51 protein-coding genes, 1 tRNA gene, 2 pseudogenes and 1 riboswitch (1 of these 55 cut by a window edge) are annotated in these 50,742 nt (G+C 55.7%); of the genes and pseudogenes, 38 read left to right on the top strand and 16 right to left on the bottom strand.

Annotated elements, in window-relative coordinates; translation table 11 throughout:
• From EHO01S_RS08615 to EHO01S_RS08630, 4 genes and pseudogenes are all read left to right on the top strand, one after another.
• Positions 1–726, top strand: partial view of a phosphoadenosine phosphosulfate reductase domain-containing protein gene (locus EHO01S_RS08615; protein WP_024523574.1) — the 3' portion only. It extends 519 nt beyond the left edge of the window; only the last 726 of its 1,245 coding nucleotides appear in the window; the start codon falls outside the window, past its left edge; its stop codon occupies positions 724–726.
• Positions 723–2,966: a replication endonuclease gene (locus EHO01S_RS08620; protein ID WP_024523575.1), complete on the top strand. Its 2,244-nt coding sequence runs from the start codon at positions 723–725 to the stop codon at positions 2,964–2,966. The genes EHO01S_RS08615 and EHO01S_RS08620 overlap by 4 nt, the downstream gene beginning before the upstream one ends.
• Before the next feature lie 90 nt (positions 2,967–3,056).
• Positions 3,057–3,239 (top strand): annotated as a pseudogene (locus tag EHO01S_RS08625) (DinI family protein); the annotation flags it as partial.
• Between the two features lie 148 nt (positions 3,240–3,387).
• Positions 3,388–4,332 carry a DNA cytosine methyltransferase gene (locus EHO01S_RS08630; protein ID WP_024523577.1) on the top strand — a complete coding sequence of 315 codons (945 nt, stop codon included), beginning with the start codon at positions 3,388–3,390 and terminating at the stop codon, positions 4,330–4,332.
• On the opposite strand, the gene EHO01S_RS18260 is transcribed toward EHO01S_RS08630, so the two are convergent.
• From EHO01S_RS18260 to EHO01S_RS08650, 4 genes are all read right to left on the bottom strand, one after another.
• Positions 4,329–5,321 (bottom strand): hypothetical protein, encoded by a 993-nt coding sequence (locus tag EHO01S_RS18260; RefSeq protein WP_071991008.1) that lies wholly within the window; start codon positions 5,319–5,321, stop codon positions 4,329–4,331. The two genes, EHO01S_RS08630 and EHO01S_RS18260, sit on opposite strands and share 4 nt — an antisense overlap.
• Positions 5,308–6,411, bottom strand: coding sequence for a ParB N-terminal domain-containing protein (locus tag EHO01S_RS08640; protein WP_024523579.1), 1,104 nt, complete (start codon positions 6,409–6,411; stop codon positions 5,308–5,310). Before EHO01S_RS08640 ends, EHO01S_RS18260 begins: the two co-directional genes overlap by 14 nt.
• Before the next feature lie 453 nt (positions 6,412–6,864).
• Entirely contained in the window at positions 6,865–7,899 is a 1,035-nt protein-coding gene (locus EHO01S_RS08645) for a phage portal protein (protein WP_024523580.1), read from the bottom strand.
• Positions 7,899–9,665: a terminase ATPase subunit family protein gene (locus EHO01S_RS08650; protein WP_024523581.1), complete on the bottom strand. Its 1,767-nt coding sequence runs from the start codon at positions 9,663–9,665 to the stop codon at positions 7,899–7,901. Before EHO01S_RS08650 ends, EHO01S_RS08645 begins: the two co-directional genes overlap by 1 nt.
• A gap of 162 nt (positions 9,666–9,827) precedes the next feature.
• Between EHO01S_RS08650 and EHO01S_RS08655 the strand changes: the two genes are divergently transcribed.
• From EHO01S_RS08655 to EHO01S_RS18270, 24 genes and pseudogenes are all read left to right on the top strand, one after another.
• Positions 9,828–10,670, top strand: coding sequence for a GPO family capsid scaffolding protein (locus EHO01S_RS08655; protein WP_024523582.1), 843 nt, complete (start codon positions 9,828–9,830; stop codon positions 10,668–10,670).
• A 65-nt stretch (positions 10,671–10,735) separates the two neighbouring features.
• Positions 10,736–11,839 (top strand): phage major capsid protein, P2 family, encoded by a 1,104-nt coding sequence (locus EHO01S_RS08660; protein WP_024523583.1) that lies wholly within the window; start codon positions 10,736–10,738, stop codon positions 11,837–11,839.
• 3 nt (positions 11,840–11,842) lie between these two features.
• A complete protein-coding gene (gpM, locus tag EHO01S_RS08665; RefSeq protein ID WP_024523584.1) occupies positions 11,843–12,604 on the top strand; it encodes a phage terminase small subunit in 762 nt (253 codons plus the stop codon).
• A gap of 93 nt (positions 12,605–12,697) precedes the next feature.
• The gene (locus EHO01S_RS08670; protein WP_024523585.1) at positions 12,698–13,201 is read left to right on the top strand and encodes a head completion/stabilization protein; all 504 of its coding nucleotides are present in this window, start codon (positions 12,698–12,700) and stop codon (positions 13,199–13,201) included.
• Entirely contained in the window at positions 13,198–13,401 is a 204-nt protein-coding gene (locus EHO01S_RS08675) for a tail protein X (protein WP_024523586.1), read from the top strand. The genes EHO01S_RS08670 and EHO01S_RS08675 overlap by 4 nt, the downstream gene beginning before the upstream one ends.
• A 3-nt stretch (positions 13,402–13,404) precedes the next feature.
• Complete coding sequence (locus EHO01S_RS08680) at positions 13,405–13,713, top strand: phage holin family protein (RefSeq protein ID WP_024523587.1); 309 nt, start codon at positions 13,405–13,407, stop codon at positions 13,711–13,713.
• Positions 13,700–14,197: a glycoside hydrolase family 24 protein gene (locus EHO01S_RS08685; protein WP_024523588.1), complete on the top strand. Its 498-nt coding sequence runs from the start codon at positions 13,700–13,702 to the stop codon at positions 14,195–14,197. Before EHO01S_RS08680 ends, EHO01S_RS08685 begins: the two co-directional genes overlap by 14 nt.
• 29 nt (positions 14,198–14,226) lie before the next feature.
• Positions 14,227–14,553: pseudogene (gene lysB, locus EHO01S_RS08690) on the top strand (Rz-like lysis system protein LysB); the annotation flags it as partial.
• Positions 14,474–14,764 carry an Rz1-like lysis system protein LysC gene (gene lysC, locus EHO01S_RS19205; protein ID WP_217994562.1) on the top strand — a complete coding sequence of 97 codons (291 nt, stop codon included), beginning with the start codon at positions 14,474–14,476 and terminating at the stop codon, positions 14,762–14,764. The pseudogene lysB and the gene lysC, both read left to right, overlap by 80 nt.
• Positions 14,727–15,188 (top strand): phage tail protein, encoded by a 462-nt coding sequence (locus tag EHO01S_RS08695; protein ID WP_024523590.1) that lies wholly within the window; start codon positions 14,727–14,729, stop codon positions 15,186–15,188. Before lysC ends, EHO01S_RS08695 begins: the two co-directional genes overlap by 38 nt.
• Positions 15,181–15,630: a phage virion morphogenesis protein gene (locus EHO01S_RS17510; protein WP_035370389.1), complete on the top strand. Its 450-nt coding sequence runs from the start codon at positions 15,181–15,183 to the stop codon at positions 15,628–15,630. The genes EHO01S_RS08695 and EHO01S_RS17510 overlap by 8 nt, the downstream gene beginning before the upstream one ends.
• A gap of 69 nt (positions 15,631–15,699) precedes the next feature.
• Positions 15,700–16,341 (top strand): phage baseplate assembly protein V, encoded by a 642-nt coding sequence (locus tag EHO01S_RS08705; protein ID WP_024523592.1) that lies wholly within the window; start codon positions 15,700–15,702, stop codon positions 16,339–16,341.
• Positions 16,338–16,688 (top strand): GPW/gp25 family protein, encoded by a 351-nt coding sequence (locus EHO01S_RS08710; RefSeq protein ID WP_024523593.1) that lies wholly within the window; start codon positions 16,338–16,340, stop codon positions 16,686–16,688. Before EHO01S_RS08705 ends, EHO01S_RS08710 begins: the two co-directional genes overlap by 4 nt.
• A 4-nt stretch (positions 16,689–16,692) precedes the next feature.
• Entirely contained in the window at positions 16,693–17,601 is a 909-nt protein-coding gene (locus tag EHO01S_RS08715) for a baseplate assembly protein (RefSeq protein ID WP_024523594.1), read from the top strand.
• Complete coding sequence (locus EHO01S_RS08720) at positions 17,594–18,205, top strand: phage tail protein I (RefSeq protein ID WP_024523595.1); 612 nt, start codon at positions 17,594–17,596, stop codon at positions 18,203–18,205. The genes EHO01S_RS08715 and EHO01S_RS08720 overlap by 8 nt, the downstream gene beginning before the upstream one ends.
• The gene (locus tag EHO01S_RS19295) at positions 18,202–19,359 is read left to right on the top strand and encodes a phage tail protein (RefSeq protein WP_024523596.1); all 1,158 of its coding nucleotides are present in this window, start codon (positions 18,202–18,204) and stop codon (positions 19,357–19,359) included. The genes EHO01S_RS08720 and EHO01S_RS19295 overlap by 4 nt, the downstream gene beginning before the upstream one ends.
• Positions 19,360–19,876: 517 nt before the next feature.
• Entirely contained in the window at positions 19,877–21,064 is a 1,188-nt protein-coding gene (locus tag EHO01S_RS08730; RefSeq protein ID WP_024523597.1) for a phage tail sheath protein, read from the top strand.
• 12 nt (positions 21,065–21,076) lie between these two features.
• Positions 21,077–21,595: a phage major tail tube protein gene (locus tag EHO01S_RS08735; RefSeq protein WP_005281625.1), complete on the top strand. Its 519-nt coding sequence runs from the start codon at positions 21,077–21,079 to the stop codon at positions 21,593–21,595.
• Between the two features lie 60 nt (positions 21,596–21,655).
• On the top strand, positions 21,656–21,949 hold the full coding sequence (locus EHO01S_RS17515; RefSeq protein WP_005295823.1) for a phage tail assembly protein: 294 nt from the start codon (positions 21,656–21,658) through the stop codon (positions 21,947–21,949).
• Positions 21,950–21,978: 29 nt separating this feature from the next.
• Positions 21,979–22,119, top strand: a complete 141-nt coding sequence (locus tag EHO01S_RS17520) for a GpE family phage tail protein (RefSeq protein ID WP_005281629.1) — start codon at positions 21,979–21,981, stop codon at positions 22,117–22,119.
• Positions 22,112–24,556: a phage tail tape measure protein gene (locus EHO01S_RS08745; RefSeq protein WP_024523598.1), complete on the top strand. Its 2,445-nt coding sequence runs from the start codon at positions 22,112–22,114 to the stop codon at positions 24,554–24,556. Before EHO01S_RS17520 ends, EHO01S_RS08745 begins: the two co-directional genes overlap by 8 nt.
• 11 nt (positions 24,557–24,567) lie before the next feature.
• Positions 24,568–25,050, top strand: a complete 483-nt coding sequence (locus EHO01S_RS08750) for a phage tail protein (RefSeq protein WP_024523599.1) — start codon at positions 24,568–24,570, stop codon at positions 25,048–25,050.
• Entirely contained in the window at positions 25,050–26,204 is a 1,155-nt protein-coding gene (locus tag EHO01S_RS08755) for a phage late control D family protein (RefSeq protein WP_005281635.1), read from the top strand. The genes EHO01S_RS08750 and EHO01S_RS08755 overlap by 1 nt, the downstream gene beginning before the upstream one ends.
• A gap of 74 nt (positions 26,205–26,278) precedes the next feature.
• Entirely contained in the window at positions 26,279–26,497 is a 219-nt protein-coding gene (locus EHO01S_RS18270) for a DNA-binding transcriptional regulator (RefSeq protein ID WP_005281637.1), read from the top strand.
• Between the two features lie 141 nt (positions 26,498–26,638).
• Here EHO01S_RS18270 and EHO01S_RS08760 read toward each other — a convergent pair.
• Positions 26,639–26,714: transfer RNA gene (locus EHO01S_RS08760), tRNA-Ile, on the bottom strand.
• 135 nt (positions 26,715–26,849) lie between these two features.
• Here EHO01S_RS08760 and mug point away from each other — a divergent pair.
• Positions 26,850–27,344, top strand: a complete 495-nt coding sequence (mug, locus tag EHO01S_RS08765) for a G/U mismatch-specific DNA glycosylase (RefSeq protein WP_024523600.1) — start codon at positions 26,850–26,852, stop codon at positions 27,342–27,344.
• Between the two features lie 90 nt (positions 27,345–27,434).
• Here mug and rpoD read toward each other — a convergent pair whose 3' ends face one another.
• From rpoD to rpsU, 3 genes are all read right to left on the bottom strand, one after another.
• Entirely contained in the window at positions 27,435–29,276 is a 1,842-nt protein-coding gene (gene rpoD / locus EHO01S_RS08770) for an RNA polymerase sigma factor RpoD (RefSeq protein ID WP_024523601.1), read from the bottom strand.
• A 235-nt stretch (positions 29,277–29,511) separates the two neighbouring features.
• Positions 29,512–31,260, bottom strand: coding sequence for a DNA primase (gene dnaG / locus EHO01S_RS08775; RefSeq protein WP_024523602.1), 1,749 nt, complete (start codon positions 31,258–31,260; stop codon positions 29,512–29,514).
• Positions 31,261–31,448: 188 nt separating this feature from the next.
• On the bottom strand, positions 31,449–31,664 hold the full coding sequence (gene rpsU / locus EHO01S_RS08780) for a 30S ribosomal protein S21 (protein ID WP_005295814.1): 216 nt from the start codon (positions 31,662–31,664) through the stop codon (positions 31,449–31,451).
• A 213-nt stretch (positions 31,665–31,877) separates the two neighbouring features.
• On the opposite strand from rpsU, the gene tsaD reads away from it, so the two are divergent.
• Positions 31,878–32,903: a tRNA (adenosine(37)-N6)-threonylcarbamoyltransferase complex transferase subunit TsaD gene (gene tsaD / locus EHO01S_RS08785; RefSeq protein ID WP_024523603.1), complete on the top strand. Its 1,026-nt coding sequence runs from the start codon at positions 31,878–31,880 to the stop codon at positions 32,901–32,903.
• A 21-nt stretch (positions 32,904–32,924) separates the two neighbouring features.
• Here the strand turns inward: tsaD and plsY are convergent, their stop codons facing one another.
• Entirely contained in the window at positions 32,925–33,602 is a 678-nt protein-coding gene (plsY, locus tag EHO01S_RS08790) for a glycerol-3-phosphate 1-O-acyltransferase PlsY (RefSeq protein ID WP_024523604.1), read from the bottom strand.
• 176 nt (positions 33,603–33,778) lie between these two features.
• Between plsY and folB the strand changes: the two genes are divergently transcribed.
• Both folB and bacA read left to right on the top strand, forming a co-directional pair.
• On the top strand, positions 33,779–34,144 hold the full coding sequence (gene folB / locus EHO01S_RS08795) for a bifunctional dihydroneopterin aldolase/7,8-dihydroneopterin epimerase (protein WP_024523605.1): 366 nt from the start codon (positions 33,779–33,781) through the stop codon (positions 34,142–34,144).
• 36 nt (positions 34,145–34,180) lie between these two features.
• Positions 34,181–34,999, top strand: a complete 819-nt coding sequence (gene bacA / locus EHO01S_RS08800) for an undecaprenyl-diphosphate phosphatase (RefSeq protein ID WP_024523606.1) — start codon at positions 34,181–34,183, stop codon at positions 34,997–34,999.
• A 34-nt stretch (positions 35,000–35,033) separates the two neighbouring features.
• Here bacA and EHO01S_RS08805 read toward each other — a convergent pair whose 3' ends face one another.
• The 4 genes from EHO01S_RS08805 to EHO01S_RS08820 all read right to left on the bottom strand — a co-directional run bounded on the left by EHO01S_RS08805 (position 35,034) and on the right by EHO01S_RS08820 (position 39,188).
• Positions 35,034–36,281, bottom strand: a complete 1,248-nt coding sequence (locus EHO01S_RS08805; protein WP_024523607.1) for a multifunctional CCA addition/repair protein — start codon at positions 36,279–36,281, stop codon at positions 35,034–35,036.
• Between the two features lie 113 nt (positions 36,282–36,394).
• Positions 36,395–37,012 carry a TIGR04211 family SH3 domain-containing protein gene (locus EHO01S_RS08810; RefSeq protein ID WP_024523608.1) on the bottom strand — a complete coding sequence of 206 codons (618 nt, stop codon included), beginning with the start codon at positions 37,010–37,012 and terminating at the stop codon, positions 36,395–36,397.
• A gap of 207 nt (positions 37,013–37,219) precedes the next feature.
• Entirely contained in the window at positions 37,220–38,485 is a 1,266-nt protein-coding gene (locus EHO01S_RS08815) for an inorganic phosphate transporter (RefSeq protein WP_024523609.1), read from the bottom strand.
• A 22-nt stretch (positions 38,486–38,507) separates the two neighbouring features.
• Entirely contained in the window at positions 38,508–39,188 is a 681-nt protein-coding gene (locus EHO01S_RS08820) for a TIGR00153 family protein (RefSeq protein ID WP_024523610.1), read from the bottom strand.
• A gap of 150 nt (positions 39,189–39,338) precedes the next feature.
• Here EHO01S_RS08820 and EHO01S_RS08825 point away from each other — a divergent pair, with 150 nt between their 5' ends.
• Positions 39,339–40,643 (top strand): CYTH domain-containing protein, encoded by a 1,305-nt coding sequence (locus EHO01S_RS08825; protein ID WP_024523611.1) that lies wholly within the window; start codon positions 39,339–39,341, stop codon positions 40,641–40,643.
• A gap of 82 nt (positions 40,644–40,725) precedes the next feature.
• Positions 40,726–43,551 carry a bifunctional [glutamate--ammonia ligase]-adenylyl-L-tyrosine phosphorylase/[glutamate--ammonia-ligase] adenylyltransferase gene (gene glnE / locus EHO01S_RS08830; protein ID WP_071991009.1) on the top strand — a complete coding sequence of 942 codons (2,826 nt, stop codon included), beginning with the start codon at positions 40,726–40,728 and terminating at the stop codon, positions 43,549–43,551.
• Between the two features lie 34 nt (positions 43,552–43,585).
• On the opposite strand, the gene EHO01S_RS08835 is transcribed toward glnE, so the two are convergent.
• A complete protein-coding gene (locus EHO01S_RS08835) occupies positions 43,586–44,515 on the bottom strand; it encodes a Kdo(2)-lipid IV(A) acyltransferase (protein ID WP_024523613.1) in 930 nt (309 codons plus the stop codon).
• A gap of 105 nt (positions 44,516–44,620) precedes the next feature.
• Here EHO01S_RS08835 and hldE point away from each other — a divergent pair, with 105 nt between their 5' ends.
• Together hldE and yjeH are read left to right on the top strand one after the other, a co-directional pair.
• Positions 44,621–46,054: a bifunctional D-glycero-beta-D-manno-heptose-7-phosphate kinase/D-glycero-beta-D-manno-heptose 1-phosphate adenylyltransferase HldE gene (hldE, locus tag EHO01S_RS08840; protein ID WP_024523614.1), complete on the top strand. Its 1,434-nt coding sequence runs from the start codon at positions 44,621–44,623 to the stop codon at positions 46,052–46,054.
• A 31-nt stretch (positions 46,055–46,085) separates the two neighbouring features.
• Positions 46,086–47,333, top strand: a complete 1,248-nt coding sequence (gene yjeH, locus EHO01S_RS08845) for an L-methionine/branched-chain amino acid transporter (protein ID WP_024523615.1) — start codon at positions 46,086–46,088, stop codon at positions 47,331–47,333.
• A 12-nt stretch (positions 47,334–47,345) separates the two neighbouring features.
• On the opposite strand, the gene ubiK is transcribed toward yjeH, so the two are convergent.
• Positions 47,346–47,612, bottom strand: a complete 267-nt coding sequence (gene ubiK / locus EHO01S_RS08850; RefSeq protein ID WP_024523616.1) for a ubiquinone biosynthesis accessory factor UbiK — start codon at positions 47,610–47,612, stop codon at positions 47,346–47,348.
• Between the two features lie 216 nt (positions 47,613–47,828).
• Positions 47,829–47,985: riboswitch (FMN riboswitch) on the top strand.
• Between the two features lie 115 nt (positions 47,986–48,100).
• On the opposite strand from ubiK, the gene ribB reads away from it, so the two are divergent.
• Positions 48,101–48,760, top strand: coding sequence for a 3,4-dihydroxy-2-butanone-4-phosphate synthase (gene ribB / locus EHO01S_RS08855; RefSeq protein WP_024523617.1), 660 nt, complete (start codon positions 48,101–48,103; stop codon positions 48,758–48,760).
• A gap of 89 nt (positions 48,761–48,849) precedes the next feature.
• Here the strand turns inward: ribB and zupT are convergent, their stop codons facing one another.
• Positions 48,850–49,617, bottom strand: coding sequence for a zinc transporter ZupT (zupT, locus tag EHO01S_RS08860; protein WP_024523618.1), 768 nt, complete (start codon positions 49,615–49,617; stop codon positions 48,850–48,852).
• A gap of 191 nt (positions 49,618–49,808) precedes the next feature.
• Between zupT and ygiD the strand changes: the two genes are divergently transcribed.
• Positions 49,809–50,594, top strand: coding sequence for a 4,5-DOPA-extradiol-dioxygenase (gene ygiD / locus EHO01S_RS08865; protein WP_024523619.1), 786 nt, complete (start codon positions 49,809–49,811; stop codon positions 50,592–50,594).
• The last annotated feature ends 148 nt before the right edge of the window (positions 50,595–50,742 follow it).

Raw genomic sequence — 50,742 nt, forward strand, 5'->3', positions numbered from 1 at the left:
AACAGCTTCTTGGACTGTGCATTGCTTCACGGCAAGTTTCCAATGCTGCGCGACCGTTTCTGCACTGATGAACTGAAAATTCAAATCGCTTATGAAAAAGCAATGCTGCCAATGCTGGACGATGGTGATGTTGTTGTTCAATGGTCTGGTGTACGAGCCGATGAGTCATCAAAGCGAGCTGGTTATGAGCGTTTCGCTCCCGACCGACGAGACCCAGAATTTTTATATAACTTTCTACCTATCCATCAGTGGACAGCAGCCGATGTTTTTGCGCTGCATAAATATTTTGGTATTAAGCCAAACCAACTATACATGCAGGGAGCTTCGCGTGTTGGCTGCATGAACTGTGTTCTTAGCAACAAAGAAGAAATTGCCGAGACGGCAGCGCGCTGGCCGGAACACATCGAGAAGCACAAACAATGGGAACTAAAAGTTCGCCTGACCAGCCGCTGGGTACACTGGATGAGTGTTGGAGAAGTTAGCCAGCGCTGGATGAAGCAGTTTGATTTACCTCTTGGCCGCAATGTTCAGATGTTAGGTATTACACCAGAAGTCCAGAACATCGATTGGTCGGGATTCTATGGCCCGCGCGGGGGGCTTAATTCACCTGGCGTTGGCGATGTTGTTGAATGGGCTAAAACTGGCCGCGGCGGAAAGGTTTATGACCTCGTTAAAGCCAGTCTTGATACTGCTACTTGCTCCTCGCGCTACGGCCTGTGCGAATGAGCTCTATTTCTTATGCTTACCCGTGGAACGCTCCACGGTCGGCAATCGCCAGCCCATATCTTACCTATGACCAACAGTATCACCGCGACCGTATGTTCGCGGCTTTGCTGCATGCGAGAAAGGTACTTTCTCTCCAGCCTGAGTGCGTGCGTTTTGATGTTTATCGCACCGCTGCAGTGCTGGAACAAAATCAGGGCAGTCAACGAGCCAATGCCTTTTTAATCAGCTTCTGCAAAAAGGCATTGCCACGTCTTGAACTGGTAGCAAAAAAATACGAGTGCGTTGGCATCAACAGCAATGTATCAACCGCTGTTTTCGGTGGTCATTTTGATACCAAGCTTATGCAATATCTGGCATCACGCATGGTCAATATGGTAGCCAGATATAACCGCCTCCCGGATATGTCGCGCGCCGATATTGACCTACTGGCTGCTGATATCGCTAATTTCATTCGTGCTGAACTGGCTGACATTGATGGCACCGGATTTAGCGAGCTAAAAACGCTGTACACCTGGTACATGCGCGCCGGTATTATTTCTCTGCAATTCAATGTCCCCCCTCCGCATTGGGAGCGGGTGACTAAAAAATATGTCGGAGAAGATGAAATCGCGCCGGCTATCGCTCGCATGTTTAACGATGTGTGGTGGCGTGGTCGTCTGCGTCGCATTGCGGCTGCATGGCGCGAACATCTGCAAATCGCTGCTGGCAACGTCAGTAAGAAAAAGTACGCCTATGCGAGTAAAAACTGCGTGACCGACTGGCGCGAGCAGAAGCGTCGCACGCGTGAATTTCTCAAGGGGCTGGCTCTCGAAGACGAAGACGGCAACCGCATCAGTCTTATCGAAAAATACGACGGTTCGGTCGCTAACCCTGCGATACGCCGCTGCGAGCTGATGACCCGCATCCGTGGGTTTGAAAATATCTGCAATGAACTCGGATACGTCGGGGAGTTTTACACCCTGACCGCACCGTCTAAATATCACGCTACGACTAAAGCGGGATACCGTAACAGCAAATGGAACGGAGCCAGCCCCTCGGACACGCAGAGCTACCTAACCGGCCTTTGGGCACGCATTCGTGCCAAGCTACATCGGGAAGAAATTCGCATTTTCGGCATACGTGTTGCCGAGCCTCATCACGACGGAACGCCGCATTGGCACATGCTTATGTTCATGTTGCCAGAAGACGTCGAGCGCGTGCGCCTCATCATCCGTGATTATGCGTGGGAGGAAGACCGCCACGAACTGAAAAGCGATAAAGCCAAAAAGGCACGCTTCCATGCCGAAGCTATTGACCCGGAAAAGGGTAGCGCTACCGGCTATGTTGCTAAATACATTTCGAAAAATATCGACGGCTATGCTCTCGATGGTGAAACCGATGACGAAAGCGGTGAGCTGCTGAAAGAGACAGCCTCCGCCGTATCAGCATGGGCGGCGCGCTGGCACATCCGTCAGTTTCAGTTTATCGGCGGTGCGCCAGTGACGGTCTACCGTGAATTGCGTCGTCTCGCTGATACCGAGACCGCGCACGGTCTGAGCGTTGAGTTTGCCGCCGTCCATGATGCCGCTGACGCTGGTGACTGGGCTGGTTACGTTAATGCTCAGGGTGGCCCGTTTGTCCGTCGCGATGATTTGCAGGTGCGTACGCTGTATGAACCGCGCCCCGAGTTTAACCAGTATGGTGAGGAAACCATCTGCATCCGTGGAGTGTACGATTCTGCTGTCGGTGCCGGCACCCCTATTTTAACCCGGCTCACGCAGTGGAAAATTGTGCCGAAGCGTGCCGTTAATTTGGCCGTTGACGTTAAGGGCGCTCCTGCGCCCTCTCGGAGTTCTGTCAATAACTGTACGGGGGAGCCGGAGGGGGATCTGGCATGGCTGAATGATTTTGACTTTAGTCAGCCCTTAAACCGGAGTCAAAAACGACAGCTTATGGATCTACTGAGGTCGGAACGGCGCCATAGGAAGCCTGTCTTTGACCCTAGAACGAAGAAGAATGCCGCGGCGATCGACAGAACACTGGATGAAATCAAGGTACTGACCGGCCAAGACATCAGTAAAGGGGAAGCACTACACCTAATGGCTGGCTCAAAGATGTCGATTGCGGGGCATTGGTGCCGCGGATCAGCCTCTGGTGAGGTTTTTGGTGCGAGGTCCAAAAGCAATCTACATGACTCTGTGCAGATATTACGTTGTTTTGACAAGCTAAGGCGTAGTGTGAAGGTGATGAAAACAACATGATAATAAAGATTTTTTTGTTGATTACTTGACTCTTTGTGGTTATGGGTTCAAATTTATACTGTGTATTTATACAGTATTTAATGGGGGGATGTGGATAGAGAGCTGAGCGAGCTCGTTATGATTGAGCGGGTAGAAATGATCGCGCGTTTGATGACTGAAGGAACCTGCCAGGAAAGAGACCGTGAAATCGCACTTGGACTGATAGCTGAACTTGCTAAAGGGAACTTGATGAAAAATAGCTTGTCTTCTATAGCCTTTTCAGCTAAACCCATTGAAAAATAATAACAAAATGAATTCGATATTTTTCACTTTGAATATGGCCACAGTTACCAAAACGTGAGAATATCAAGCCTTAGTGAAATCTTGCTTTTTTCCGAGGGATGTTTCGCTATAATACGCGGTCGGTTTTTAGGAGGGGTCAATGCCAACTGTAGTGTCGCTTTTTTCTGGGTGTGGTGGTTCTGATGCTGGGGTCTTAAGAGCGGGGTTTGATGTGCTCATGGCAAATGACATTCTACCCTACGCCCGTGATGTCTACTTGGCTAATCATCCAGAAACTGATTACGTTTTAGGGGATGTTTCTGCTATCGAATCGTTCCCTTCCGCTGAGCTGCTGGTCGGGTGCTATCCCTGCCAAGGCTTTAGTCAAGGTGGGGTTCGCAAAGCTGATAGAAAAATCAACACACTATACTTAGAATTTGCTAGGGCTCTTAGAATCGTTAAACCAAAGGCATTCATCGTAGAGAATGTTTCAGGTATGGTGCGAAGGAATTTTGAGCATTTACTGAAAGATCAGTTTAAGGTTTTCGAAGAGGCCGGCTACAGAGTTAAGTCTCAGATTTTAAATGCCTCTCATTATGGAGTGGCGCAGGACCGTAAGCGTATTTTTATTGTCGGTATACGTAGCAACTTTGATTTTGATTACGAGTTCCCATTAGCAACTCATGGTGATAATTTAAAACCATATACCACAATTCGCGATGCTATTGGGCATTTGCCTGAATGGCCTGTGGGGGAGTTTTATGATTCAGATTTCCATTGGTATTACTTATCTAGAAATCGTAGGCAAGATTGGGAACAGATTTCTAAAACGATTGTCGCGAATCCTCGCCATATGCCGTTGCATCCAATAAGTCCAACGTTGGTAAAACTCGGTCCAGACAAATGGAAATTTACATCTGATGCGCCAGCTCGTCGTTTTAGCTTCCGTGAAGCTGCACATCTTCAAGGATTTGGCGATTTAATTTTTCCCGAAACAGAGCGGGCCTCGATGAATATGAAGTATACTGTAGTGGGTAATGCAGTACCGCCTCCACTTTTTGAGGCGGTGGCTAAAGCATTACCGCAAGAATTATGGTTTAATTAAGGTTCCGGTACTACGCTTTGAAGTTCCGATTCAAATGCAGCAAACCACGGAAACTCTGTCAGTAATTCCCAGTGGTTTGCTTTGTCGAGTAAAAATAAAGTTCGTAACCTATCCAGTAAAATAACTCCAGATGTGGGACGAGAAGTAACCCATTGACCGTTGGAGTCTCTATAAAAAACAGGAGTAAACATTACAGAAGGATAAGAAAATGTTGTATGGAAATAAGGGGTTAGATTTATTGAGTGTGCCTCAAGGGTTTTTTTGGGCCAACCTTCTTCTTGGGCTCCACATTGACCTAAAATGCCAAAGTTACAGTTAAGATTATCATTGAACTTAACAGTCGCAATAATGTCAAATCCTGCATCGCCAGTACTACTAACCCGATCGCATTCCTCTTCATCAATTCGTTTAACACCTAAATCACTACCCATAACACGTAAAGCTTGACGTAAATCTGTACCGTAATAAGAACGGCGATCCTCTGAGTTTGCATCAAATATTTTGACTTCACCATGTGTGGGTAAAAGGGATTGTGTTGCATATTTACATAAAATAGCAAACCCTTTAGCCCAGCGTTGCGCTGCACCACGAATACGAATGAAAGAGCGTAGGCGTGAACAGCATAGTGTAAATATGTATACTCTATGTTTATTTGTCTGTACGTTTTGCATGCGAATTTCATCTCCTTCGACAATGAAAGGATACATATCGTTCATGCTTGCGAATCTATAGCTTAGTTGAATCCAGACATTTTCAATTTGAGCTTCAGTTCTGTCACCTAAAACGGCATCTGAATCGATTCTATTTACTTCACGCCTTTCATGATCTAATTCATCTACACTAGTGTTTGATACATTCAGCAAACTTGCTAAGTCTGTCTGATGGAATGCATTTCTGCCGGTATAGTTGATGATGCATAGCAACTCTACTAAGTCAGCCAGAAGATGAGGCGTATTTGGATGCATGTCTCCTACATCAAAAGTCGTCATCGTCCTTTTCCTTCTCCGCTAACTCTTTACCAATCATTTTAATATTTTTGTTAATGCGTTTGGCTACCTCGTATGCGCTGCTATTGAATTCAACATTCGCAACCATACCAGCAGCTTCAATCATTAATGTTTCAATCTGATAAAGAATTTCTAAAAAGTCTTCGCTTATATCGGATGTAAGTTGATATGCAACGTTTAGTGGTGCGCCATCTCTGAACTGCTGTAAAGCCCTTGGGTTGCTAACAATGGCAGCAAGATGTCTTAGATTACGTGACTCACCAACTTTGGTGTTACCATCTTTGTCCCTAAGGTAAAGCCATTGTGTCAACTCTTTAATTGATTCATTTTTAAGTGATGAAGGGTTAATAATTGGATCTGAAGGAATTACTTCTCCATCTTTAGTAATGTCAACGCCTACGAAATGACCAATTCGTTCATCGGCTAATGCTGTTGATAATATGGAGAACTTTATGCTTTGCTCATTTAAATCATCTATTTCGTAAAAATCTTCTGATTCTATTTTTCTGTAAACAGCAAGAGCATCTAAGTTTCTCTTAATGTGATCTCTTCTACTTCCGATTATTTTTGCGACTTCGTAATAGCGATCCGAAGGTGATTTCGTTGAGTCAGTGCCATCGAAAATTTGCTCGATATACCTTGCTTTCGCAAGAGGATCCCATTGCTTGATTCCTGTAATATGGCGGAAGCCCAAATATGGTAATACATCTTCTCGCCGTGGTTTAACAATAACGGGTAATTCGTCAAATATACTGGTGTTTTCTTTATGTATATTAATAACCCTTAAGCTTGGCTTTTCACATAGGTATGGATTAAGTATAAGTTTTACAGAAGTGAGTCGTCTGTTTCCTTCGACAACCTTATATTTTCCATTGCCATCCGGAATTGCGATGAGCGGTTCACCACTAAAAAATCCATTTTGAGATATTGCACTCATTAAATCTTCTAGAGAAGTAGATGTTGCAATATAGTTAATCATGGCTTCTTGCGTGCGTGCTACACCATTAGGAAGGCGCGGGTTTGCATCGTCTAGTTCCAACTGCTCTATTGGAATCATTTTTACATCTGACATTTTTTGCTCCTACCTTTTACAGGGAGTAATTCTCTTAAACCCAAGATTCTCGCATTAAGAGAAAAATATACAAGTTTCGGCACACATACTCCACAGCCAGTTCTCACGAAGTTTGATTGTCATCTCAAAAAGAAAGCTTCTTGCATGCATTTGTGTGCATGAATTTGAACGCGTTTTTTAAGATGAAAAACTGATGGACTGCCAGATATGATGTGCTTTGCGTAGAATGTTGCACCTGCATTAAAACCGACCCATAAAGCGGGCAGGCGAGGCGGGGATAGCATTGCGCGCAACGCGGTAAAATATGCCGCGCAGGAGTGCGCCAGCGCGGCGCTGTGCGCTTGGTTGATTTTGTTGGTGTCGTTGGGTGTTATAGGTGTCGCGCTGCGTGTGGCGCGTCTGAGGGGATTCTGTGTGGTGATGTAAAAAAGCCGCCCGCAGGCGGCATCGGTATTACTCCTCGCTATCGTCTAGGCTGTACTTCTTGAACCGGATCACCTCCTCACCCAGCCACTGGTTAATCTCGGCGATCCGCGCCTGTAGCGGGGTTAGCTCGTTGCGGACAAACACCCGGGCAACTTTCTCGACATCCCCAACGGAGCCGACGTTTTCGGGTTTTCCGCCCATCAGTTGGTAGGGGATACGGTGGGCGTCGAGCAGATCGGCGGCGCTAACTTTCTTGATGTTAAAGAAATCATCCTTGGTGGCCACCTCACTGAGCGGGATGATTTTTATCCCGTCGCTTTTTCCGTTCGGGGCATAAAAAAACAGGTTCTTAAAGTTGCCAATGCCACGCGAGCTGCGCATTGCATCGCGCAGCGCTTCCACATCAGTAGCATTTTGCGCCGGATCGGTAACGTACATGATGTACCCGGCATGTGCCCCGTTTTGATAATACTTCCGGCGGAACAGCGTGGCCGACTCATTCAGCCAGGCGGAGTTAAGCGCGGACAAGTATTCCGGCATGCCGTAAAGCTCTTGGTTGATATCCGGCTCCATCAGGTGGAAAACCGCACCGGGGTCAAAGCGGTGCGGATGAGTGAACGACTGCACGTACCAGTAAACATCCTCTTCAACCCCGCGCCGGGTGTATTTGGCCGGCGACGTCTCTAGGCGTAGCGCTTTACCGGTGACGCTTTGGCGCAGTTCAAAAAAGGCGTTGCCAAACACCAGATAATCCAGAACGAAGCGCGAGAAATCCTGCTGCGATAGCATCGGATGCGGGATGTAGGTACTGGTCAGAATATTGCGCTTTACGTAAATCGGCGAGCTGTGATGTACCGCTGCGCGCAGGCTTTTGGCAAGCCCTGAGAAGCTGACCGGCGGTTCATACCATTTGCCGTTGCTGATGCACTCCACGTAGTCGAGGATGTCGCGCTTATCGAGCACGGCGGTAGGTTCACCGAAGGTAAACGCCATTGCGCCGTTGCCCGCCGCGGCGGATTCAGCAACCATTTTTTTAGTCGGACGATTTTTGCGTTTTTTCATCAGTTGATATCCAAAATTGACGATGAGGGGCGGCCGTTGCCAGCGGTCAGGGGTTCGTTTAGCAGCGCGTGCATGGTCGCCCAGGCCAGATCGGCGTGGCTGGCTTCATCACTGCGGCTGGCGTCATAGGTGGTGCTGCGACCGCTGGCGGTCATGGTTTTGCGGATGGCCATAAACGAAGCGGTCACATCGGTGTAGCTGACGTCATATTCCAGACGTCCGTTAGCGATGGTGTCCTTGGCTTTCAGCACCATGGCGGTTTTTACCTCCGGGTTGTAGCGCAGCTCGCGCGCCGCCGGGTAGAACTCGCGCACCAACTGGAAAACCCCCTGCCCGATCCCCGTGGCATCGATGCCGATGTAATCGACGCGGTATTTTTCCGTCAGCGCCCGGATGGCCTCGGCCTGGGTAGAAAAATCCATGCCTTTCCACTGGTGGCGCTCCAGCATGCGGAATTTACCGCCCGGCACCGCAGGCGGCGCCAGTACCACGCAGCCCGCACTGTCGCCCGTATGTGAGGGGTCGTACCCAATCCAGACCGGGCGATCAAAGGGATGGTCGGCATAGGGGTTCACGTCCGTCCATGCCTCCAGGGCGTCGACCATACAGCGCTGTAACTCCTCGAACGGGAACACGCTGGCCTTGTCGTCGACGAACTCGCACATGAACAGGTTTTTAAAGTCGTCGGCGCTGTTTTCACGCTTGAGCTGATCGAGGTCGAACAAGGTGCAGCCACCGGCCAAGGCGTCCTCGATGGTGACGATTTGCCGCCACTGCCCATCTGCGCACAGCAGGCCACCGGCCAGGGCGCTGTGGCTGATGTCGATTTCAATACGATCGGCAGCGCTGGCGCGTCCCTTGTTGAACAGGTCGCCAGACCAGAACGGGTACGCCCCGTGTGCCAACGTGGAGGGCGTCGAAAAGTAGGTCGATCGCAGGTGCTTCTGTGAGGCCATGCCGGAGGCAACCTTGCGTAGCTTCTGGAAGTTGGGGATCCAGAAAATTTCATCGACATACAGGTCGCCGTTATGGCTCTGCGCCGTGTTGGAGTTGGTGCCAAGGAAAATCAGCTTTGCCCCGTTGTTGCCGATGACAATCGGGTCACCGGTCAGGTCGACATCGACCAACCGGGCGAACTGAATGATGTATTCACGGAATACATACGCCTGCGTTTTACTGGCCGACAAAAAAATCTGGTTATGGCCGGTTTTTAGGGCGCGCAGTAACGCCTCACGGGAGAAGTAGAACGTCGCACCGATCTGGCGCGATTTGAGAATATCGCGGATACGGTGAGCCAGCCCGGCGCGATACCACTGCAACTGGTATTCGAAAGACTGGTCGAAAAATACTTCCTCCAGTTTTTCGATCGCCTCGTCGCTGAAAAAGTTCTTTTTCGGCTTCTTGCGCTCCCCCTTGTTGCGATTGGCCACGTTGGGATTGAGGTCGGACTCGTTGCCGGTCTGGCTGTAGCGGTTCACCCGCGCCAGGCGTTCGATCTGGCGCCCGAGCAGGTCAATTTCCTTGTAGTCCGCCCCCTCTTTTTTGTCCTTGAGAACCAGTTGCACCAAGCGTGCCTCGATGCTGTTTTCGATACGGGTGATCGGCGCCGTGTCCTCCCAGGCGTCGCGCTGCTTCCAGCTCTGCACGGTCGGGCGTTTCTGTTGCAGCATTTCGGCGATCTGCGCGATAGAAAACCCCTGCCAATACAGCAGCGCCGCCTGTCGGCGCGGATCGCGCAATAGTGATGTGTCTGTGGTGATGGTCATGTCATCCCTCGCTCATTCTACGAGGGAAAGGCTACGGAAGCGCCGCTGCATCTGCCTTAAGTGCCTGTTGTGCCAGCGCTAACCCATCCGTCACCGCTGGCGGCGGCGGGGGTGAGTCGGGAAACTAACCCCCGACATTCAACTACCAACGCAGGACTGACGATGGCAAAAAAAATTTCTAAGTGGTTCCGCATCGGTGTCGAGGGTGACACCTGCGATGGCCGCGTTATCGATGCCAATGACATCCAACAGATGGCCGAGACCTTTGATCCGCGTGTCTATGGCTGCCGCATCAATCTGGAGCACATCCGCGGCCTGCTGCCGACCGGTGACTTTAAGCGCCTGGGGGATGTGGTGGAGCTCAAGGCCGAGAAAATCGACGATGACAGCGCGCTGAATGGCAAGTGGGCGCTCTACGGCAAGATTGCCCCGACCGATACGCTGGTCGAGTGGGTGCGTGATGGGCAGAAGGTCTACACCTCCATGGAGATCCGCCCCAATTTTGCCAACTCCGGCAAAGCCTACCTGGTCGGCCTGGCGGTGACGGATGACCCGGCCAGCCTCGGTACGGAATACCTGGAATTTTGCGCCAATGCCACCGCCAACCCGCTGGCCAATCGCAAGGAGGAGCCGGGCGACCTGTTCTCCGTGGCTTCCCTCGCCGAGCTGGAGTTTATCGAGCAGAGCCATGTCCTCGATTCCTTGGCTGACAAGGTGCGCGGCCTGTTCTCGCGTAAAGCCCGGCATGATGACGATCGCTTTGCCGATGTACATGAAGCCGTCACCACCATTGCCGAACAGGTGCAAAGCAACAGCGATAGCACCGAGCAACGTTTTCAGGCGTTGGAGGAAGTTGCCGAAACCCTGCGCGGTGAGTTGGCCGAGGAACGCCAACAGGTTACTGCGCTGCGCGCCGCCCTGGACAACACCGAAAACCCAACCCAGTCACGTCGCCAACCGGCCACCGGTGGCAATGGTGAAGACACCCTGTTAACCAACTGCTGATCGGGGCTATGCCGCCGCCCGCCTAGTCGTGGGTTGTATTGGGGTAAAACAACAAGAGAGACACTATGCGCAAGAATACCCGTTTCAAGTTTAATCAGTACCTGACCCGTGTCGCCGAGCTGAATGGCGTGGCCGTCGACGATTTGAAAAATAAATTCGCCGTTGAGCCCTCCGTCACGCAGACGCTGATCACCTCGGTGCAGGACACCTCCGAGTTTCTGACCCGCATCAACATGGTGCCGGTCGATGAGCAGGAGGGGGAAAAAATCGGCTTGGGCGTGACCGGCTCTATCGCCAGTACCGCCGATACGGACGGTGGCACAGGTCGTGAGACCGCGGACTTTATGGCGCTGGCCTCCCGTAAATACCGTTGTGAGCAGGTCAACTTCGATTTCCATATCCGTTATAACACCCTCGACCTGTGGGCCCGTTATCAGGATTTCCAGCTGCGTTTGCGTGACGCCATCGCCAAGCGCATGGGGTTGGATTACATCATGGCCGGGTTTAACGGAACGTCGCGCGCCGCCACCTCCAACCGCAAGACCAACCCACTGCTGCAGGATGTGGCTGTCGGCTGGTTGCAGAAGATGCGCAATGAGGCGCCGAAACGTGTCCTGGACAAAATCACCAACACCTCGGGGGAGGTGGTCTCAGCCGTGGTGCGCATCGGTGCCAATGGCGACTATGAGAACCTCGATGCCGCCGTCATGAATGCCACCGATACCCTGCTGGATCCGTGGCATAGCGAAGACCCGGAGCTAGTCGTGATTTGCGGTCGCAAGCTACTGGCCGACAAGTATTTCCCGCTGGTGAATAAGAAGCAGGATAACAGCGAGGCGATGGCGGCAGACGTTATCGTCAGCCAGAAGCGCATCGGTAACCTGCCAGCGGTCCGTGTCCCCTATTTCCCGGACAACGCGCTGATGGTCACCCGACTGGATAACCTCTCCATCTACGTGATGGACAGCAGCCACCGCCGCCACATCGAAGAGAACGCCAAGTTCGATCGGGTCGAAAACTACGAGTCACTGAAAATCGACTATGTGGTCGAGGATTACGGCTGTGCCGCGATGATCGAAAACATCCAGTTTGGCACCTTCCCCGCCAAGCCTGCGGCGGCATCACTGAGTGCGGAACAAGGCGCACCCGTTGAGAACGCAGGGGGCTAAGCCATGTTGAGTCCCGCAGAGTGTCATGTAATGCGGGTCTCGGCCACGTTGGCCGCGCAGCGGGAAAACACCCCGCTGCGCCATGCCAGCGAGTATGAGCAGATGCTCGTCAAACTGGCCGCTGATCGCCGCAAGCTAAAAGGTATCCAATCCGTTGAGACCAAGGCGCTGCATAAGCGCGACATGCTGCCGTTTTATGGGCCGTGGATCAGCGGTGTGTTGGCCGCTGGCCGTGGTGCGCAGGATGACATCGTGATGACCGTCATGCTGTGGCGGTTTGATGTGGATGACATCACCGGCGCCTTGGATATCGCCGAGTATGCCTTACGCCATAACCTGAGAATGCCGGAAAAGCATAGCCGCACGACCGGGTGCGTCGTGGTGGAAGAAACCGCCGCTGCCGCCGCACGTCTACGCGCCGCCGGTGCCGCTTTGTCGATCGATACGCTGGAGCGAGCCATCGCGCTGACGGTAGATCAGGATATGCCCGACAACGTGCGCGCCCGCCTGCATAAAACCGTCGGCCTGTTGTTGCGAGACCAGGGGGATAACGCTGCCGCCTTGGCACAGCTCCAGCGCGCAATGCAGTTGGACGACAACGCCGGGGTGAAAAAGGAGATTCAGGCGCTGGAGCGCGCGATCCGGCCAAAGCCGGTGAAACAACCAGCTAAGCCAGCCAAGAAAAAGACGGCGGCGCGTCCGCGCAGCGTAACCGGGACACCGGCCAGACGCGGGCGCCCGCCCAAGGTGAAAGCCGCCAGTTAACAGAATGCGCCACGCGCCAGGGCGGCACGCAGGCCAATGCAGGCATGACCTCGCGGTCGGCCTGCGTCCACCGCCCACCCATTCGAGGTTGTCATGACGACAGTGATTATTGACCAAAGCGGGATGCCTGCCGGTGATGCGGTGATCATTCCACCGGACTCGCAGCGTGAACCGGTAATTAAAAACACCTTCTTTTTTCCTGACGTTGAGCCGCGCCGTATCCGTGATCTGATGCGGTTGGAATACACGGTCACCACTGCCCGTATGCGCGATGCCATTTGTGCCGGTATCGCTGAGGTTAACGCCGAGTTGGTCGAGTTCCGCGAGCGGCAGATGTTGCTGGGGTTCAAGACCCTGGACGCCGTGCCGGCAGAGACCATCGATGGCGAGAGTGTGTGCTGTTTCCACTACCTACGCGCCGTCAGTGCCATGACAGCGGCCTCACTGTATGAGCGCTATCGCGGGTATGACGCCAGCGGTAAGGGGGAGAAAAAGGCCGAGAGTGTCGAGGCGGTGATCGATGAGCTGTGGCGGGATATGCGCTGGTCCGTGTCTCGGTTGCAGGGGCGCCCCCGCTGTATTGTGAGCCAGCTATGAAAGTGATTGCACAACAGGGGGAGACGCTTGATGCCCTGTGCGCCACCTATTACGGCCGCACGCAAGGGGTCGTCGAGGCGGTGCTGGAGGCGAATCCGGGACTGGCCTCGCTCGGCGCCATCCTGCCACACGGTACCGTCGTCGAGTTACCCGAAATTGAGGCGGCGCCAATATCTGAAACCATTAACTTATGGGATTAACGAATGAACGAAACCGATAAGAGTGTGCTCTCGCTGTTTGTGATCGGCGTGATGATCGTCATCGGTAAGGTACTGGTCGGCGGCGAGCCGGTATCCCCGCGGCTGTTCATCGGTCGCTGTCTTTTGGGGGGCTTTGTCTCCATGGTCGCCGGGGTGGCGCTGGTGCAGTTCCCCGACCTGTCGCCGACGGCGGTGAATGGTCTCGGCTCCATGTTGGGCATCGCTGGCTATCAGGTAGTGGAGATCCTGATTCAGCGTCGGATTGGCAAAGGGGGCAATGCGGCCAAAGGGGGCAGCGATGAGCGCCATTAATCTGCATCCAAACGTGGCGGCGTTCCTCGATATGATCGCCTTTGCTGAGGGAACGGCGACCCATCCGCTGACGCGTAACCGAGGGTACGACGTGATTGTTACGGGCATGGATGGGGTGCCGGAGGTGTTTACCGACTACAGCGATCACCCGTTTGCGCATGGTCGCCGCGCCAAGGTGTTTAACCGTCGTGGGGAGCGGTCGACGGCCTCTGGACGCTATCAGCAGCTTTACCTGTATTGGCCGCACTATAAAAAGCAGCTCGCCCTGCCCGATTTCAGCCCGGCATCGCAGGATAAGTTGGCGATACAGCTGATCTGCGAGCGTCGAGCGCTGGAGGATATCAAGCGCGGCGATATCGAGCGCGCCATCTCCAAGTGTCGGGGCATTTGGGCATCGTTGCCGGGGGCGGGCTACGGTCAGCGAGAGCACGCACTCGACACGCTGGTTAGCGTATACCACCAGGCTGGCGGGGTGGTGGCATGACGTGGCGCCTAACCCTGCTTCTGATTGTCATGTCGCTAGCGCTCGGGGCTGCGCTGTGGCTGCGCCATGAAAACAGCAACCTACGACGGGGATTTGATACGGCCAATCAAGTGGCGTCAGCGCAAAAAACGCAGATTACCATGCTGAAAAATCAGCTAAGTACGGCCTCCGCCGTGAGCCGCAGGCAAGAGCGGGATCAGGTTATCCTGCGTCAGCAGCTCGATGCCGCCAACGCCCTCGCCACCCACCGAAATAAAACCATCACGAGGCTACTCAATGAAAATGAGACCCTGCGTTCGTGGTGGCGGACTGCTCTGCCTGATGTGGTTGTCCGGCTGCACACCCGCCCCGCATTCGATAACCCCGACGATTATTTACAGTGGCTGTCCCGCCGTGAGCAGTTGCCGGATACCGGGGAGCCACCCGACCAGCAACGGCGATCTGAGTGACGATAATCGACAGTTAGAGGCCGCGCTGGTGCGGTGCGCACTACAAGTGGAGACCGTCAAACACTGTCAGGAGGAATTGCGTGCTAAAGCCGAACAGTCTGAAACAGGCGCTCTATAAGGCGTTGCCGGTACTGGCCGAAAACCCGGATATGATGCGGATCTTTATCGATGAGGGGGTGATCGCCGCCACGCTGGCGCCATCGCTCTCCTTTGAGAACCGGTACACATTGAATGTGCTGATCCTGGACTATCGCGGCGACATAAATCTGATTCTGGTACCGCTGGCGGCATGGCTGCGAGAGAATCAGCCCGATATCTTCACGACAGGCGACGGGAAGGGATTCACCTATATCAGCGACATCAATACCGGCGACAGCCAGGATTTAAGTATCAGTCTAAAGCTGACCGAGCGCACCCTGGTGCAACAGGAGGGCGCCCGTTTGTATGTGCGTAATGTGGGCGAGCCACCCGAACCGGAACCCGTCGAGCGGCCGAAGGAGCTCTACATCAACGGCGAGTTAGTGAGTCAGTGGCATGAGTGAGTTCTCACCCTTTAACGATACCCTCGCGGGGTTGATCGCCACCCTGACCGCCACTGAGCGGCGCAAGATGGCGGCGGAGATTGCCCGCCGACTGCGAGCCAGCCAACAGCGTCGCATCAGGACGCAGCAGGCGCCAGACGGAACGCCCTACACGGCGCGCAAACCCCAACAGGTCAGGGAAAAGCGCGGGCGGGTGCGCCGGGCAATGTTCGCCAAGCTGCGCACCAATCGCTACATGCTGGCAAAGGCGGATCCTGATGCGGCCACGGTGACGTTTACCGGACGGGTCCAGCGCATTGCGCAGGTTCATCAGTACGGTCTGAAAGACAAGCCAAACCGCCACAGTGCGGAAGTGCAGTATGAGGCTCGCCCATTACTGGGCTTTACCGACGAGGACAAAAAAATCGTTGAAGAGGTACTCCTCTCCCATCTGAAAAACTAGCTGTTGTCCCACCGCTCACCCATCACCAACAAATTGCCGCTGACGCCCTGCCAGCGGCATTCTTTCATCATGAAACTACAAGCCAACATCACAGAGATACTGCGCTTACTGCGCAACCTGATCCGCACCGGGGTGATCGTCGAGGTCAACACCCGGTCGGGGCGTTGCCGGGTACAAACCGGGGGCGTCAAAACAGACTGGTTGCAGTGGTTGACGCTGCGCGCAGGGAGCGCGCGCACCTGGTGGGCGCCCTCCGTCGGCGAGCAGGTGATCCTGCTGGCCGTAGGGGGTGAACTGGATACCGCCTTTGTGCTGCCGGCCATTTACTCTGATGAACACCCGGCGCCATCGGACTCTGCACAGGCATGGCGTGTTGATTTTCCCGATGGTGCGGTCATCGAGTACGAGCCCAAAACCGGTGCGCTAACGGCCAGCGGGATCCATACCGCCGACATCACGGCATCCACATCGATTACGGCCACCGTGCCGCTGGTCACCGTGAAAGCGGAGACCCGCATTTTGCTGGATACGCCCGAGGTGGTGTGTACCAACAAACTGACAACCGGAACGCTGGAGGTGCAAAAAGGCGGGACGATGCGCGGCGATATTGAACATGGCGATGGCGCATTTACCTCCAACGGGGTGCAGGTGGATAAACACCGTCATGGCGGTGTGCAACCGGGGGGAAGTTGGACGGAGGGGACACAATGACTGCGCGTTATGTCGGCATGAGCCAGGCGTCGGGGCTTTCACTGGAGGATGCCGCGCATATCAGACAGAGTGTGCGCGACATCCTCATCACGCCGATCGGCTCACGCATCATGCGCCGGGAGTATGGCTCCGTGTTGTCGGCGCTAATTGACCAACCGCAAAGCCCGGCATTACGCCTGCAAATTATGGCCGCCTGCTACATGGCCATCTTGCGTTGGGAGCCGCGTGTACGCCTGACGGCTATCCGTTTTGAACAATCGACCCCCGGCGGGTTGTTTGTCGATATCACTGGCGTCAGCGCCCTGACCGGGGGCGGCGCTTTCTCATTAACCGTGCCATTGAGTTGATACGATGCCGATCATTGACCTGAGCCAACTGCCTGCGCCCGATGTTATCGAGGAGCTGGACTATGAAAGCCTGCTGGCAGAGCGCAAGACGACGCTGATTTCGTTGTATCCCGAAGAGCAACGTGATGCCATCGCACATACCTTGACGCTGGAGTCAGAGCCGATCGTCAAGCTGCTGGAGGAAAATGCCTACCGTGAATTGCTGCTGCGCCAGCGGGTAAACGAAGCGGCGCGGGCGGTGATGTTGGCCTATTCCTCCGGTAGCGATCTGGATATGTTGACGGCAAATTTAAACACTGAGCGCCTGACGATTGTGCCTGCCGACGAGACGACCCTACCGCCGACACCGGCGGTGATGGAGTCTGACGATGATTTGCGCCTGCGGGCGCAGCAGGCATTTGAGGGGTTAAGTGTGGCGGGACCGGTTGGCGCCTATGAATATCATGGCCGCAGCGCCGACGGCCGGGTCGCCGATGTTTCGGTCGATAGCCCGGCGCCGGCCTGCGTCACGATTGCGGTGCTGTCACGCGAGGGAAATGGTACGGCGAGCGAGGAGCTACTCGCTATCGTTGCCAAGGCACTAAACGATGAGGACGTGCGCCCCATCGCCGATCGCGTCACCGTGAAGTCTGCCGTGATCGTGCCCTACCAGATTAACGCCACCCTATACCTCTATCCGGGGCCGGAAGCAGAGCCCATCCGCCAGGCAGCAGAGGACAAGCTCAAAGCCTACATTAACGCCCAGCACCGCCTCGGTCGGGATATTCGCCTGTCGGCGATTTACGCCGCGCTACATGTGGAGGGGGTACAGCGTGTGGCGTTGGCCAGTCCAACGGCTGATATCGTGCTGGATAAGAGCCAGGCCTCCTATTGCAGCGCCTATCAGCTGACCATTGGGGGGACAGATGAATAACGATCGCCTGTTGCCGACGGGGTCATCGGTGATGGAGTTGGCCGCAGCCAAAGCCTGTGCCGAGCTGGCGCGCGTGCCGGTGCCATTGCGTACCCTGTGGAACTGGCGCACCTGCCCCGTTAATTTGCTGCCCTATTTGGCTTGGGCGTTCTCGGTTGATCGATGGGATGAGCGCTGGCCGGAGGAAACCAAGCGCAACGTAGTGGCAGTGGCGCACTTTGTTCATCGCCACAAGGGGACGATCGGTGCCATCCGGCGTGTAGTCGAGCCATTAGGCTATCTGATTGAGGTCCGTGAATGGTTCCAGCTTAACGAGACGCCAGGCACGTTTCGTTTAGTGGTCTGTGTGCTGGATACCGGGATCACTGAGGAGATGCACCAAGAGCTTGAGCGCTTGGTCGCCGATGCTAAGCCAGCCAGTCGGCATCTAACCGGCTTGGCTATCAGCCTAACGAGTAGTGGGCGGGCCTATCTGGGTGCCAACTGCTACGACGGGGATGCGTTAACCGTGTACCCCTACACCCCGGAGGTGATCGCAGTGGGCGGTCATTACTATCCGGCATCAGCCATTCACCTGATTGATAATCTGAGAGTAACCGCATGAGCGCAAAATATTTTGCCATTCTGACTAATCTGGGCGCCGCGAAAATGGCTAACGCGACGGCGCTCGGGACGAAGCTTAACGTGACCCACATGGCCGTCGGGGATGGTGGCGGATCGATGCAAACCCCCGATCCGGGACAAACCGCGCTGCGGGGCGAGCGCCGCCGCGCCGCGCTGAATATGTTGAGCGTTGACCCTAACAATGCCAGCCAAATTATCGCCGAGCAAGTCATCCCTGAGAATGAGGGGGGATGGTGGATTCGAGAGATTGGCCTCTATGACAGTGATGGCGTCCTGATTGCCATCGCCAATTGCCCGGAAACCTACAAGCCGCTGCTACAGGAGGGGAGTGGTCGTACCCAGACCATTCGAATGGTGTTGATTGTCTCCAGTACTGCCGCAGTGACATTAAAAATTGATCCGGCTGTCGTGTTGGCGACACGGGAGTATGTCGATAGAAAGTTGGAAGGAAAGCAACCGCTAGATAGTACATTGACAGCCATCAGCGGTAAAAGTGTTGCCGGACTTATTGAATACCTTGGTTTGGGGGCGGGTGCATTTGGTATTAAGAACGTTGCTGTTTTCACCAAGCCCGGCGTAACAACGTGGACAGTTCCCGATGAATTAAAAAATGGTAGAAAAGCAAAGGTTACTGTTATTGGCGGGGGCGCATCTGGTGGCCGAGGTCCCGCTGGAGGAGGTGGCGGTGGAGGGGGATTAGCCACAAAAGTGGTAGATTTAAGCGGCGTATCTTCTGTTCGGATTACAGTAGGCGTCGGAGGTGAGGCGATACCCTCTGGTGATACTGCTACCAATGGTAAAAATGGAGGAACATCGTCATTCGGGTCGATGTGTTCCGCAACGGGTGGAATTTCAGGAGGAACACAGTCGGGTCAGGATGGAGGTGTTGGGGTTGGGGGGGATTTCAATACATCTTTAGGTCCGGGTGGTCCAGGTACGCTGGCTGGCGGGAACACATCAAACAGTGGCCCAGGTGGCGGACCTGGTGGGCCGGGGACAAACTCGGGTAATAGTGCTGATGGGAGAAATGCGAAAGGCCCAGGAGGAGGTGGTAGTGGGGCAGCCTGGGGGGCAACTCAGAAAAACTGCGTTCCGGGTGCGGGGTTTGACGGTATTGTAATTGTGGAGTGGTGATATATGTGGGCTTTCGTCTTAAACAATAAAGTTATTGAAGTAACGGATATTGATCCGGCGGGAAGATTCCACCCATCATTAGTATGGGTGGAATGTCCTGACTATGTACAGCCAGGGTATTTATATGATGGCAATGATTTTACGTTGCCAATTAATACAGAGTTGTAGGGGGTGGGGTGTTGCTGTATCAACTAGTATCAGCAACACCTTATATTTTTCATGCTCAAATAATGCTGTAGTTCACGTTATAGCCACCATCACAAAATCAATAGCACTCTGACATTATAAGATTTAAGAATTAGCCACATCACGTAGTTGTAAATTTCCCATTGACCACTGCGATCAACTTGCGGAGGTATCAAGAAAATAAATCTGTACTACTAGTTTAGCGGGAGGTAAGAGCTATTTATAACATGTTCATCAATCGTTGTGCCAACAGCCACCCATCAGTAATCGCTCGCCCATTACCTAATCGCATCAGAAAATAACCGCACCTATCCACGATGGAGTAAATCCGATGAGTGATTTTCACCATGGCGCGCAGGTGCTCGAAATTAACGACGGCACCCGCGTCATTTCAACGGTCTCGACGGCCATTATTGGCATGGTCTGTACGGCCAGTGATGCGGACGCCACCGCATTTCCACTTAATGTGCCGGCGCTGATCACCGATGTGCAGGGCGCCATCGGCAAGGCGGGGACAAAGGGGACTCTCGCCGCGGCGTTGCAGGCTATCGCCGACCAGTCCAAGCCGGTCACGGTGGTGGTGCGTGTCGCTGACGGTGAGGGCAGCACCGAAGAGGAGAAGCTGGCAGCCACCGTCAGCAATGTCATCGGTACGACGGACGAAAACGGGAAATACACCGGCATGAAAGCGCTGTTGGATGCGGCGGTTGTGACCGGGGTTAAGCCGCGTATTCTCGGCGTACCGGGGATTGATACGCAGGCTGTCGCCACGGCGTTGGGTGCCATCTGCCAAAAGCTACGCGCCTTTGGTTATGTCAGTGCCTGGGGTTGCAAGAGTATTTCCGAGGCGATCGCCTACCGCAAAAACTTCAGCCAGCGCGAACTGATGGTTATCTGGCCCGATTTTCTCGCCTGGGACACCAAGACCAATGCGGCGACCACCGCCTGGGCGACGGCGCGGGCTCTGGGGCTGCGTGCGCATATCGACCAAACGATCGGCTGGCATAAAACGCTGTCCAACGTCGGGGTAAATGGCGTCACCGGCATCAGCGCATCGGTGTATTGGGATTTGCAGGCGCCGGGAACGGATGCTGATCTGCTGAATGAGGCTGGCGTTACCACGCTGGTGCGCAAGGATGGTTTTCGCTTCTGGGGTAACCGTTGCTGCTCGGATGATCCGCTGTTCCAGTTTGAGAACTACACCCGCACCGCCCAGGTACTGGCCGATACTATGGCAGAGGCGCATATGTGGGCGGTAGATAAACCGGTTACCCCGACGCTGATTAAAGACATCGTTGAGGGGATCCGCGCGAAGTTCCGCGAGCTGAAATCTAATGGCTACATCATCGACGGCGACGCCTGGTTCGATGAGGCGGCCAACAGCAAAGAAACACTCAAGGCTGGCAAGCTGTATATCGATTACGACTATACGCCGGTGCCGCCGCTGGAAAATCTGACCCTACGCCAACGCATCACCGATAAATACCTGGTGAATCTGGCGCAGTCGGTCAACAGCTAAGGAGCCTGCACCATGGCATTACCCCGCAAACTGAAATACCTGAACCTGTTCAATGACGGCCTGAGTTATATGGGGGTGGCGAAGTCGGTCACGCTGCCGAAACTGACCCGCAAGCTGGAGAACTACCGCGGCGGCGGTATGAATGGCGCGGCGCCGGTCGATTTGGGGTTGGACGATGATGCGCTGGTTGTCGAATGGACAATGGGCGGCTTACCGGATGAAACCCTATGGTCACAGTATGCCGCCCCGAGTGCCAGCGCGGTCCCGCTGCGCTTTGCTGGCTCTTATCAGCGTGACGACACCGGCGACATTGTAGCGGTCGAGGTGGTCATGCGCGGTCGCCATAAGGAGATCGACGCCGGCGACGCCAAACAGGGTGAAGATACCGAGGTAAAAATCAGCACCCAATGCACCTATTACAAGCTGACCATCGACGGCAAGGACATGATCGAGATCGACACCATCAACATGGTGGAAAAGGTCGGCGGCGTTGACCGTCTGGAGCAGCACCGCCGCAATATCGGCTTGTAATCCTCCGCGGTCGGGATAACCGGCCGCCGTTTTATCCGTGACGAATAAGAGAGAATCACCATGGCAAAAGAGAAAACCGTGACCGAGCTGGCGCAAGAAGCACCGAACACCATTACCCTGAAACACCCGGTGAAACGTGCCGGGCAGACCATCGAACAGGTCACCCTCATCACCCCGAATACAGGACACCTGCGCGGGCTGTCGCTGGCTGCGGTCGCCTCTGCTGAGGTTGATGCGCTGATCAAGTTGCTACCTCGCATGACCATGCCAAGCCTGACAGAACAGGAGGTGGCCTCCCTGTCGCTGCCTGATATGACCGCCATCACGGCAAAGGTGATTAATTTTTTCGGCTAGAGCTGGGGACACTGGACATTCCGCACGACATGTCGGTCGATGATCTGATGGCGGATATCGCGGTGATTTTTCACTGGCCGCCATCAGAACTGTATCCCATGAGCCTGGCCGAGCTTATCTCCTGGCGCGGTAAGGCGCTCACCCGAAGCGGACAAACCACCGATGAGTAATAACGTAAAGATTGAGGTGTTGCTCAAAGCCATTGACCAGGCCACGCGCCCGTTTAAGCACATTCAGGGCGCGGGGAAATCGCTGTCGGCGGATCTGCGCGGCACGCAGCAAACACTCCGCGAGCTGAATAATCAGGCGGGGAAAATTGAGGGATTTCGTAAAACCAGTGCCCAGCTCGCTGTAACCAGCCAGGCGCTGAAAAAGGCCAAGGATGAAGCCAATGCGTTGGAGGAGCAATTCAAGGCCACAGAGCGGCCTACACGCGCGCATGCCAAGGTATTGGAGGCGGCCAAGCGAGCGGCCGCCGATCTCCAGGCCAAGGAGAATAGTCTGCGTATGGCGGTACAGCGCCAGGGGCAAGAGTTGGCTAAGACGGGGATCAATACTCGCACCCTCGCTGCTGATGAGCGCCGGCTGAAAAACTCCATCAGCGAGACAACTCTACAGCTTAACCGTCAGCGTGATGCACTGGCGCGCGTCAGTGCGCAGCAGGCGCGTCTGAATGCGGTAAAGCGACGGTATCAGGCAGGGAAGGAAATTGCCGGAACGGCTGGTGCAGTCGGCGCCGCCGGGGTTGGTATTGCTACGTCCGGCACCATGGCGGGCGTCGCCATTTTGAAACCGGGGTATGACTTTGCGCAGAAAAACTCAGAGCTACAGGCTGTGCTCGGGGTTGGCAAACAATCGCCAGAGATGCAGGCACTACGCAAACAGGCGCGCCAGTTAGGAGATAACACTGCCGCATCCGCTGACGATGCCGCCGGGGCACAAATCATCATCGCTAAAGCGGGTGGGGATGCTGCCGCTATTCAGGCTGCGACGCCGGTAACGCTGGAGATGGCGCTAGCAAACCGGCGCACCATGGAGGAAAACGCCGCGCTGTTGATGGGAATGCGGTCTGCGTTTCAGCTCGCCAACGATAAGGTTGCACATATTGGTGATGTGCTATCGACCGTTATGAACAAAACGGCGGTAAATTTTGAAGAGCTTAGCGATGCTTTGACCTATGTCGCACCTGTGGCTAAAAACGCGGGGGTCAGTATCGAGGAGACTGCCGCTATGGTGGGTGCGCTGCACGATGCCAAGATAACCGGGTCAATGGCAGGTACCGGGAGCCGCGCAGTGCTGAGTCGCTTGCAGGCGCCGGTGGGACAAGCGTTTGCCGCCTTAAAAGAACTGGGCGTTAAGACGATGGACAGTAAAGGGAATACTCGTCCGATTTTTACCATTCTTAGGGAAATTCAGGCTAGCTTTACGCGCCATAAACTTGGGTCAGGACAGCGGGCCGAATACATGAAGGTGATATTCGGCGAGGAGGCCAGCTCTGCGGCAAACGTATTGCTTACAGATGCTACCAGCGGAAAGCTTGATCAACTAGCGACAACTCTGAAAGCCTCGGATGGGAAGACGGCGCAGCTAGTCGCAGTTATGCAGGATAACCTTGGTGGGGACTTTAAGGAGTTTCAGTCAGCCTATGAGGCAGTAGGGACGGACCTGTTTGACCAGCAGGAAAGCTCGTTGCGAAAACTGCTCCAAACAACCACAAAATATGTGTTGCGCCTCGACGCGTGGATCCAGAAAAACCAAGGGATGGCACGCTCAATTCTCGCTATTGGTGGCGCGGCATTAGGCGTTATCGCACTGGTGGGCGCGATTGGGTTGGTGGCCTGGCCGGTGATTGCTGGTATTAACGCCATCATCGCCGCTGCGGGGGCGCTGAGTGTAGCCTTTAGCGTTGCGGGCGGAGCCATTGGAACAGCGCTGGCCGCCATATCATTACCGATGGTGGCGCTGGGTGCGGCTATCGTAGCTGGCGCGCTACTGGTACGTAAATACTGGGAGCCGATTAGCGCCTTTTTCGGCGGTGTAATTGACGGGATGCGAGAAGCATTCGCACCAGTAGCGGAAATTTTCTCACCGCTAACTCCAATGTTCGACATGTTGGGAGAGAAGCTTAAAGCCGTATGGACATGGTTTGGTGACCTAATCGCTCCAGTGAAAGCTAGTCAAGAAGCGCTAGACACATGTCGGAGTGCGGGGCAGTTATTCGGGCAATCGCTGGCAGATGCCATCCTGGCGCCGATTCATGCTATCGATAAGCTACGAAGTGGGATCGATTGGGTGCTGGAAAAATTGGGGGTTATCGATAGCAAATCCAGTGATCTGGATAAGGCTGCGGAAAAGACCAATGTCTATGCCAACGGTGCGAACGGTCGAGGCTACTCACCGACAGGTGGCATTTTAACCGGTGGATATCAACCAGTAAGTGCTCCAACGGGTAGCAGTTATATTGACCAGAGCCAACACCACTACGAGATTCCGGTTAACGGTGCCAGCAACCCGATCGATGTGCAACGCCAGATTAGAGAGGGATTGCAGGCAGAGCAGCGGGAACGCCGGGCGCGACTGCGCTCCAATATGAATATCGATTATTAGGAGAGCACGCGATGATGCTGACGTTGGGGATGTTTGTGTTTCAACTCCAGACCACGCCATATCAAAGTCTACAGCGTGATGTTGATTACCGTTATCCAAGTAATAGCCGCGTCGGTAAGCGGCCGGCGATACAGTTTCTTGGAGTCAATGAAGAGCGGATCACATTATCGGGCGTCTTGTTGCCGGAGATAACCGGCGGACGCCTTTCCATGCTGGCGTTAGATGCCATGGCGGCAGAGGGTAAGGCGTGGCCACTTATCGGTGGTGATGGCACGATTTTTGGGATGTTTGTTGCCTCCTCGATCCATGAAACCAGAACCGTTTTTTTTGCCGATGGCGCTCCGCGGCGTATTGAGTTTTCTCTGACGCTGACTCGAGTGGATGAGTCATTCGTGACGATGTTTGGCGATTTGAAAAAACAGGCAGAGGGCATGATTGGGAATGCGGCAGCGGCGGCCAATAAGATGGTGGCAAACATTGAGGGGCTTTTTTGATGCTTACCGGATTAACGCTTGATGCGGGGGCCAGCTTGGCACCGGCAATCATGTTGACGTTGGGAGGAAAGGACATCACCCGCAATATTGCCGATCGCCTGATCAGCCTGGTGCATACGGATAATCGAGGGTTTGAGGCTGACAGGGTAGACATCGAGCTGGATGATAGTGATGGGCTAATCGAGCTACCGCTGCGCGGTGCGGTACTGACACTGTTTATCGGCTGGAGTGGGCACGGGTTGATCGGCAAGGGGGATTTTACTGTCGATGAAATCGAGCATAGAGGGGCGCCGGATACGCTCACTATTCGGGCGCGTAGTGCTGATTTCAGGGGCTCGTTGAACAGTCGGCGCGAGATGTCGTATCACGATACGACGCTCGGCGATATTGTCACGACTGTCGCACAGCGTAACAAGCTGCAAGCCGCAGTGGCGGAAGGGTTACGGGGGATAAAAATACCTCATATAGACCAGTCACAGGAGTCGGATGCCTGCTTTCTGGCACGCCTAGCGGAGAGAAATGGCGCCGAGGTATCAGTTAAGGCGGGCAAGCTTTTATTTTTGAAAGCGGGATCCAATATGACGGCCAGTGGAAAACCGATCCCCTCCGTGGTTATTGAGCGAACTGATGGTGACAGGCATCAGTTTGCGATTGCTGATAGAGCGGCATACACGGGTGTAACGGCGCGGTGGCTACATACGAGTGACCCTAAAGAGCAAGAGAAGAAGGTGAAGCTCAAACGTAAACCAAAAGAGAAGCATCTGCGCGCGTTAGAGCACCCAAAAGCGAAGCCAGCGGCCAAGAAAAAGAAGAAAGAAAAGGAGGCTCGCGAGGGGGAGTATATGGCCGGTGATCCTGATAACGTCTTGGCGCTGACGACGGTTTACTCAACCAAGGCTCAAGCCCAGCGAGCAGCTCAGGCAAAGTGGGACAAACTACAGCGCGGCGTGGCCGAGTTCTCTATAACCCTAGCAATGGGAAGGCCGGACCTTTACCCAGATGCACCGGCTCGCGTATCGGGGTTTAAGTCAGTTATCGATGAGCAAGGATGGACAATCACAAAAGTGGTGAACAGCATCAGCGATGCTGGCTATACAACATCGCTAGAGCTGGAGGTTAAATTATCTGATGTAGAGTACGTTGAAGATGATTAGCTTTTGGTGAATTGTTTTCACATTATGTGAATAATGGAGTAATATTTCTCATAGATACATGGTCTGGGGGGAATATGTTTCACTGTCCAATCTGTGGTTATGCGGCACATGCTAGATCAAGTCGCTATTTAAGTGAGAATACCAAAGAGCGCTATCACCAGTGCCAGAATGTCAATTGCTCGCATACATTTAAGACAATGGAGACATTTCAGGCTTCCATTGTTTTGCCGGGTAAAGTGAATCCGGCGGTGCCGCACCCGGAGCGGAGTGGACAGCAACCTTTGTGGATGTGAGAAGAGCCCGCGAAAGCAGTTTTTTATCGCCATAAATATGGCTGTGAAAAATCCACCGCCATTTTATCGCCACTTAAAAACGAGATAACAAAAAAGCCACTCTTTCGAGTGGCTTAATTATATGATTTTAAAGCTAAAATTTGGTGGCCCCTGTTGGGTTTGAACCAACGACCAAGCGATTATGAGTCGCCTGCTCTAACCACTGAGCTAAGGGGCCGAGTGGCGGGGATTATAGAGTAAATCACGGGGCGAGATCCAGTGCCTAGACCGCGCTAGCCGTTTTTTTGAACATGGCTAGCCCCTTGTAATTACGATAAGATTTGTGTCATTCGGATAATTGTAAGGTGCAGTGATGAGTGTAGATATTCTAGCTCCTGGGCTGCGGGTGGTGTTTTGTGGCATTAACCCGGGTCTAAGCTCGGCCCATACGGGATACCATTTCGCCAATCCGCATAATCGCTTCTGGCAGGTAATCCATCTGGCGGGCTTCACCGCGCGCCAACTGGCGCCGTCGGAGGAGCGTCATCTGTTGGAGACTGGCTGCGGAATCACGGCGTTGGTGCAACGTCCGACGGTGACGGCGGCGGAGCTGACGGCAGCCGAGCTGTATGCTGGAGGCGAGGCGTTGCGGGCGAAGATACAACAGTATCAGCCGCAGGCGTTAGCGATACTAGGCAAACAGGCTTTCACCCAGGCGTTCGGCGTGCGACGCCCTAGTTGGGGACGACAGGCACAACGCATCGGCGAGAGTGAGGTCTGGCTGTTACCCAATCCGAGCGGCCTGAATCGGGCAACGTTGGCTGAATTAGTCGCTCACTATCAGGCGTTATACCAGGCATTGCGTTAGGTGAGCGTGCCACGGTTGCGTGTGGTTCGGCCCTAAAAGAAAACCCCCGGCGATGATGGCCGGGGGGAAAGACAACAGCAGAGGACGCGATTAGTCGTCCAGGAAGCTGCGCAGGACTTCGGAACGGCTGGGATGGCGCAGCTTGCGCAGCGCCTTGGCCTCGATCTGGCGGATACGCTCACGGGTAACGTCGAACTGTTTACCGACCTCTTCCAAGGTATGGTCGGTGTTCATGTCGATGCCGAAACGCATACGCAGTACCTTGGCTTCGCGTGCGGTCAGTCCGGCCAACACGTCACGGGTTGCGGAGCGCAGGCTCTCGGAGGTGGCGGAATCCAGCGGCAGCTCCAGCGTGGTGTCTTCGATAAAATCACCCAGATGCGAATCTTCATCGTCACCGATCGGGGTTTCCATCGAGATCGGCTCTTTGGCGATCTTCAGCACCTTGCGGATCTTATCCTCCGGCATCATCATGCGTTCGGCCAACTCTTCCGGCGTCGGCTCGCGTCCCATTTCTTGCAGCATCTGGCGTGAGATACGGTTGAGCTTGTTAATGGTCTCAATCATATGTACCGGGATGCGGATAGTACGCGCCTGATCGGCGATGGAGCGGGTAATCGCCTGGCGAATCCACCAAGTGGCGTAGGTTGAGAACTTATAACCACGACGGTATTCGAACTTATCAACCGCCTTCATCAGACCGATGTTACCCTCTTGGATCAGATCCAGGAATTGTAAGCCGCGGTTGGTGTACTTCTTGGCGATGGAGATAACCAGACGCAGGTTGGCCTCGACCATCTCTTTCTTGGCGCGGCGCGCTTTCGCTTCGCCGATAGACATACGGCGGTTGATGTCTTTGACCTGTTCGATGGTCAGACCGGTCTCTTCTTCGATCTGATGCAGTTTTTGCAGGCTGCGCTCGACCTCTTCACGCATATCCTTGAGTTTCTCACCCCAAGGCTTGCCCATCGCTAACGCGGCCTCGAACCAAGTGATACTGGTTTCGTTGCCAGTGAACAAGGTGATGAAGTTTTTCTTCGGCATCTTGCTCTGCTCGACGCACAGCTTCATGATCAGTCGCTCTTGGCCACGCACGCGATCCATCATCTCACGCATGTTATTGACCAGGTAGTCGAACTGCTTCGGTACCAGGCGGAATTGCTTGAAGATTTCCGACAGGTTTAAGATCTCTTCTTGCGCTTTGGCGCTGCTGCGTCCTTCGGCTTTGATGGCCAGACGCGTCTTCTCATGCTGCTCGCGCAGTTCGATGAATTTTTGCCGTGCGAGCTCGGGATCGATGCTGTTGTCATCGTCGCTGTCATCACTGTCGCCATCTTCATCTTCGTCTTCATCGTCGTCGTTCAGCTCTTCTTCCGGCAACTCGGAGCCCACGTGAGTTGCAGTCGGTGCCATCTCTTCTTCGGCGTTAGGATCGACGAAGCCGGTGATCAGATCGGAGAGACGGGCTTCGCCCGCTTCGACGCGATCGTACTGCTCCAGCAGGTAGGTGATGGCCTCCGGATACTCGGCGACGGAGCACTGCACCTGGTTGATACCGTCTTCGATTCGCTTGGCGATATCGATCTCCCCTTCACGGGTCAGCAGTTCGACGGTACCCATTTCACGCATGTACATGCGCACCGGGTCGGTGGTACGGCCAATTTCGGATTCGACGCTAGACAGAACCTGTACCGCCGCTTCGGCGGCGTCTTCGTCGGCAATGTTTTCCGCCAGCATCAGGTCATCGGCATCCGGTGCTTCTTCCATCACTTGGATGCCCATGTCATTAATCATTTGGATGATGTCTTCGATCTGATCGGAGTCGACGATATCTTCCGGCAGATGGTCATTGACCTCAGCATAGGTCAGGTAGCCTTGCTCCTTGCCCTTGGTAACAAGAAGTTTGAGCTGTGACTGCGGGTTTTGCTCCATAAGACGGTATCCACACTTCAGAGTTTTAATTGGTGTTGGTCGGATTATCTATGCCAGCCAACGATGCTTAAGGCCCGAATCATCAGGACCGTACGCGGGTTACTTTCATTCGTCGCCGCTCCCCGGTATTGCGGCATGCAGGTGTTACATCCTGCGTGGTATCGGCAATCAAGCCGCTAAATTTATGATGATGTCTAATCACCGCCTCCATTCAGGACGCGGTGTCTATTATGCATTAATGCTTTTTGGCTAACGCCTCGTTCAGTGAACGCACCTCTTCGCGCTCCGCGGGCGTCAGACCCTCGGTTCTGGCGCGGGCGATAAGATGTTCCAGCCGTTGCTCCAGCACGGCATCATATAGGCTGCCAAGGGTGTCGACGAACGTTTCGAGCACCATTGGCTCTATGATCATGTGGTTCCATGTTGCTAATGTTTCAAGCTGTGGCGCATATTTATTATCGCGATACAACTCTAGCAACTGTCCGGTGCTTAGCCCCGGTTGTGCCAGGCAGGTCTCCACCAGCTCGATAAACAGCGGCAGACCCGGCAGCGAGTGTTGGCGCAATCCTTCTAGTGTTGGCACTTCGGCGGCTAGCGCCGGATTTTGCACCAGCAATGCTATTAGTATACGCATAGTCGTCGGTTTTAACCTGGGCGGCTGATAATTCTTTACCGCCGAATTACGCTGTGGCAGCAGCTTTTCCAACTGACTATCGTCGAGTATGCCTAACTTCTGTCCGAGCGCCTGGCGCAGGTAGAGGCGCAAGGTCTCACCGGGTACCTGGCCGATGAGCGGTAACGCAAGGGCGCTGAGTTTGGCCCGACCATCCGGGGTGCTCAAGTCGACCTGGGGCAGCAGGCTGTCGAACAGAAAAGTCGACAAAGGATGCGCCGCGTTCATCCTTTGCTCGAAAGTGTCCGTCCCCTCTTGGCGCACCAATGTATCCGGATCCTCGCCCTCGGGGAGAAACATAAATTTCAGTTGGCGGCCATCGCTCAGATAGGGCAGCGCGGTCTCCAGCGCACGCCAAGCCGCTTCACGGCCAGCGTTATCGCCATCGTAACAGCACACTACGCTGTCAGTATGGCGGAACAGTAATTGTATATGTTCGGCGGTGGTAGAGGTGCCTAACGACGCAACGGCGTAATTGATGCCATACTGCGCCAGGGCGATGACATCCATATACCCTTCGACCACCAGCAAACGCTCCGGTTGCGCTGCGTGTTGTAATGCCTCATACAGGCCGAATAGCTGGCGGCCTTTATGGAAAATCTCTGTCTCGGGCGAGTTAAGGTACTTAGGCGTACCGTTACCTAATACGCGCCCGCCAAAGGCGATTACCCGCCCGCGTTTGTCGCGGATGGGGATCATGATGCGGTCACGGAAGCGGTCATAACTGCGACCGTTGTCGTTATTGACCAGCATCCCGGCATCGTTAAGCGCACTACGTCCCGCGGGCTCACGGCCAAAACGCTTGAGCGCATTATCCCAACCCGGCGGTGCATAACCGATGGCAAAGCGATCCATGATGCTCTGACTCATACCGCGCTCGGCGAGGTAGTGCTGCGCCTGTGTCGCGTCAGGCTGGCGTAACGCCTGCTGGTAGTAGCGACATAACCCTTCCATTAACTGGTAGAGATTTTGGCGCTGATGGCGCTCCATTTGGCTCGGTCCAGTGCCAGACTCATAGGGCACTTCCAGTCCCGCCATAGTGGCCAACTCTTCAATGCTTTCGACAAATTCAAGCCGGTCATAGTTCATCAAAAAATCGATGGCGTTGCCGTGGGCACCGCAGCCAAAGCAATGGTAAAACTGTTTGTCCGCGTTAACGGTGAACGAGGGAGTCTTCTCGTTATGGAATGGACAGCAGGCATGATAGTTCTTGCCTTGCTTCTTGAGTTTCACCCGCGCATCGATCAGCTCGACGATATCGGTTCGAGCCAGCAGATCGTTGATAAATACGCGTGGGATTCGTCCAGCCATAAGCCCTTTACAGTGGTTGTCTGCCGGGCGTCCCCGCAGGGAAGAGGGCAAACAGTTTTACAGCCTCTAAACGAGAACAAGCCGCGCATTCCTTTCGGAAGGCACGGCCTTCATATGTCATTGTCCGAATACTACCAACAACGACATGATCTGTGAGCTACTAACGAGCGGGGAAAACCCCGCCGATATTAGTACAGACGAGTACGGCGTGCGTTTTCGCGAGCCAGTTTCTTGGCGTGACGTTTAACTGCGGACGCTTTAGCGCGCTTACGTTCGGTGGTCGGTTTTTCATAGAATTCACGACGACGAACTTCAGCCAGGATACCTGCTTTCTCGCAGGAACGTTTGAAGCGACGCAGAGCTACGTCGAACGGCTCGTTTTCACGTACTTTAATTACCGGCATGTGCCTCTCACCTCGATAAAAATCGGTCTTTTCGCTGGCCATCTGCCAGCTGTTCAAAAATGGTGCGGAATTTTAATCCGAACAGCACCCGATTGTAAAGCGCTGTCTCATCCTTCAACGGCGTTGGGCCGCAGTAAGAAAGCGAAGTAGTATAGCAGAATTGTGCTATTATGCGCCACTTTGAGTTGTTCAGAACGAGTTGTTGGAGCCGTCATGCGTATTCTGGGGATCGAAACCTCCTGTGATGAAACCGGTATCGCCATTTACGACGATGAAAAAGGGATCCTGGCCAATCAGCTATATAGCCAGATTAAACTGCATGCCGACTATGGTGGCGTGGTGCCGGAACTGGCGTCGCGCGACCATGTGCGTAAGACCGTACCGCTGATCCAGGCGGCGCTGCGTGAGGCGGGGCTGACCTCGGCCGATCTGGATGGCGTAGCCTATACCGCTGGACCAGGACTGGTGGGGGCGCTATTAGTTGGCGCTACCGTCGGGCGTGCGTTGGCCTTTGCCTGGGGGTTGCCTGCGGTGCCGGTGCATCATATGGAAGGGCATCTGTTAGCGCCGATGTTGGAGGATACGCCGCCAGCATTCCCGTTTGTTGCGCTGTTGGTCTCTGGCGGTCACACTCAGCTTATCAGTGTTACTGGCATTGGTGAGTATCGCCTCTTGGGCGAGTCGATCGATGATGCCGCCGGCGAAGCCTTTGACAAGACTGCCAAACTGTTGGGATTGGATTATCCCGGTGGGCCGGTGCTGTCACAGATGGCTCAGCAGGGTGTACCTGGCCGTTTCGTTTTCCCGCGTCCAATGACCGATCGTCCGGGGTTAGATTTAAGTTTTTCGGGTCTAAAAACCTTTGCCGCCAATACCATTCATGCCAATGGCGATGATGCGCAGACGCGTGCCGATATTGCGCGCGCCTTCGAGGATGCGGTGGTAGAGACGTTGGCGATCAAATGCCGCCGGGCATTGGAGTTGACGGGCTTTCAGCGCCTGGTGATGGCCGGTGGTGTGAGTGCTAACCGCGCGTTGCGCGCGCGCCTAGCGCAGATGATGCAACAGCGTGGTGGCGCAGTGTTCTACGCCCGGCCTGAGTTTTGCACCGACAATGGCGCGATGATCGCCTACGCAGGTATGGTACGATTGAAGAGCGGGGTCGATGCCGACTTGTCGATCACCGTGCGTCCGCGTTGGCCTCTGGCTGAGTTACCGCCAGTGAATGCGCTCGGTTAATCTCCTGCCCGCGCCGTCGCCTCAACGCGCCGCGGGCGGCTTGCCGTCGTTATCCTGCGGCGGAGTCTGTTCCTGCAACGGTGGCGTCAATTCGTCGCGCTTCCCTTGAGAACCGCGGCGCCAAATCTTCCCCTCTTTCCCTCGCCATAGACGCTGGATGTTGTCGTGATGCCGCATCAGGATCAGGCAGGAGAGCATCGCCACGGGAAAAGTGAACTGCGGCTTGAACCACCAGACATAAAACGGAGCGATAAGCGCGCTGACGATGGCGCCGAGGGAGGAGTAGCCGCTTAAGAGCACCGTCAGTAACCAAGTGCCGACCATCAATCCGGTCAGATCCCAGCCGATAGGCGCGATAGCCCCGAAAGCGGTCGCCACCCCCTTGCCGCCACGAAAACGAAAGAAGACTGGGTAGATATGGCCTAGACAGGCGGCGATGGCGGTCAAGCCGAGATAAAAGGGGGATATCTCCAGCTTATAGGCCAACCAAACCGGGATCATCCCCTTCAAAATATCGAAGATCAGTACCGCGCTGGCGGCTAACTTACCGCCGATGCGTAATACGTTGGTTGCTCCGGGATTACCAGAACCATTTTCCCGCGGGTCGGGGAGACCGGCCGCTTTGCAAACCAGAATGGCGCTGGAGATGGAGCCGCACAGGTAGGCGAAAATAATCATGCCTAACGCAGTCGCACTCATTGATTCAGCTCCGTCTTATTGATAGGAAAATTCAGGGTGTTGAACCACCTACGCCCTGTGCCACCCCGCTACTCCGCAGAGGGATTAGTGCGCGACAGCGTCGGATATCTGTGGATAATACGCACATTCTACAAGAAGTGGTATCCGCCGCAGGGTAAAAAAACGGGAATCGCGTGATGGACATCGTATTTATCGAAGGGTTGACGGTGGTCACAACCATCGGAGTCTATGACTGGGAACAGACGATCCGCCAGAAGTTGGTGTTTGACGTTGAGCTTGGCTGGGATAATCGCCACGCCGCGCAGAGCGACGATGTTACGCACTGCCTGAGCTACGCCGAGGTGAGCGAGGCTATCTTGCAACATGTGGAGCCGAACCGTTTCGCCTTAGTCGAACGCGTAGCCGAGGAGGTCGCCGCATTGCTATTGGCTCGTTTTAATAGTCCGTGGGTGCGGTTACGAGTGAGTAAGCCGGGCGCAGTCGCCCAGGCGCGCAGTGTGGGTGTGTTGATCGAGCGCGGTTATCGTCCGGCGGTCGTGTAAACTGTCATTATCAATCACAGCAGGAAATAAAGATATATGGAGCTGTATACGCTGTTTAATGCGTTTATCCTGGGTATCGTCGAGGGGTTAACCGAGTTTCTGCCGGTATCGTCTACCGGACACATGATTATCGTCGGCCACTGGTTAGGCTTTGAAGGCGACAAGGCTAAGACGTTCGAAGTGATCATTCAGTTGGGTTCGATCCTCGCGGTGGTGGTGATGTTCTGGCGCCGTCTGTTCGGTTTGATCGGTATTCATTTTGGCCGACCGCCGCTGCATGAGGGGCGTAGCCAGGGGCGGTTAAAGCTGGGCCATATCCTGCTGGCGATGATACCGGCTGTATTGTTGGGATTGTTGTTTCATGATTTTATCAAGACACTGTTTACCCCACTGACGGTGACCTATGCCCTGGTTGTGGGCGGTCTTTTGCTGTTGGCAGCGGAATGGCTCAAACCGGCGCAGCCGCGTGCGCAGGGGCTCGATGACATCACCTATCGCCAGGCGTTTATCATTGGCTGCTTCCAGTGTCTGGCGTTGTGGCCGGGCTTCTCCCGCTCCGGGGCGACCATCTCCGGTGGCATGCTGCTGGGCGTCAGCCGCTACGCAGCCTCGGAGTTCTCTTTTATCTTGGCAGTACCGATGATGCTGGGAGCCAGCGCGTTGGAGCTGTATAAGAGTCTACCTTACCTGTCATGGGGCGATCTGCCGATGTTCAGCGTAGGCTTCATCACCGCTTTTGTGGTCGCGTTGATCGCTATCAAGACCTTCCTTAACGTGATAAAGCGTATCTCGTTTGTCCCTTTCGCTATTTACCGTTTCGTGGTGGCGGCCGCGGTCTACATGCTGTTCTGTTGAGCTGGCGTTTGTGGGCAACACGGGATGGAGGCGCTTAGGCCGCGCCCGTCCCGCTCTCCTCTTGAGCGGCTTTCCATGCCTTCAGCGCCTGTAGTCGGCGCTGTTGCAGCTCTGCGCTGATTGCCGCTCCCTGGAAGCCATCGGCCACCACTTCGCGTACCGCCACCTGCGCTACCGCCTGATAGGCGGCCCGCAGGTAGTCACCTTGCGGGTAAGGGGCTTCCTCTAGGCCAGTACGGCCCCGGGCATCAGCCTCGCTGCATAAAATCATCTGCTGCAAGCGCTGGGGACGGCGCCAGACATCGATACTATCTAACAGCTTGAGCAGGGTGTTGGGGCGGAGACGATCAACCGTATGGATCAAATCGTGATACTCGGCGACCAGCAACGCCAGATCACGCAACGGATTGGGGATGCGCAGGCGTTGGCATAGCTCACGCACTAGGCGTACGCCTGCCGGGCCGTGGCCATGGTGATGGGGCCAGAAATTGGGGTTGGTCAGTCCCTTCCCGACGTCATGAGTGAGCGCGGCGAAACGTACGGCGAGATCTTCGCTTAAACGTGTCGCCATCGCCAAGGTCAGTAGGGTATGGACACCCGTGTCGATCTCTGGGTGCCACTTGGCCGGTGCTGGTACGCCAAACAGTCGGTCGATTTCGGGGAACAAAATGGCTAATGCGCCGCAGTCGCGCAGTACCTGAAAGTAGACCTGTGGCGCGGGGCCAGCCAGCGCCTTCTCTGTTTCCAGCCAGACACGCTCGGCGGTGAGGTGGTTCAGCTCGCCTTGTTGCGTCATCTGCTGCATCAGAGTCAAGGTCGGCGCGGCGATTCGAAAACCGAGGGGAGAGAAGCGGGCGGCGAAACGGGCGACGCGTAATACCCGCAACGGATCCTCGACGAAGGCTGGAGAGACATGACGCAACAGACGCTGTTGCAGATCCGATAGCCCGCCGTAGGGATCGATGAGCTGTCCTGCGTCGTCCTCGGCCATGGCGTTGATGGTCAGATCGCGCCGCAGCAGATCCTGCTCTAGGGTCACGTCTGGCGCGAAATGGGTGGTAAAACCGGTATAGCCTTGGCCAGCTTTGCGCTCGGTGCGCGCCAAGGCGTACTCCTCCTTGCTACGCGGATGGAGAAAAACGGGAAAGTCTTTACCAACCTGTTGATAGCCCTGGGCGAGTAGACATTGTGGCGTCGCCCCAACCACCACCCAGTCACGATCGTGTGTGGTGAGATGCAGGTATTTGTCGCGCACGGCGCCCCCGACCAGATAAATCTTCACGTGCCATCCTCGGTATACAGCCGGTTAGTTGTTAATGCAATGTTACTGCAAGCATCCGGCAACGGCAATCGCTGCCGGACGGGATCGCCCCGCAGGGGGCGGCGGGGCGAGATTTAATTCATCCAGCGCGTTTTCTTACGGTTTGGCAGCAGGCGCGGGAGCAGCAAGCCCAGCAGCAGGCCTGCGCCAGCGACGCCCCCACCATATAGGAACCATTGTAGGATGATGGCACGTTTTTTGTCATCCAGTTGCGAATTGAGGGCCCCGAGGCTCTTTTGTGCGTTGCTCAACTGTTGGCGCAGTTGCTGGTTTTCCGCCTGAAGGCGGGCGATGGCGTCGTCGCTGCCAGCAACCTTGCGTTGCATCTCGGCGGTCTTCTGCTGCCATTCGCCATCGATATGGCTGAGCTTGACGGTCAGGGCGCTGAGTTGTGATTCTAGCTGGGGCACACGGGTACGCAGGCTAGGCTGATTGCTGAGTTGATTGAGAGGGAGCCAGACGTTGCGCCCTTTGGCGTCGCGGATCTGCGCGAACTGCGTTTGCTGATTAACACCTAGCAGCGTTACTGGATCGCCGGCATTGATAGTACCGACGATGCGATACTGGTTGCCGGGGCCGCTATGGACGTAGGTGCTGAGCGCATCGGAAATGAAGCGCTGTTCGTCGGCATGGCTCTGGAAGGCCAGGCAGAGCCCGAGCAAAGGAAGGAGAAGGCGGCGAAATTTATGCATGGCGAGAATCAGTTTATTTAGTGAATAAATTGGCCTGATAGTAAGGGGAAGCGTACGGTGAGGCAATGAAAAAACGGAAAATGGGAACTCTCTGAGCGCTTGCGGCGTGGCACGGCCATTGCCAGCGAGAACGGGCACAAAAAAAACGGCCAGAGCGCGTTGTGCCCTGGCCGGTTTGTTGCGTTTTATCGCCGGATGGCGGGTCGATCAGCCGAAGATAGCCTGTAACAGATAAAACAGGACGATGGAGAGCGCCGCCCCAGCCGGTAGGGTGACGATCCATGAGGCGACAATATTACGCACCACGTTCAGGTTGAGCGCCGCGATGCCTCGGGCGAAACCCACTCCCAACACCGCGCCTACCAGCGTCTGGGTGGTCGAGATGGGCAAGCCGGTCCCGGAGGCGATCACCACCGTTGACGCGGTGGCAAATTGAGCGGCGAAGCCACGGCTGGGCGTCAGATCGGTGATGCCGGTCCCGACGGTCTCCATCACGCGGCGTCCCATCAGCGCCAGACCGACGACGATACCGATACCGCCCAGCGGTAGGATCCACCAGACGATGGGCGAGGTGCTGGCCAGGACATTCGGATCACGCACGATGGCGACGATGGCCGACAACGGCCCAATGGCGTTGGCCACATCGTTGGAGCCGTGGGCGAAGGCCATGGCACAGGCGGTGATCACCATCAGCAGACTGAATACGCGTTCGACACCACGGAAGTGATCCTGCTCGTCGGCATCATCGGTAAAGGACTTGCGCGATAGGTACAGATAGCCACCCAACATGACCAGCAGCGATACCAGTACCGAGATTAGCCACGTTTCGCCATCCGTCAGATGCAGACCTACGTGTTTCAGCCCCTTTTTGATGGTCACCAGAGCGATCACCAATGCAGTCAGGAACATGTAGACCGGGCCAAAGCGGCGGGCGTTAGCGAACGGATTGTCGGTGTTGAAGATCAGCCGTTGGGCGCTAAGGAAGATGCCGTAAGCGACGACGCCAGAGATCAGCGGCGTGATGATCCAACTGCCGACGATGCCTTTCACGCCGCCCCATTCGACCGCCTCCGGGCCGATGGAGACGCAAGCGAAACCGATGATGGCGCCGATAATCGAGTGGGTAGTCGAGACCGGCCAGCCCATTAGGGAGGCGACGATCAGCCAGATACCGGCGGCCAGTAACGAGGCCATCATGCCGAAGACTAAGGTCTGCGGATGGCCGGCGAAAGCGCTGGTATCAATGATGCCGCTACGGATAGTTTGTGTCACTTCGCCACCAGCCAGATAGGCCCCGGCGAATTCGAAGATCATCGCGATGATGATCGCCTGACGGATGGTAACGGCGCGGGCGCCGACGGAGGTCCCCATGGCGTTGGCGACGTCGTTGGCGCCGATGCCGATAGCCATCAGCAGGCCAAAGAAGGCCGCCACCATAATTAATAATGTGCCGTGGTTGGCAATGATTTCCATCTATTGTGTCCGTGTGTGGTAATTAACTTCGGGCCAGCATCAGTTCCAAGCGGGAACCAACGCGCAACGCTTTGTCGGCCAGCCCGCCGACCCACTCGATGATTTGGTAGAGAAACATAATGTCGACGGGGTTCAACTCGCCCTCAAGCGCAAGCAATGCCTGGCGCAATAGGATCTGTAAGTGATCGGTATCGTCTTCGATATGATCCAACTCCATTACCATCTGTTCGACCAGATCGGCCTCACGGCCGCGGAACCCGGTTTCCAACAGCTCATCCATCTCATGGATGACCTTATTGGACAGCGCCGTGGCATCCAGACAACGTTGTAAGTAATTCATAAAATCCGCCTGCATCACCTGCGGGATCTGCAACTGACGGCCAATAACGCGGCCGGCAATATCCTTGGCACGGTTAGCTAAGCGATCTTGCTGCGTTACCAACTCCAGCATGTCGCCACGATCGACCGGCAGAAACAAACCGCGTGGTAATTTCAGCCGGATTTCACGCTTCAGCGTGTCAGCCTGTTTTTCCAGATTGGAGATCTGTTCGCGCACGGTTTGCGCCTGATCCCACTGTTGCTGCGCGGTGGCGGCAAAGAAAGGGATGAGCAGGCTACAACATTCGTGCACACGGCTGGCGTGCTCTTGCAGGGGTTTCAGTGGAGACTTGGCAAACAAGCCTAAAATAGTATTTACTGGCATCACTCATGCACCTTAAATTGATGGTTTTCTGCGCATAGTTCGTCAGAAAGGTGCGCATGGTAACTGATGTGCCCTACATTGGACACCGTTTTTACATTTTTTCCCGAGCAATATCTCACACCTCGGTAAAACCTTAATATGACAGAAAAAATGACCGTGGAAATTGAACTGAAATTCATCGCACTTCCCAGCGCCGCACAGGCATTACCTGCCAGCCTAGCGCAATGGCCGCTTCAGCATACGCCGGCTCAGGCGTTGAGCAATATCTATTATGAGACGGAACAGCAGACTTTGCGTAGCTATGATATGGGGTTACGCATTCGCGGCTGCGATGGAAACTATGAAATGACGCTGAAGACCGCCGGCAGCGAGTTTGGCGGTCTACATCAGCGCCCGGAGTATAATATTCCGCTAGATCAGCCAGAGCCACGCTTAACACTGTTGCCCGTACAGGTTTGGCCGCCGGCATGCGATCTCGCCGCGTTGCAGGCGGCGCTGCAACCGCTGTTCAGTACCGATTTTCGGCGCGAAAAGTGGGTAGTCACTTACGGAGCGAGTCAAATCGAAGTCGCACTGGATCAAGGCGAGATCCGCGCCGCCGAGATGTGTGAGGCGTTACATGAGATCGAGCTGGAGCTGTTGAGCGGCGAGCGCGCCGATCTGTTCGCTTTTGCCGAGCAGTTACTGACCTTCGATGGTGTACGCCTGGGCAGTTTGAGCAAGGCTGCACGTGGCTATCGTCTAGCGGCAGGGGCCCCGGCGATGCGGACGCAGGCATTCGCCTTACTTCGTTTGCCGGCGAGTGCTTGCGTTGAACAGGGATTCTCCGCGGCGCTGCGCCATTGCCTGGCGCATTGGCAGTATCATGAAGAGGCCTGGTTGCGTGGCGATGCCGCCGCGCGATCCGGCGTGCAGGAGGCGTTGGCGGCATTACGCCAGTGCCTGACCCTGTTTGGCGGTATGGTACCGCGTAAGGCGAGTGCGGCGTTGCGTGCCGGGATCGGGGCACTGGAGTCACGCCTTGCCCAAGCTGAGTGTTCGGCGCAGACATTCTGTTATAGCCACGATGCGTTGGCGACCCAGTTAGCGCTTACTCGCTGGTTGGCTGAGTCGGGTTGGCGTCCCTTCGTTGATGCGGCGGGGCGAGACAAGCTGGCCGGCTCATTCAAGCGTTTCGCCGACATCATGCTGGGGCGTTGCGGCGCGGAGCTGAAAGCATTGTTTGCCCATATCCATCACCCTCAGGAGTATCAGGATAAGCGGTTGCGTTTACAGCACCAGATGCTGGCCGTACGTCTGCTGGGCGGTGCCTACGAGAGCGAGCAAGTGGAGGCCTATCTGGCGCCTTGGCTGGCTCTGGAGCAGGCCATTGCCCATGCACCAGAGGCGCTGTCGACAGGCGTTTGCCGTCAGGCCTTGCATCAACCAGCCTTTTGGCTTAACGGCGCTCATTGAGTCGGCGCGACGCGTCGCGGTTCCGTGCGCTCGTGCATTGCGTCATGCGATACGCAAAGGAGTGAGGATGTCCGAGTTTCAGATGATGCCAGCGTTACTGCGCGCTCAGGGGGAGCGTCAAGCTGCGCGCTTATCAGCGGTGGCGCCGTCGGCGCTGCCAGTACTGGCGCTGAGTGACTTCGTTGCCGATGCCTTCAGCGCCCATCCTGAGTGGTGGCAGCGCTTGCAAAGCCAGGCACCGCAGGCGATGGAGTGGCAGCAGTATGCTGATTGGTTGGCGCAGACGCTCGCTGCGGTTCAGAATGAGGCAGCGTTGATGAGTGCGTTACGCCTATTCCGCCGCCAGATGCTGGCGCGCATCGCCTGGATGCAAGCCAGCCATCAGGCAGACTGTCAGCAGACGCTGGCCCAGCTCAGCGTCTTGGCCGAGACCTTGATCATCGGGGCACGCGATTGGCTTTATGCCCGCTGTTGTCAAGAGTGGGGCGTACCGTGTAACGAGGCCGGCGAGGCACAACCCTTGCTGATCCTCGGAATGGGGAAGTTGGGGGGCGGTGAGCTGAACTTCTCTTCTGACATCGATCTCATCTTCGTTTATCCCCAGGGGGGACGTACCCGTGGCGGTCGGCGCGAACTGGATAATGCCCAGTTCTTCACCCGCCTAGGGCAGCGGTTGATCAAGGCGCTGGATCAACCGACGGTGGAGGGATTTGTTTACCGGGTGGATATGCGTCTGCGTCCTTTCGGCGACAGTGGCCCACTGGTGCTGAGTTTTTCTGCCTTGGAGGATTACTATCAGGAGCAGGGGCGCGACTGGGAGCGTTACGCCATGGTCAAGGCTCGCCTGCTGGGCGATGTCCAGGATCGCTACAGCCAGGAGCTGTACAGTTTGCTACGCCCCTTCGTATTCCGCCGCTATATCGATTTCAGCGTTATTCAGTCGCTGCGCAATATGAAAGGAATGATCGCGCGCGAGGTGAGGCGTCGCGGGTTAACCGACAATATCAAACTGGGTGCCGGCGGTATCCGCGAAATCGAATTTATCACCCAGGTCTTTCAGTTGATCCGCGGTGGCCGCGAACGGGCACTGCAACAGCGCGCGCTGTTGCCCGCTTTGGCCGCGATCGGCCAACTGGGGCTATTGACCCAGGAGCAGGTGGCGACGCTACGCGATGCCTATCTCTTTTTACGGCGTCTGGAGAACCTGTTGCAAGCGATCAACGATGAGCAAACCCAGACGCTCCCGGCGGATGAACTCAACCGCGCTCGTCTCGCCTATGGCATGGGGGTTGCGGATTGGGCGCAATTACAGCAGGCGCTACAGATCCGGATGGCGGCGGTACGGGCCATTTTCAACGCCCTGATCGGCGAGGACGATGGCGAAGAGGAGCCTCCCTCCGACGATGCCTTGCATTTCGCCCCGCTGTGGCAGGAGAGTCTGGAGGCGAGCGAAGTGGCGCACCTGATGCCGCAGTTGACCGAGGAAGCGCGGATGCGACTTCAACGCGCGCTGGCCGATTTTCGTCACGATGTGGATAAGCGCACCATCGGTCCGCGTGGACGCGAGGTGTTGTCGACCCTGATGCCGACGCTATTGGCGCAGGTGTGTGTACGCAACGAGGCGCTGGCGCTGCTGCAACGCCTGATACCTCTGCTGCTCAACATTGTGACGCGTACTACTTATTTGGAGCTATTGGTGGAGTATCCGGCGGCGTTGAATCAGTTGATCCGTCTATGCGCCGCCTCGCCGATGTTGGCTGACCAGTTGGCGCGCTACCCGTTGTTACTCGATGAGTTGCTCGATCCCTCCACTCTCTACCGGCCCGTCGCCCAAGAGGCGTATCGTGATGAACTGCGTCAATATCTGCTGCGTATCCCGGACGATGAAGAGCAGCGTTTGGAGGCGTTGCGTCAGTTCAAGCATGCGCAGCAGTTACGCATCGCCGCTAGCGATATCGCCGGTGTGTTGCCGGTGATGAAGGTCAGCGACCATCTGACTTATCTGGCGGAAGCGATGATCGATGCGGTGGTGCAGCAGGCCTGGGAACAGATGGTGGCGCGCTATGGTCAGCCGATGCATCTGGTCGGCCAGCGTACGCGCGGCTTTGCCGTCATCGGTTATGGCAAGTTGGGCGGTTGGGAGCTGGGTTATGGCTCCGATTTGGATCTGGTGTTTCTCCTGGATTGCCCGGCGGAGGTGATGACCGAAGGGCCGCGCATTATCGACGCTCGCCAGTTTTATCTCCGACTGGCGCAACGCATCATGCATCTGTTTAGCACTCGCACCACCTCAGGGATCCTGTATGAGGTTGACGCGCGGTTGCGTCCTTCAGGGAGTGCCGGAATGCTGGTCAGTACCCTGGAAGCTTTCGCAGACTATCAACGTAACGAGGCGTGGACTTGGGAGCACCAGGCTCTGGTACGAGCCCGACCAGTCTACGGTGACGAAGCGATGCACCAGCGTTTCTCCGCCATTCGTCAGGAGATCTTGTGCCGTGTCAGAGAGGGAGAGACATTGCAACGCGAGGTGCGTGAGATGCGCGCCAAGATGTGCGCCCATCTGGCTAGCCGCCATGCTGAGCAGTTCGCGATAAAAAGCGATCGCGGCGGCATCGTGGACATCGAGTTTATCGCCCAATATCTGGTATTGCGCTATGCCGCAGAGCAGCCACGCCTGACGCACTGGTCGGACAATGTGCGCATCTTCGCGCTGATGGCACGCTATGGCATTATGGCGGAGGAGGAGGCGGCTGGGTTGACGCAAGCTTATGTTACCTTGCGCAATACCCTGCATCACTTGGCGCTACAAGCGTTACCGGGCGTAGTGGAGGCGACCCGTTTTAGCGCCGAGCGGGCGCGGGTGGCAGCGAGTTGGCGGCGTTGGCTCGGCGAGGATGACGCTTCCTGAAACACGCCGGCCAAAACCGGCGGCGACCAGTGGATCAGTAACGTGAGGGTACGCCTGGTGGACAGGTCTTAAAACGGCGATGGAGCCACATGTACTGAGTCGGTGCCAACATGATCTCGCGTTCTACGATACGGTTCATGTAGGCGGCTGCCGCGTACTGATCGTCGAGCGGAAAATCCTGGATCATCGGCTGGATATACAGGGTGTAGCCGCTGTCATCCGCGTGACGTACTGGCGTGAAGGGCAGGATCGTCGGTTTACTCATGCGCGCCAGGATGTAGCTGCCGGTGGTGGTGGCTGCCTGCTCGACGGCGAATAGTGGCACGAAGACGCTGCTCTTGGGGCCGTAGTCGTGATCCGGCGCGTACCAGACGATCTCCCCCTCTTTCAATGCGCGGATCATTCCTTTCACATCACGCCTATCGATCATGTACTTGTTAGAGCGTAGCCGCCCCCAGGTTTGCAGCCAGTCGAGTACCGGGTTGTCGTTGGGACGATAGACCCCGACGCCCGGATTCTGCATGCCGAAGATGCGCGCACCCAACTCCAGGGTAAGAAAGTGCATTCCAATCAATAGGATACCTTTCTTCGTGTCGAGTGCTTGTTGCATGTTGTCGTCGCCCTCGATCTTACACCAGCGGCGGATGCGCCAATCCGGCCAGAACCAGGCCATTCCCGTTTCGACCAGCGCCATGCCCACCGATTCGAAATTCTGCTCTAACCAGCGTTCGCGCTCGTGCTCCGCCATCTGCGGGAAACACAACTCGAGATTGCGTCGGGCGACCTGGACGCGTTTCTTTAAGAAGTGCATCGACAGCTTTCCCAGTCTCTTACCCAGGCGGGAAAGCCAGGGATAGGGCAGTAGCATGATCAGATAGAAGATCCCGATCCCCAGCCAGGTAAACCAATAGCGGGGATGCAACATACTGCGCTGAAACTGCGGATAAACGTGATTGTCTGCCATAACGCTCGTTCAAGGGGCCTCAAAGATAGATTTAGGGGCTAGTGTAATTGATATTGGAGGGATTGTGATAATATTGCGCCCATCTTGATACGTAGGAGCCTGGGGATGAAAGTAACCCTGCCTGATTTTCGCCGCGCCCAAGTGATGGTTGTGGGCGATGTGATGTTGGATCGTTACTGGTATGGGCCAACCAGCCGGATCTCGCCGGAAGCACCGGTGCCCGTGGTCAAAGTCGAGACCATCGAAGAGCGCCCCGGTGGGGCGGCCAACGTGGCAATGAACATCGCCTCGCTGGGGGCTTGCGCGCGTCTGGTAGGGTTGACCGGTGTCGATGACGCTGCCCGCGCCTTGGCGGAGCGCTTGGCGGAGGTTCATGTCGCTTGTGACTTCGTTGCGGTGCCGAATCAGCCGACCATTACCAAACTGCGCGTGCTGTCACGCAATCAGCAATTGATCCGTCTGGACTTTGAAGAGGGATTCGGTGGCGTCGACCCAGAACCGATTTTTGCGCGTATCCGTCAGGCGCTGCCGCAGTTGGGTGCGCTGATCCTGTCCGATTACGCGAAGGGCGCCTTGGCTGCGGTACAACCGATGATCCGCTTGGCGCGCGATGCCGGCGTGCCGGTGCTGATCGACCCGAAAGGTACCGATTTTGAACGTTATCGTGGGGCAACCCTGTTGACGCCGAACCTCTCGGAATTCGAGGCTGTCGTTGGTCGCTGCCATAGCGAGCAGGAGATTGTCGAGCGAGGGTTGGCGTTGATGGAGCGTTTCGAACTGACCGCCCTGCTGGTGACGCGCTCCGAACAGGGGATGACCTTGCTTCAGCGCGATGTCCCTCCGCTGCATATGCCGACGCAAGCGCAAGAGGTGTATGACGTTACCGGCGCCGGTGACACGGTGATCGGCATGTTGGCGACGGCTATCGCCGCCGGTACCTCGCTGGAGGAAGCCTGTTTCTTGGCGAATGCCGCTGCGGGAGTGGTGGTGGGCAAGCTGGGTACTTCCACCGTTTCGCCTATCGAGTTGGAGAATGCCATCCGTGGCCGTGCCGATACGGGCTTTGGCGTGATGTCGCAGGACGAGTTGAAAGCGGCGGTATTTAAGGCGCGCCAACGTGGCGAAAAGGTGGTGATGACCAACGGGGTGTTCGACATTCTGCATGCCGGTCACGTGTCTTACTTGGCGAATGCACGTAAGTTAGGCGACCGACTGATCGTCGCCGTCAACAGCGACGCGTCGACTAGCCGTTTGAAGGGGCCGGAGCGCCCGGTCAATCCATTGGCCCAGCGCATGCTGGTTCTGGCCGCCTTGGAGTCCGTTGACTGGGTGATCCCGTTCGAGGAGGATACCCCGCAGCGTATCATCGCCGAGATTTTGCCCGATCTACTGGTGAAAGGTGGCGACTATAAGCCGGAGGAGATCGCCGGTGGACGCGAGGTGATCGCCGCCGGCGGCGAGGTGCGCGTCTTGAACTTTGAGGATGGCTGCTCGACGACCAATATTATCAATACCATCCGTCAGACCTCGCATAGCTAAGGTGTCATAGGCAGCTTAGCAGGATAGCATCGTGGCAACATTAAAGCAGGAGTTGGGGGTGGTGCAGGGGGTCGGTTTACTCTCCACCTCCTTGTTGGGAACTGGGATCTTCGCAGTTCCGGCGCTCGCCGCCCAAGTCGCCGGCGCAGACAGCCTCTGGGCCTGGCCGTTATTGATTGTCTTGGTCTTTCCCATCGCCATCGGCTTTGCCGGATTGGGGCGTCATTTCCCCAGCGCAGGCGGTGCGGCGCACTTTGTCGGTAAGGCGTTTGGCCCCCATATGGCGCGGGTGACCGGTTGGTTGTTCTTGTCGGTGATCCCGGTCGGGTTGCCCGCGTCATTACAGATCGCCGCGGGTTTTTGGCAGGCGATGTTCGGGTGGCAGGGGAGCGCTCTGCTGGCGGTGGAGTTGACGACGCTGGTGGCGGTATGGTTGCTGGGGACACGAAGCGCCGGCTCCAGCGCGAATTTACAGACGCTGATCGCCGTGTTGGTTGTGCTGCTAATCGCCGCTATTTGGTGGCGTGGCGGCATTACCCCGGCGACGATTCCTTGGCCTGTGGCGCAGTCGCTTTCGCTTCCTCCCCTTGCTGCCGCGCTGGCCGTGATGTTTTGGTGTTTCGTCGGTCTCGAGGCATTCGCTCACTTAGCGTCGGAGTTCCGTCATCCCGAGCGTGACTTCCCTCGGGCATTACTGCTGGGGTTGCTGCTGGCCGGACTGGTCTATTGGGCTTGTAGCGTGGCAGTGCTCTACTTTCATGCCTATGGAAGTGGACGCGAGGCGGCGGCGTCATTACCGGGCATCGTGGTGCAATTGTTTGGTCGACAGGCGCTGTGGATCGCCTGTGTGATCGGCTATTTGGCGTGCTTTGCCAGCCTGAATATCTATATCCAGAGTTTCGCTCGCCTGGTATGGACTCAGGCTCAGACGCGGCCCGCTAGCCGCTTGGCACGCCTTTCGCCCCGGCAGACACCACTCAATGCGCTGACGGCGGTGGTCATCTGCTGCCTCGTGTGTTCGCTGACCGTCTATCTGAGCGATTTGGCGCTGGATGCCCTGATTGTTTACGCGAACGGTGTTTTCATCATGATCTATCTGTTATGTATGCTGGCCGGATGCCGCCTGTTGCGCGGGAAGGCGCGTCTGATGGCCGCGGTTGGCGCGGGGCTGTGCCTGTTATTACTGTTGATGGTCGGGATGAAGAGTCTATATGCCTTAGGGATGCTGGTGTTGCTGACGTTGGTGCTGCCGCACCGCGGGCGGCGGCGCGGCGTATGAGGGCGGGCGTGGTTAGGCCTGTTCTTCGTCATCCCGTTTCAAGCGGCTCTCCAGTGCGCTGACACGCTGTTCCAGTTGCGCTAGCTTTTCCCGGGTACGCAGTAATACTTGCGTTTGGACATCGAAGTCTTCGCGATTGATCAGATCCAGGCGGTTAAGCTGCATCTGTAGGATCTGGCGGATCCGTTTCTCCATATCATCACCGAACTCGCGCAGTCCCTTCGGCATGGATTGATGCACCTGACGGGCAATCTGTTCAATTTTCTTGGGATCAATCATGGTGCGTTCCTTGGTTTTTACGGCAGTCATGCGGGAGTCGATACGTTACCGTAGTGTGATCTTAGATGCCAGTAGAGGGGGCAATTATTGTACGCAATCGCTTGTCTTGGATGATAAATGTTCGTTCGCCCGTCATAAGCTACGGCTTTGTGAGCGAACGCCAATAATCGACGATGGTCATTGCTCGCTACGTGCTTTGGCGTTATAGTCATTTCGCTTACTTCTCAGGGCAGGGTGAAAGTCCCTACCGGCGGTAAATCGGTACGCAGTGGCGTCACCGAAAGCCCGCGAGCGCTTGCATTGCGATGCAAGGTCAGCAGATCCGGTGTGATTCCGGGGCCGACGGTTATAGTCCGGATGGGAGAGAGTAACGACATCTGCCGGGATGAACCCGCTCGCGTTATTTGGGCCATGCTTTAAGCATGAGCCGCTCCTCAAATTGCCCTGATTCTGGTAATTCATACAACTATCGATGAGGTTTTTTTACCATGAATCAGACTCTGCTTTCCGATTTCGGTACCCCGATGGAGCGCGTGGAACATGCGCTGTCTGCACTGCGCGCCGGCCGTGGCGTCATGGTGCTGGATGATGAGAATCGTGAAAATGAAGGCGATATGATCTTTGCCGCCGAAACCATGACTGTCGAACAGATGGCTTTGACCATTCGTCACGGCAGCGGCATCGTCTGTCTGTGTATCACAGAAGAGCGTCGTCAGCAGTTGGATCTGCCGATGATGGTGAGTAATAACACCAGCCACTACGGTACGGCATTTACCGTGACCATTGAGGCAGCCGAAGGGGTTACCACTGGCGTCTCTGCACAGGATCGTCTGACCACGGTGCGCGCAGCGATTGCCGATGGCGCTAAACCGAGTGATCTGCACCGGCCTGGCCATGTCTTCCCGCTGCGCGCGCGTCCTGGTGGCGTCTTGGTTCGTCGTGGTCACACCGAGGCGACGATCGATCTGGTATCGCTGGCCGGTTTCCGCCCGGCAGGGGTGCTGTGCGAGTTGACTAACGATGACGGCACGATGGCGCGCGCACCGCAAGTAGTGGAGTTTGCCCGTCAGCATGCTATGCCGGTAGTGACCATCGACGATCTGGTGGCCTATCGCCAAGCGCATGAGTCCCAGGAGCAGGCGAGCTGAGCGTCGCCGCTTCGTGTGATCAATAAGGGATAGCCAGTGGCTATCCCTTTTTTGTTGCTCGCCTCGCCGAAATAGGGGCGATATGGCAATCATAGCGACGTGGTTTGTAACAGGGCCAGACTGAGTCCCATGACCGTGATTCCGCACAGTACACCACGACTGGGGTTATTCTGGGGATCGATCTCCTTGGCCAGCGGCATCAACTCATCGACCGACAGCGCCACCATGATGCCGGCAACTAGCGTCATGATCGCCGCCATGCCGATGGGCGAGATGGCTGGACCGATTACAGCATAAGCCAATACTCCACCGAGGATTTCCGCGACGCCAGACAGGCTTGCCCAACTGAAAGCGCGCAGGCGTGAGCCGGTGGCGGCATACACTGGCCCGGCGACGGCCAGTCCTTCAGGGATGTTATGGATGGCAACCGCTAAGGCGATGCCCATGCCTAACTCCAGATCGGCGCTGGCGGTAACATAGGTGGCGATCCCTTCGGGGAAGTTATGCAGGCTGATCCCCAAGGTGAGCAGCAGAGCGGTACGCTTCAGATTACGCGGTGCGCTCCGGCCGAGTGGAACCATGTCATGCGCGTGGTTGTGTGGCAGTAGTCGATCCAACAGAAAATAGCCCACCAAACCGAGAACGAACATACCGTATCCCAGCAGAGGCGGCATACCCGGCGTAGCTAATGCCGCCGGAAGCATCTCCATCAGAGAGATCAGCAGCATGATCCCGGCGGCGAAACCAAGCGAGAAAGCCAGCACCCGGTTAGATGGCTTCCGGCCGATAATCGCGAGCAGGGCACCGACGGCCGTCGCGGCGCCGGCGAGCAGCGTCAAGAGCAGGGGAAGGGACATGAGCACACCCTCATCAAAGATGATAATGATTTTCATTATTTATGATGTGTGAACAAAAGTAAATATTGGTGATCGTGTTATACGCAATCCCACCGATTGTCTGTGCCTATTCTATTCTTGTCGGAGAGCGCGCTATGCGCATCCGTTTCGCCGCAGGTCCGCTTCGACGACGGTTTGTGAGGAGTATGGCGATGCACGATGCCCCAATGCCCGCCCTGTTTCTGGGGCATGGTAGTCCGATGAATGCCTTGGCTGAGACGCCCTTTAATGCATTGTGGCGACGTCTGGGTAGTGCGTTGCCACGCCCGCGTGCCATCGTGGTGATCTCCGCTCACTGGTGTACCGAGGGGCTGTGGGTCACGGCGATGTCCCATCCGCCTACCCTGCATGATTTTGCCGGCTTTCCGACGCCGCTTTCTGCGCTGAACTACCCGGCACCGGGGAGCCCGGCGTTGGCGCGTGAGTTGCAGACGTTGCTGGCGGCGGATTTTCCATTGGCGTTAGCGCAGCAGGCGTGGGGCTTGGATCATGGCGCCTGGAGCCTGTTACTGCATCTCTATCCGCAGGCTAACATTCCGGTGGTGCAGCTTAGCCTGGATCTGACGCGTTCAGCGGCCGACCATTATCGCTTAGGGCAGCTGCTGGCACAGTTACGGCGACGCGGCATCCTGTTGTTGGGAAGCGGAAATGTGGTGCATAACCTGCGTACCTTACGTTGGCAATCGGTCGCCTCTCCCTATCCCTGGGCGTTACGTTTCGAGCGTTTCGTGCGGGATAACTTGTCGCAGCAAAGCGCTACGTCGCCGCTGGTGCAATTTGCACGCCACCCGGATGCGACACTGGCCCATCCGACGGTGGAGCATTTCTTGCCGCTATTAACTGTACTGGGATGTTGGGATGGGCGAGAGCGGCAACAGGTGTTCGATCTGGGGATCGTGATGGGCTCGTTGAGCATGTTGTCGCTACAGATCGGTTAAGGGCCAGAAAGAGGCTAGGAGACATTTGAGCCGGAGAAAGTCAGCCATAAGCGCTGAGTTCGTGACAACGAAACAAGTAAAAATAACAGAGATAACTAAGAGATAAGACAGAGGAGAAAGCATCGAGGGAACAACAGAGAAGTGGTGC

Source organism: Edwardsiella hoshinae NBRC 105699 = ATCC 33379 (genome assembly GCF_000474215.1).
Classification (GTDB): domain Bacteria; phylum Pseudomonadota; class Gammaproteobacteria; order Enterobacterales; family Enterobacteriaceae; genus Edwardsiella; species Edwardsiella hoshinae.

Bases quoted from the DNA above. Each gene is read 5' to 3' on its own strand.
- EHO01S_RS08620 (WP_024523575.1), top strand. From the start codon at position 723: ATGAGCTCTATTTCTTATGCTTACCCGTGGAACGCTCCACGGTCGGCA.
- EHO01S_RS08630 (WP_024523577.1), top strand. From the start codon at position 3,388: ATGCCAACTGTAGTGTCGCTTTTTTCTGGGTGTGGTGGTTCTGATGCT.
- EHO01S_RS18260 (WP_071991008.1), bottom strand. From the start codon at position 5,321: ATGACGACTTTTGATGTAGGAGACATGCATCCAAATACGCCTCATCTT.
- EHO01S_RS08640 (WP_024523579.1), bottom strand. From the start codon at position 6,411: ATGTCAGATGTAAAAATGATTCCAATAGAGCAGTTGGAACTAGACGAT.
- EHO01S_RS08645 (WP_024523580.1), bottom strand. From the start codon at position 7,899: ATGAAAAAACGCAAAAATCGTCCGACTAAAAAAATGGTTGCTGAATCC.
- EHO01S_RS08650 (WP_024523581.1), bottom strand. From the start codon at position 9,665: ATGACCATCACCACAGACACATCACTATTGCGCGATCCGCGCCGACAG.
- EHO01S_RS08655 (WP_024523582.1), top strand. From the start codon at position 9,828: ATGGCAAAAAAAATTTCTAAGTGGTTCCGCATCGGTGTCGAGGGTGAC.
- EHO01S_RS08660 (WP_024523583.1), top strand. From the start codon at position 10,736: ATGCGCAAGAATACCCGTTTCAAGTTTAATCAGTACCTGACCCGTGTC.
- gpM (WP_024523584.1), top strand. From the start codon at position 11,843: ATGTTGAGTCCCGCAGAGTGTCATGTAATGCGGGTCTCGGCCACGTTG.
- EHO01S_RS08670 (WP_024523585.1), top strand. From the start codon at position 12,698: ATGACGACAGTGATTATTGACCAAAGCGGGATGCCTGCCGGTGATGCG.
- EHO01S_RS08675 (WP_024523586.1), top strand. From the start codon at position 13,198: ATGAAAGTGATTGCACAACAGGGGGAGACGCTTGATGCCCTGTGCGCC.
- EHO01S_RS08680 (WP_024523587.1), top strand. From the start codon at position 13,405: ATGAACGAAACCGATAAGAGTGTGCTCTCGCTGTTTGTGATCGGCGTG.
- EHO01S_RS08685 (WP_024523588.1), top strand. From the start codon at position 13,700: ATGAGCGCCATTAATCTGCATCCAAACGTGGCGGCGTTCCTCGATATG.
- lysC (WP_217994562.1), top strand. From the start codon at position 14,474: ATGAAAATGAGACCCTGCGTTCGTGGTGGCGGACTGCTCTGCCTGATG.
- EHO01S_RS17510 (WP_035370389.1), top strand. From the start codon at position 15,181: ATGAGTGAGTTCTCACCCTTTAACGATACCCTCGCGGGGTTGATCGCC.
- EHO01S_RS08705 (WP_024523592.1), top strand. From the start codon at position 15,700: ATGAAACTACAAGCCAACATCACAGAGATACTGCGCTTACTGCGCAAC.
- EHO01S_RS08710 (WP_024523593.1), top strand. From the start codon at position 16,338: ATGACTGCGCGTTATGTCGGCATGAGCCAGGCGTCGGGGCTTTCACTG.
- EHO01S_RS08715 (WP_024523594.1), top strand. From the start codon at position 16,693: ATGCCGATCATTGACCTGAGCCAACTGCCTGCGCCCGATGTTATCGAG.
- EHO01S_RS08720 (WP_024523595.1), top strand. From the start codon at position 17,594: ATGAATAACGATCGCCTGTTGCCGACGGGGTCATCGGTGATGGAGTTG.
- EHO01S_RS19295 (WP_024523596.1), top strand. From the start codon at position 18,202: ATGAGCGCAAAATATTTTGCCATTCTGACTAATCTGGGCGCCGCGAAA.
- EHO01S_RS08730 (WP_024523597.1), top strand. From the start codon at position 19,877: ATGAGTGATTTTCACCATGGCGCGCAGGTGCTCGAAATTAACGACGGC.
- EHO01S_RS08735 (WP_005281625.1), top strand. From the start codon at position 21,077: ATGGCATTACCCCGCAAACTGAAATACCTGAACCTGTTCAATGACGGC.
- EHO01S_RS17515 (WP_005295823.1), top strand. From the start codon at position 21,656: ATGGCAAAAGAGAAAACCGTGACCGAGCTGGCGCAAGAAGCACCGAAC.
- EHO01S_RS17520 (WP_005281629.1), top strand. From the start codon at position 21,979: ATGTCGGTCGATGATCTGATGGCGGATATCGCGGTGATTTTTCACTGG.
- EHO01S_RS08745 (WP_024523598.1), top strand. From the start codon at position 22,112: ATGAGTAATAACGTAAAGATTGAGGTGTTGCTCAAAGCCATTGACCAG.
- EHO01S_RS08750 (WP_024523599.1), top strand. From the start codon at position 24,568: ATGATGCTGACGTTGGGGATGTTTGTGTTTCAACTCCAGACCACGCCA.
- EHO01S_RS08755 (WP_005281635.1), top strand. From the start codon at position 25,050: ATGCTTACCGGATTAACGCTTGATGCGGGGGCCAGCTTGGCACCGGCA.
- EHO01S_RS18270 (WP_005281637.1), top strand. From the start codon at position 26,279: ATGTTTCACTGTCCAATCTGTGGTTATGCGGCACATGCTAGATCAAGT.
- mug (WP_024523600.1), top strand. From the start codon at position 26,850: ATGAGTGTAGATATTCTAGCTCCTGGGCTGCGGGTGGTGTTTTGTGGC.
- rpoD (WP_024523601.1), bottom strand. From the start codon at position 29,276: ATGGAGCAAAACCCGCAGTCACAGCTCAAACTTCTTGTTACCAAGGGC.
- dnaG (WP_024523602.1), bottom strand. From the start codon at position 31,260: ATGGCTGGACGAATCCCACGCGTATTTATCAACGATCTGCTGGCTCGA.
- rpsU (WP_005295814.1), bottom strand. From the start codon at position 31,664: ATGCCGGTAATTAAAGTACGTGAAAACGAGCCGTTCGACGTAGCTCTG.
- tsaD (WP_024523603.1), top strand. From the start codon at position 31,878: ATGCGTATTCTGGGGATCGAAACCTCCTGTGATGAAACCGGTATCGCC.
- plsY (WP_024523604.1), bottom strand. From the start codon at position 33,602: ATGAGTGCGACTGCGTTAGGCATGATTATTTTCGCCTACCTGTGCGGC.
- folB (WP_024523605.1), top strand. From the start codon at position 33,779: ATGGACATCGTATTTATCGAAGGGTTGACGGTGGTCACAACCATCGGA.
- bacA (WP_024523606.1), top strand. From the start codon at position 34,181: ATGGAGCTGTATACGCTGTTTAATGCGTTTATCCTGGGTATCGTCGAG.
- EHO01S_RS08810 (WP_024523608.1), bottom strand. From the start codon at position 37,012: ATGCATAAATTTCGCCGCCTTCTCCTTCCTTTGCTCGGGCTCTGCCTG.
- EHO01S_RS08815 (WP_024523609.1), bottom strand. From the start codon at position 38,485: ATGGAAATCATTGCCAACCACGGCACATTATTAATTATGGTGGCGGCC.
- EHO01S_RS08820 (WP_024523610.1), bottom strand. From the start codon at position 39,188: ATGCCAGTAAATACTATTTTAGGCTTGTTTGCCAAGTCTCCACTGAAA.
- EHO01S_RS08825 (WP_024523611.1), top strand. From the start codon at position 39,339: ATGACCGTGGAAATTGAACTGAAATTCATCGCACTTCCCAGCGCCGCA.
- glnE (WP_071991009.1), top strand. From the start codon at position 40,726: ATGATGCCAGCGTTACTGCGCGCTCAGGGGGAGCGTCAAGCTGCGCGC.
- EHO01S_RS08835 (WP_024523613.1), bottom strand. From the start codon at position 44,515: ATGGCAGACAATCACGTTTATCCGCAGTTTCAGCGCAGTATGTTGCAT.
- hldE (WP_024523614.1), top strand. From the start codon at position 44,621: ATGAAAGTAACCCTGCCTGATTTTCGCCGCGCCCAAGTGATGGTTGTG.
- ubiK (WP_024523616.1), bottom strand. From the start codon at position 47,612: ATGATTGATCCCAAGAAAATTGAACAGATTGCCCGTCAGGTGCATCAA.
- ribB (WP_024523617.1), top strand. From the start codon at position 48,101: ATGAATCAGACTCTGCTTTCCGATTTCGGTACCCCGATGGAGCGCGTG.
- zupT (WP_024523618.1), bottom strand. From the start codon at position 49,617: ATGTCCCTTCCCCTGCTCTTGACGCTGCTCGCCGGCGCCGCGACGGCC.
- ygiD (WP_024523619.1), top strand. From the start codon at position 49,809: ATGCACGATGCCCCAATGCCCGCCCTGTTTCTGGGGCATGGTAGTCCG.